Source organism: Rubellimicrobium roseum (assembly GCF_006152145.1).
In the GTDB taxonomy this organism is placed as follows: domain Bacteria; phylum Pseudomonadota; class Alphaproteobacteria; order Rhodobacterales; family Rhodobacteraceae; genus Rubellimicrobium; species Rubellimicrobium roseum.
In genome coordinates this window covers 1-56,416 of sequence record NZ_VDFV01000007.1, presented here as the reverse complement: position 1 = coordinate 56,416, position 56,416 = coordinate 1, and the positions used below count along the sequence as shown (strand labels likewise).

The window sequence follows — 56,416 nt, the reverse complement described above, 5'->3', positions numbered from 1 at the left end:
TCTCGGCCATCGAGGAGCGGCCCTCCATCCGGTAGCCGCCCTCGCTCTCGACGGTCAGCCGCAGTTCCAGCCGCCGCACCTCGTCGAGCCCCCAGCGGTCATCGAGAAGCCGCACGAAGGGCCCGATGGCCGCCGAAGCGTTGTTGTCCTTGGCCTTGCCCAAGAGCAGCGCCGAGCGCCCTTCCACGTCGCGCAGGTTCACGTCGTTGCCTAAGGAGGCGCCCCGGACCCGCCCCTGCGCATCGCAGGCCAGCACCACTTCGGGCTCGGGGTTGTTCCAGCGCGAGACGGGGTGGAGCCCGACCTCGGCGCCCCAGCCGACGGCGGCCATGGGCGGGCACTTGGTGAAGACCTCGGCGTCCGGCCCGATGCCCACCTCCAGGTACTGCGACCAGAGCCCCTCGGCCTGGAGCAAGCGCTTGACCTCGGCCGCCTGCTCCGACCCCGGCACGAGGTCGCGGAGCCTTTCGCCCACCACGGCTCCGACCCGCAGCCGGATCTCCTCGGCGCGGGTGGGATCGCCCCCCGCGCGCTCCTCGATCACCCGCTCGATCATCGAGCGGGCGAAGGTCACGCCGCAGGCCTTGACCGCCTGCAGGTCGCAGGGCGCGAGCAGCCGCAGCGCGTCGGGGTCACGGCTTTCAGCGGCGTAGAGGCTCGCTGCGGAAATCTCTTCGAGGCTGCCCAGATCCTCGCCCGGCGCGGCGGCGGCGAAAGCCGCGAGATCCTCCCGCTCCAGAAGGGTGCTGACGGTCGGCGCCTCGCGCGAGGTGATGTCAGCCAGCCGTCCGTCGCGCACCGTCACGACCGATGGCCCTTGCCCGGGCCGCCAGACGCGCCCGACGAACAGTCCCTCGCCCGGCAGGTCGAGCGTCGCGTGATCCATGGTCCCCTCCCTCGGTTTCCGGGCACCCTGCCAGCCTCCCGCGCGGGGCGGAAGGGGGATCACTCCGCCGGCGCGGCGTGGTCTGGCGCAGCGGGAAACCAGCGGGACGCCCGCCGGCCCAGCGCGTCCATGTAGGTCAGCGCCACGGGCACCACCACGAGCGTGAGAAGCGTCGATGAGATCAGCCCTCCGATCACCGCATGGGCCATGGGCGCGTTCTGCCCACTGCCGTGGTGGATGTTGAGCGCAAGCGGGAGCATCCCGAAGATCATGGCCAGCGTCGTCATCACGATGGGGCGGAAGCGCGTCTGCCCCGCCTCGACCAGCGCGTCATAGAGGTTCTGCCCATCCCGCACCCGGTGGTTGGCGTTGTCCACCAGCAGGATCGCGTTCTTCACCACGAGGCCCATCAGCATGATGAAGCCGATGGCCGAGAAGATGTTGAGCGTGCTTCCCCCGATCAGGAGCCCGGCCAGCACCCCGATCAGCGACAGCGGCAGCGACATCATGATGGCGAGCGGTTGGAGGAAGCTGCCGAACTGCGAGGCGAGCACGAGATAGATGAAGACCACCGCCAGCACGAGCGCGGTCAGGGCCGAGGCCCCCGATTCGGCCAGTTGCTCGGCGTCCCCGCCCTGCGAGACCCGGTAGCCCGCCGGCAGGTCCAGCGCTTCGATGGCCGCGTTCACCTCGGGCAGCACCTCGCCCAGGGTCACGTTCGCCAAGTTCGCCGTCACCGCGACCGTGCGCGCCAGATCCTGCCGGTTGATCTCAGACGGCCCTACCGAGGGCGCGAGCGTCGCCACCTGGTCGAGCCGGATCAACTCGCCGCCCTGCGTGGCGACGGGCAGCGCGCCCAGGCTGTCCGCGTCGTTGCGCGCCTCCTCGGGAAGCTGGACGTTGAGCGAATAGCTCTCGCCATCGGGGGCGGTCCATTCACCTACCTCCTGCCCGCCCAGCAGGGTCGAGAGCGTGTCGCCCACCGAGGCCAGCGACACCCCCAGGTCGTCCGCCGCATCGCGGTCGAGCCGCACCGCCAGCGTGGGTTCCACCTCCTGCAGACTCGTGGTCACGTCGGCGAGCCCCTCGATCTCCCGCAGCCGGGCGGTCAGATCGTCGGCGATCTCGCCCAGCACCACGAAGCTGTCGCCCGAGAGCGTCAGCTCCACTGGGGCGGCGACGCCCCCCAGCCCCCCGGCCGCGCCGATGGTCACCTCGATGCCGGGCACGACGACCAAGGCCTCGCGCACGGGCTCGGTCATCTCCTGCGGGCGCCTCTCGCGCTCCTCGGCAGGGACCATCGTGACCTGGATCGTGGCCTGCGTGGCGCCGTTCGCGGTCGTGCCCGAGTTCACCGTCGCATAGGTCCGCGCCACCTCCGGAAAGGTCTTGAGCACCGCGTCCACCTGCCGGATCTTGGTCGCCGTGTAGTCGAGCGACGATCCTGCGGGCGTCTCGATCTCCACCTTGAAGCGGCCATCGTCCACCGCGGGCGCGAACTCGGCCCCGACCAGCGGCACCAGCGCGAAGCTGCCTACGAAGCTGCCCACCGCCACCAGCAGCGTCACCAGCCGATGCCGGAGCGTGAGCCGCACGAGCCGCCCGTAGCCGCGCCCCAGCGCCTCGAAGGCCCGGTCGAAGCGGTCCACCAGCCGCCAGACCGGCCCCTTGGGCGCCTGCGGATCGGCCGAGGGATCGTACCAGACCGAGGACAGCATCGGGTCCAGCGTGAAGGCCACGAAGAGCGAGATCAGCACCGCGACCGAGACCGTGACCCCGAACTGGAGGAAGAACCGCCCGATGATCCCCTCCATGAAAGCCACGGGCAGGAAGACCGCGACGATGGAGAAGGTCGTCGCCAGCACCGCGAGGCCGATCTCGTCCGTCCCCTCCAGCGCGGCGCGCTCGTGCCGCTTCCCCATGCGCAGGTGCCGCACGATGTTCTCGCGCACCACGATGGCGTCGTCGATCAGCAGCCCGATGGCGAGCGACAGCGCCAGGAGCGTCATGATGTTGAGCGTGAAGCCCAGCGCATAGAGCGCCGTCATCGTCCCGATGACCGAGATGGGCAGCGTGAGCCCGGTGATGAGCGTCGAGCGCCAGGAATTCAGGAACAGGAACACGATCACGGTGGCCAGGATCGCGCCTTCGACCAGCATGGTCTGGACGCTGGCGTAGCTTTCCTCGACCTCCACCGCGTTGTCGGACACGATGTCGATCGTGACGCCCGGCGGCATCTCGGTGGCGTTGAGGTCCTCGACGGCCGCGCGGATCGCCTGCGCGACCTCGACGGTGTTGGAGCCCTGCTGCTTGACCACGTCGATGGCCAGCGCCCGCCCGCCATCGAGCAGCGCCAGCGAGTTCGCCTCGGCCTCGCCCCCGGTCACGGTCGCCACGTCGCCCAGCGTCACCGGCAGGCCGCCCTGAGTGCCCACGGTGAGGTCGAGGAAGTCCTCGGCCCGCTCCACCCGGCCCTCGACCGTCACGGTCTGCACCGTGCGGCCGGTGTCGATCTCGCCTGCCGGCGTGTCCTGGTTCTGCGACAGGAGCGCCGCCGTCACCTGCTCCACCCCGATGCCGAAGGCGTTCATGCGGTCGGGGTCGATCAGGATGTCCACCTGCCGGGGCGTGCCCCCCACGACCGAGGCGCGCCCCACTCCCTGGATGGTCAGAAGCTGCCGCGCCACCACGTCCTCGGCCAGCGCGGTCAGGTCGCGCGCCTCGATCTCTCCGCTGAGGGCGAGCGACATGATCGGCTGCTCGGCCGGGTCGAAGCGGAGCACCTGCGGCTCCTCGGCCCCGTCGGGCAGGACGGCGCTCACGGGGGCGATCTTGTCGCGGACCTCCTGCGCGGCATCGGCCGACTGTACGTCGAGATCGAAGAACATGACGATGATCGCCTGCCCGCTCTGGGCCGTCGCCTGCACCTCGTCGATGCCGGCGATGGTGCTGACGGCCTGCTCGATGGGCTCCACCACGTCGGCCTCGACGGTCTCGGGGCTCGCGCCGGGGTAGCTCACCACCACCGCGACCACGGGAAAGTCGACGTCGGGCAACTGCTCGATGGGCAGGCGCGAGAAGCTCACCAGGCCCAGGATGGTGATGGCGAGCATCACCATCGTCGCGAAGACCGGCTGCGCGACGCTGATCCGGGTCAGGAACACGTCAGAACTCCACCAGCTCGACCGGCTGTCCGGGCTCCAGCCCCTCCAGCGCGGCGGTCACGACACGGTCCCCAGGCGCCAGACCCTCGACCTGCACGCGCCCGCCGGGCCATTCCTCGCCCGGCGTCACGTCGCGGCGAACCAGCGCATCGCCCTCGATCACCAGGACATGCGGCCCGCCCTCCTCCCGAATGGCGCCCTGCGGCACGGCCAGCGCGTCCGGCTGCTCGGCCACGACGATCCGGCCGGTGGCGAACATGCCGCCCAGAAGCGGCCCGCCGGCGTTGGGCACCTCCACATAGACGGGCAGCGCGCGCGTCCCCTCCTGCGCGACCGGCGCGATACGCTCCACGGTCCCCTCGAAGCTCTGGCCGCCCAGGCCGTCGACGCTCAGCTCGACCGCCTGCCCCGCGCTCAGCGTGGCGCCCGCGCCCACCGGGGCGACGCCCACCATCTCCATGCGCGTCAGGTCCACGACCGTGAGGAGCGGCGTCCCCGCCCCGATCACCGCGCCCGGCTCGACCGAGCGCGCGGACACCACGCCGTCGAAGGGCGCGCGCACCGTGGCCCCCTCGAGCGCGAGCTCCGCCGAGCGGATCGCATCCTCCTGCGCCGCCAGCGACGCGCGTTGGGCGGCGACGCTGGCGCGCAGTTCGGCCGCCGTGGTCGGGGCCGCGACGCCGCGCTCGATCAGCGCCTCCTGCCGCTGAAGCTGGTCCTCCGCCACAGCGAGTTGCGCGCGCGTGGAATCGGCGTTGCTGCGCGCGAGCTGCACGTCGAGCCCCAGCCGCTCCACGTCCACCTGCACCAGCACCTGACCGGCCGTCACGGCATCGCCGGGGCGCACCGCGACCTCCTCGACCCGCCCGCCGGTCTCGGCCGATAGGTCGACGCGGCGGTAGGGCTGGAGCGTACCGATCACCCGGACCGTCCGGCGAAGCGTCTCCGGCTCCAGCACCGCCCATTCGTCGTCGTCGATCTGGACGGCGCGCGGCGCCTCGGGCGCGGCGGCCACCGGCGCCTCGGCGGGAACGGCGGCCTGACGCTCGCGCCAGAGCCAGACGCCCGCGGCGGCGGCCACGACCAGGAGCGCCAGCACCACCCAAGGCCAGCGCCGCCGCGTGGCCCGCCCCCCGCGCGCGCGCTCCATGGCCCGCCGCTCGCGCCGGGTGAGCGCCCAGTCGGGCTTGGCGGCCGGCTCGGCCGCAGGGGTGTCCACGATGTCCTTGGCCATGTCAGCCGCCTTGTCCCGCGGCTTCACGCACCGCAGTCTCAAGGGTGGGCCCGCGCCCCCCTCGGTTCAAGGTCGGGAATCCCGGAGGGCGCGAAGAGGTGACCGGCCGGCATCTCCCGGCCGATCGGCCTATTGCGCGGCGATCGGCATCTGCACCGGCCGGCCCGCGGCGTCGAAGCGGTGCAGCATTCCCGGCCGGGGCAGCAGCGACACGACGGTTCCCTCGGGGATCGTGGCCTTGCCGGGCTGGCGCACGATCAGCGGCTCGCCCGATCCCACGTCCACGAAAAGGTAGTTGTCGCTGCCCAGGTCCTCGGTATGGACGACCCGGCCCTGCCACATCTCCTGCCCCTCGGGCACGATGTCGATGTGCTCGGATCGGATGCCCAGCGTCGCGCAGCCATGCGCCTCGGCGAAATTCCCTTCGAGGAAGTTCATCTTGGGGCTGCCGATGAAGCCCGCGACGAAGACCGAATTGGGCCGGTCGTAAAGCTCGGTCGGCGTGCCGACCTGCTCCACCTTGCCGTCGCGCAGCACGCAGATGCGGTCCGCGAGCGTCATCGCCTCCACCTGGTCGTGCGTCACGTAGATCATGGTCACATCGCGCATGTCATGGTGGAGCTTGGCGATCTCCAGCCGGGTCTGCACCCGCAGGGCGGCGTCGAGGTTGGACAGCGGCTCGTCGAACAGGAACACCCGCGGGTCGCGCACGATGGCCCGCCCGATGGCGACGCGCTGGCGCTGCCCGCCCGACAGTTGCCGCGGCAGGCGGTCGAGCAGGTGATCGATCTGGAGCATCCCGGCCGCGCGGCGGACCCGCGCCTCCATGTCGGCCTTGCTCGACCCGCCGAGCTTCATGCCGAAGGCCATGTTGTCGTAGACCGTCATGTGCGGGTAGAGCGCATAGCTCTGGAACACCATGGCGATCCCGCGCTTGCTGGGGATCACGTTGTTCACCCGCTCCCCGTCGAAGTACAGGTCGCCCGTGGTGATGCTCTCGAGCCCCGAGATCAGCCGCAGGAGCGTCGACTTCCCGCAGCCCGAGGGGCCCACGAAGACCATGAACTCCCCCCGCTTGATCTCTAGGTCAATGCCCTTGATGACGTTCACGGCCCCGTAGGTCTTGGTGACGTTGCGAAGCTGGATGTTGGCCATGGCTTACCCCTTGACGCCGCCGGCGGTCAGGCCCGCCACGATCTTGCGCTGGAAGATGAGGACGAGGGCGATCAGCGGCACGGTCACGATGACCGAGGCCGCCATGATCGGCCCCCACGGGATCTCCTGCTGGGAGGCCCCGGACAGGAGGGCGATCGCCACCGGCACGGTGCGCCGCGTTTCGGTGATGGTGAAGGTCAGGGCGAACAGGAACTCGTTCCAGGCCCCGATGAAGGCCAAGAGGCCCGTCGTCACCAGCGCCGGCCAGAGGAGCGGCAGGAAGACCTTGCTGATGACGACCCAGGGGCTCGCCCCGTCGACGATGGCCGCCTCCTCGATCTCGACCGGCAGGTCGCGCATGAAGGTGGTCAGCACCCAGACCGTGAAGGGCAGCGTGAAGATCGTGTAGCTCAGGATCAGCGCCCAGGGCGTGTTGTAGATCCCCAGCCAGTTCACCAGCTCGAAGAGCCCCGACAGCACCGCGATCTGGGGGAACATCGACACCGCGAGGATGGTCAGCAGCAGCAGGCCCCGCCCCCGGAACCGCACCCGCGCCAGGGCATAGGAAGCCGTCACCGCCAGGAACAGCGCGGCGACGACGGTCACGGTGGCCACGAAGACCGAGTTGACGATGCTGCTGACGAAGCTCGGCCGGGTGAGCACGGCCTCGTAGTTCGCGGGGTTGAGGCTCTGCGGCAGATAGTTCGGGATGAAGAGCTGCGTCCCCGTCTCCAGGCTGGACAGCACCGCGTAGTAGAACGGGAAGATGGCGATCAGCACGATCAGCGCCACGACGATCCAGAACACGATGTTCCAGAAGACGCCCGATGCGGTCCGCTCCCCGGATCGGTCGGCGCTGGACAGGACCGCGTAGTAGAAGGGGAAGACCACGGCCAGCGTGATCCCCACGAAGGCGGCGAAGTAGAGCAGGTTCCAGAAGAGGAAGGTCAGGAGGTCGATCATTTGCTGCGCTCCCCGCTCAGGTCCACGCGGCCCAGCCAGATGTAGAGCAGGACGAACAGGGCGATGATGAGGAACAGGAGCGTGGACTGCGCCGACCCCTCGCCGTAGTCGCCGAACTGCTGGAGCTCGCGGTAGCTCAGGATGGACATCGTCACCGTCGCCTCGGACTGCGGCGTCAGGACATAGATCAGGTCGAAGATCCGCAGCGCGTCGAGCACCCGGAAGATCACCGCCACCATGAGGGCCGGCTTCAGGAGCGGCAGCGTCACCCGGAAGAAGACCTTCATCGGGTGGATGCCGTCGATCTTGGCGCTCTCGTACATGTCGCGCGGGATCATCTGCAGGCCGGCCAGGATCAGCAGCGCCATGAAGGGCGTGGTCTTCCAGACGTCCACCATCAGCACCGCGATCATCGCGGTGTCGGCCCGAGCGGTCCAAGCGATGGGCGAGTCGATGAAGCCAACCGTCAGGAGCATGTCGTTGATGATCCCGAACTGGTCATTGAGCATCCAGCCCCACATCCGGGCCGAGACGATGGTCGGGATGGCCCAGGGGATCAGGATGGCGGCGCGGACGAGGCCGCGGCCCTTGAACTCTGCGTTCAGGACCAGAGCCACCAGAAGGCCCAGAACGGTCTCCAGCGCCACCGACATGAAGGCGAAGCGGATCGTGTTCCAGACGGCGTTCCACCAGTCGGCGTCGGCCAGGACCCCGCGCCATCGGATCGAGCCGTCGTCGCGCACGCGCCAGCTCAGGTAGTTGTCGAAGCCCACCCATTCCGAGCCGCCGGTGAAGATGTCGTTCGCCTCCGCGTCGGTGAACGAGAACATGATCGACCGGAACAGCGGCCAGGCGGCCACGAAGAACAGCATCACGAGCATCGGCGCCAGGAACCAGAATGCGGCGCGCGCGCGCTGGCTCTGGAGACTGGTCTCGCGCCCCCGCGATCGTTCGGGATTGGCGCTGATTGTGGTGGTCATGGCCCCGGCTCCTCCCTAGCCCTGCGGGCCGGCGCCCGACGGCAGGGGCGCCTCATGCCCGGTGCGGCCCGGCCGGCGCTTCGCCGGCCGGGCCCGTGGTCCAGGACCTTACTCCAGCACGTCCTCGAGGTCGGCCTCGAGATCCTCGAGCGCGTCGGCGGCCTCCTCCTCGCCCGAAAGCACGCTGTGGACGGCCGTGAAGAACAGCGTGGACACCTCGTTGTAGTCCCCCTGCGTGGGCGCCGAGGGACGCGGGACGGCGGTCTGGAAGACCTCCTGCCAGCGCGCGAAGTAGGGGTTCGCCTCCAGGATCTCGGCGTCCTCATACAGCGACTGGATCGTGGGCAGGTTGCCCTCGTTCAGCGCGCGCTGCTTCTGCGCCTCGGCCGAGCCGAGATAGAGCGCGAGGTCGATGGCGGCCTCCTGCTGGTCGCCGTAGCGCGACACGGCCATGTTCCAGCCGCCCAGGGTGGCGGCCGACTGCGCGCCCTCGCCCTCGCCCATGGGCAGCGGAGCCACGTCGAAGCTGCCGGCCACGGCCGAGTCCTCGCCGTTGCCCAGCAGGTAGGCGTAGGGCCAGTTGCGCATGAAGACGGCGTTGCCCGTCTGCCAGACGCCGCGCGACTCTTCTTCCTGATAGGCCAGGACGCCCTCGGGCGAGATGGTCCCGACCCAGCCGGCAGCCGTCTCCAGCGCCTGAACGGCCTGCGGGTTGTTGATCGAGATGGTGCCGTCGGGCTCGACGATCTGGCCGCCGCCGAAGGACTTGACCCATTCCAGCGCGTCGCAGGTCAGGCCCTCGTAGGCATTGCCCTGCCAGACGAAGCCCCACATCTCGCCGTTGCCCTCGGCGCGCTCGGCGTCCTGGATGAACTGCGCGGTCTCCTGCAGCTCAGCCCAGGTGGTGGGCACTTCGCGGCCGTGCTTCTCCAGGAGGTCGGTGCGGTAGAACAGCGCCGGGGCGTCGGTGAAGATCGGGATGGCGACCAGCTTGCCTTCCACCGTCTGGGATTCGATGATCGACGGGAAGTTCTGCTCGATCAGCCCGGCCTCGGTGGCGACCTGCGTGAGATCGACGAAATGCTCGGCCAGTTGCGGCGCCCAGATCACGTCGGTCTGGTAGAGGTCGATGTCGCCGTTCTGCGCCGCGAGCCACAGGCGGTACTGCCCGAACTGGTCGGTGGTCGAGGCCGGCATCGGCACCAGCACTGCGTCGTTGCCCGTCCGCTCCTCCCAGGGGGCGACAAGCGCGTCGAAGTTCGCCACCGCCGCGCCCACGGCGCCCGACACGACCGTGACCTCCACGCCCTGCGCCGAGGCGGCCGGAGCGACCAGCGCCGCCGCCATGGCCAGGGCCGACACCCGCAGCGCAGCCGCCTTCATCTTGTGGTTCATCTGTGTCCTCCCGGATGCCGGCGGTCGCCCGCCTGTCTCATTGCTTTCGGATTCGTTGATCCGAAACGTTTTGGACGATAGGCAGCCCCGGCGTGGCGCGTCAACAGGCCGCGTCTCGATCTCGGAACTAACTTACGCCGCCGGCCCGGTCCGTCAACGAACCGTTTCCCCGGCGACGTCACGAAACGGAGCGGACCGAAGCCCGCTCGACCAGCCCGACCTCGCCCTGGACCTGCAGCGCCGGAAGCGCCGCCCCGTCGACCGCCGCGGCCAGGATCTGGGCCAGATGCGGCCAGCCCAACGCGAGCGGCGACCATGTGGCGGTCAGTGGCGGATCGAAGGCCTGGGGGCGGACCCCGGGCAGTTCATCGTCATGCACCACCACCGACACGTCGCGCGGCACCCGCAGGCCCAGCGCGTCGAAGGCCCGCAAAAGCCCGGCCGCAAGCCGCGAATTCCCGCAGACGACCGCCGTGGGCCGCGGCCCGCCTTCGCCCCACAGGGCCACGCCCGCCAGAAGTCCCTCGCCTTCCGTCATCGGCCCGAAACGGTGGAGCCCCGCCTCCTCGGCCACGCCCGCCCGCGCCAGCGCCGCCCGATAGCCATGCAGGCGCGAGACGGCGTAGGTGCGCCGCTTCGGACCGTTGAGGAACGCGATCCGCCGGTGGCCCGCCGCAGTCAGCAGCCCCGTCAGCCGCTCGGCCACGCCCCGGTTGTCGATGTCGTAGAAGGGATAGTCGTGCGGCTCCTCGATCCGCCCGTGGATGACGAAGGGCACGTCCGCCGTCCGCAGGAAGGCCACGCGCCGGTCCCGGATCTCGGGGTCCAGCAGCACGAAGCCGTCGATGGCCCCGCTGGCCGTCAGCCGCCGGTAGGCGTCGAGGACATCCTCCGCGGGATCGGCGATATGCAGCACGAAGGGCCGCCCCATCCGGGCAAGATGCTGCGACAGCGTGCCGACGATCTGCACGAACATGGCGTTCTCGGCTTCGGCCGGGATGCCGGGCAGCACGAGTCCCAGCATGCCCGACCGCCCCGTCACGAGCCGCCGGGCCGAGACGTTGGGCTGGTAGCCCAGCTCGCGCGCTACCCGATGCACGCGTTCGCGCGTGTCGGCGGACACGTCCGCGTGGTTGTTCAGCGCGCGGCTGACCTGCGTGACCGACAGGCCGAGGTGCCGGCTCAGGTCGCGGAGCGTGGTCATGGATCCTCCCAAGGCCCGCCCGGTCGCGTGGCCCGCGACTCTCGGCCCCATCGGGAAGCTTGCCATCCCGAAACGTTTCGGACAAGCCATGGCAAGGATGAGGGAGGCGCTCATGAACGACGACTGGTGGCGGGGCTCGGTGACCTACCAGATCTACCCGCGCAGCTTCCAGGATTCGGACGGCGACGGCGTGGGCGACCTTCGCGGCATCACGCGCCGCCTGCCGCTGATCGCCGACCTGGGCGTGGACGCGGTGTGGCTGTCGCCCATCTTCCGCTCGCCCATGGTGGACATGGGCTACGACGTCTCGGACCATTGCGACATCGACCCGCTCTTCGGCACGCTCGCGGACTTCGAGACGCTCCTGGCCGAGGCGCACCGGCTGGGCCTCCGGGTCATCCTCGACCAGGTGCTCAACCACGTCTCGGTGGCCCACCCCCTTTTCCAGGAAAGCCGCCAGAGCCGTGACAACCGCCGCGCCGACTGGTTCGTCTGGGCCGACCCGCGCCCCGACGGCACGCCGCCCAACAACTGGCAGTCGGTCTTCGGCGGCCCAGCCTGGGAATGGGACGCCCGCCGCTTCCAGTATTACCTGCACAACTTCATGGTCGCGCAGCCCGACCTGAACTTCTGGAACCCCGCCGTGCAGGACTGGGCGCTCGACACGCTGCGCTTCTGGCTCGACCGGGGCGTGGACGGCTTCCGGTTCGACACGGTGAACTTCTACTTCCATGACCGCCTGCTGCGCGACGACCTGCCCGATCCCCGCGTGAAGGCCCGCCCGGCCTTCAAGACCTACGACATGCAGTACCATGTCCACTCGAAGAACCAGCCCGAGAACCTCGCCTTCCTGGGCCGCGTCCGGGCGCTCATGGACTCCTATGGCGCGACCGTCACCGTGGGCGAGGTGGGCGAGGCGCACCACCCCATCGAGATGATGGGCGACTACACCTCGGGCCACCGGCTCCACATGGCCTACAGCTTCGAGATGATGGAGGACCGCTTCTCCGCCGCCTTCTTCCGCGAAACCATCGAGGGCTTTCACCGCCTCGCCCCGGACGGCTGGCCCTGCTGGGCCTTCTCGAACCACGACGTGCCGCGCCACGCCTCGCGCTGGGCGGCGCACGCCGCCGACCCCGACCGCTTCGCCCGGCTCTGCGCGATGCTGCTCCTCAGCTTCGAGGGCTCGATCTGCCTCTACCAGGGCGAGGAGCTGGGCCAGACCCAGACCGAGCTCACGCTCGACGAGGTGATCGACCCGCAGGGCAAGGCGTTCTGGCCCGAGGACAAGGGCCGCGACGGCTGCCGCACGCCGATGGTCTGGGAGGGCGACGCCCCCGGCGGCGGCTTCACGACGGGCTCGCCCTGGCTGCCGATCAAGGTCCCCCAGCGCGACCGCGCCTTCGACCGTCCCGCCCCGCAGTCCGTGCGCGACACCTACAAGGCCATGCTGGCCCTGCGCCGGAGCGAGCCTGCGCTGCGCACCGCACGCACCGCGTTTCTCCACACGCCCGAGCCCATTCTCGCCTTCCGGCGCGGCGACCTTCTTTGCGCCTTCAACCTGTCGCCCGAACCGGTCGCCACCGATCTTCCCGGCGCGGGCGCGTCCCTTCTGTCCCAAGACGCGAAATGGGCCGAAGATCGCCTGACCCTCGGCCCGAACGGAGCGCTGATCGCGCGGGTGGGCTGATCGCCTAGCCGTGCCGTCCCTGGAACACGCCGCGGGGCAGGAACACCGTGAGCAGCCCCAGCGCCGGCAACCAGGCGCAGATCTGGTAGACGAACTCGATGCCCCGCGCGTCCGCGACCGCGCCCAGCACCGCCGCCGCGATCCCGCCCATGCCGAACGCGAGCCCGAAGAACACGCCGTTGATGAGCCCCACCCGCCCCGGCACCAGCTCCTGCGCGAAGACGAGGATCGCCGGGAAGGCCGAGGCGATCACCACCCCGATCACAAGCGTCAGCACGACCGACATCCAGAGATTGGCGTAAGGCAGCATCAGCGTGAAGGGCAGCACCCCAAGGATCGACACCCAGATGACCGCGAGCGGCCCGATCCGGTCCCCGATGGGCCCGCCCAGGATCACGCCCAGCGCCATCGCGCCCAGGAACACGAACAGCATGAGCTGGGACTGCTGCGCCGTCAGGCCGAAGCGCTCGATCACGTAGAAGGTGTAGAAGGACGACAGCGACGAGGTGTAGGCGTTCTTGGTGAACACGAGCACGCCCAGCACGACCAGCGCGCCCAGGACCCGGCCGCGGCTCAGGCGCGGCGCGTCCGTGCCGCGGGCGGCGCGCGGCGGCGGGGCCGGGCGGCGCTTGTACCAGTCCGACACGCGCCACAGCACGTGGATGCCCAGCATCGTGCCCAGCGTGAACCACAAAAGGCTCAGCCGCCCGAAGGGGGCCACGATGAAGGCCGCCAGCAGCGGCCCCGCCGCATGGCCAACGTTGCCGCCCACCTGGAACACGCTCTGCGCCGTGCCGAAGCGCCCGCCCGAGGCCGCGCGCGCGATGCGCGAGGCCTCGGGGTGGAAGATCGACGAGCCCACGCCGATCAGCATCGCCCCCAGCACGAGCAGCGGATAGCTCGGCGCGAAGGCCAGCGTCACGATACCCAGGAGCGTCGAGCCCATCCCCAGCGGCAGCGCCAGCGGCAGGGGCCGCTTGTCCGTGACCACGCCCACGAGCGGCTGGAGCACCGAGGCCGTCACCGTGAAGGCGAAGGTGAGGAAGCCGATCTGCGCGTAGCTCAGCGCGAATTCCTCCTCGAGCAGCGGATAGATCGCCGACACGAGGGATTGCATGATGTCATTGATGCAATGGCAGAGCGCCACCCCGCCCAGCACGGCCCAGACCGTGCCTTGGGTGGACAATGTCCCGCCCACGCCCCGAACTGTCGTCGTCATCGCCTGCTCCGATCGTGAACGCCTGCCGCGCTACGCCTCAGAACAGACCGGCGCAAGGGGGGACGGGAGGGGCCGGCCGGTCCCTCCCTTCGATGGTCAGGCCTGGCCGCCCTTGCGGCCGGCTTCCGCCGCGCGGGCGCGGTCATGGGCGAAGTTGCCGCCCGAGGCCTCGCCACCCTTGCGGCCCGCCTGCGCGGCGCGGGCGGGATCGTTCTTGAAGTTGCCCCCCGAGGCCTTGCCGCCCTTGCTCGCGATGGCGCGCTGCTTTTCGGGGTCCATCGCCGCGAAGCCGCGGAGCGGGGGGGTGGGGGTGGTCTGCTGGTTCGCCATGATGGCCTCCTCCTGAACGGTCGGCCCACCGAACCGGGTAAGCACCCGAATGTTCCCGGCCCACCGTTCGCTTTCCCCAGGCCCTCACGCGACGTCATCTGTCGCGGTCGGGCCTTCCGCGCCCCGAGCCATTGCCTAGGCTCGGGGAAGGAACAGCCGGCAGGGATGGCATGACCTACGACGACCACGACGCGACGGGCCTGGCGGGGCTCGTCGCCAGCGGGCAGGCAAGCCCGGACGAGCTTCTGACCGAGGCCCTGGACCGCGTCCGGGCCCTGAACCCGGCCCTCAACGCCGTCGTGCTGGTGCAGGAGGACCTCGCGCGGCAGGCGATCCGCAAGGGCCTGCCCCGCGGCCCGTTCCGGGGCGTGCCCTTCCTCCTCAAGGACCTGGGCGCGGAATCGAGGGATTTCCCCAGCCATTCCGGCTCGCGCCTTTTCGCGAACGAGACCTATCCCGAGGACTCCACCATCGTCGCCCGGCTTAAGGCGGCCGGACTGGTGATCTTCGGCCGGACCACCTCGCCCGAGGGCGGCATCGGTCCCGCGACCGAGTCCGCCGTCTACGGCGGGCCCACGCGCAACCCCTGGAACCTCGACCGCACGCCCGGCGGCTCCTCGGGCGGCTCGGGCGCGGCGGTGGCGGCTGGCATCGTCCCGGCGGCGCACGGCTCGGACGGCGGCGGCTCGGTCCGCATCCCGGCCTCGAACTGCGGGCTCTTCGGCCTCAAGCCCACCCGCGCGCGCCTGCCCGACGGCCCCTATGCGGGCGAAGGCTGGGGCGGCATGGCCATCGACGGCTATCTGACCCGCTCGGTCCGCGACACGGCGGCGCTGCTGGACGCGACCGAAGGCCCGGACCTCGGCGCCCCCTACCACGCCCCGCCGCTCGCGCGTGGCTACATGGCCGCCATCGCCCGCCCGCCACGCCGCCTGCGGGTCGGCCTCTGCGACACGAGCTTCACCGGCCAGCCCGTCCACCCCGACTGTGCCCAAGCCGCCCGCGACGCCGCCACGCTCCTTGAATCGCTCGGCCACCATATCGAGCCCTTCCGCCCCGACGCCGACCACGAAGGGATGATCCGCGCCTGGGTCGATATTGTCGCCTGCGGCACGGCCCTGTCGATCCGGGGCGACCTCGGCGGCCGCGACCCCAGGGACCTCGTCGAGCCCGTCTCGCGCGGCGCCATGGCCCATGCCGCCACCCTCTCGGGCGAGGACTACCTCCGCGCCATCGGCCGCATCCACGCCTATGGCCGCCGCATGGCCGCCCAGTTCGAAAGCATCGACGTCCTCCTGTCCCCCGTCATGGCCGAGCCGCCCGCCCGCATCGGCCGATTCGCCCACACGACCGAGGACTATCTCGCCTACCGCCTCGGCCCCGAGGGCGTCTGGCCCTACTCGCCCTTCTGCACGGCGTTCAACGCCTCGGGCCAGCCCGCGGCCTCGCTGCCCCTCCATTGGACGGAGGACGGACTGCCCGTCGGCGTGCAGCTCGCCGCGCGCTTCGGCGACGACGAAACGCTGATCGCGCTCTGCCGCGAGGTCGAGATGGCCCGTCCCTGGTTCCACCGGCGCCCGCCGCTGGACAACCGGCCCCCGGCCGAGGCAGCATCCTCCCAAAAGAACAGGGAGATGCAGGCGTGACCCAGGGCCCCGCCGTCGAGGCGCAGAGCGTCGTCAAGCACTTCGGCGACGGCCCGGATGCCGTGCGCGCCCTCGACGACGTGTCCGTCACCGTCGCGCGGGGCGAGTTCTTCACCCTCCTCGGCCCCTCGGGCTGCGGCAAGACCACGCTCCTGCGCTGCATCGCCGGATTCGAGACGCCCACGGCGGGCCGCATCCTCCTCGGCGGGCGCGACATCACCGACGACCCGCCCAACCGTCGGCGCGTTAACACGGTGTTCCAGAGCTACGCGCTCTTCCCTCACCTCACCGTCGCGCAGAACGTGGCCTTCGGGCTCCAGATGCTGGGCCGCCCCAAGGCCGAGGTGCGCGCCACCACCGACAGGATGCTCGCGCTCGTCCGCCTCGACGCCCTCGCGGACCGCCGCCCCGACGCGCTCTCGGGCGGCCAGCAGCAGCGCGTGGCGCTGGCCCGCGCCCTCGCCCCGCAGCCCGAGGTCCTCCTCCTCGACGAGCCGCTCTCGGCGCTCGACCTCAAGCTGCGCAAGGAGATGCAGTCCGAGCTGAAGCGCCTCCAGCACGAGACCGGGATCACCTTCGTCTTCGTCACCCACGACCAGGAGGAGGCGCTGACCATGTCCGACCGCATCGGCGTGATGTCGGCGGGCCGGCTTCTCCAGGTCGCCCCCCCGCGCGACATCTACAACCGTCCCGTGAACCGCTTCGTGGCGGACTTCATCGGCGAGACGAACTTCCTTCCGGCCACCGCCCATGCGGGCCAGATCCGCCTCCGCTCCGGCGAGGTCCTCGGCCCGACCACGGTCTCGGGCGCCATCACGGTCGCCATCCGGCCCGAGCAGCTCCGCCTGTCCGATCCCGGCGACCACGAGGCGATCCCGGCGACGGTCGAGGGCTCGACCTATCTCGGCACCGACAGCCACCTGCACCTACGCCTCCCGGACGGAAGCAGGGTCGTGGCCCGCATCCCCTCCCTGCCCCAGGCCGAGCCCGGCCCCGCGCCGGGGATGCCGGTGGGCCTGCGCGTGGCGCCCGGCGCCCTGCAGGTGCTGGAGGACTGACGCATGACCATGGCGACCCCGGAAATGACGGCGCGGCGGCGAAGGGCCCGCGCCGGCTGGCTTCTCTCGACCCCCGCCCTCGTCCTCCTGCTCTGCGGCGCGGCGGGGCCGCTCCTCGTGGTCCTCGTCTTCTCCTTCCTGACCAAGGGCGGCTACGGCGGCGTGGAACTGCCCTTCACCGCCGAGGCCTGGTTCCGGATCTTCTTCCAGCGCGACATCTTCGACGGCACGGTCAGCGCCGCCGACGCGCATATCCAGATCTTCTGGCGCTCGGTCTGGCTGTCGCTCGCCACCACGCTCATCACCTTCGTCCTCGGGCTTCCCACCGCCTGGTTCATCGCCACGCGGCCCGCCCGGACGCGGACGCTCTGGCTCTTCCTCATCACCATCCCCTTCTGGACCAACCTCCTGATCCGCACCTTCGCGATCATGGAGGTCATCCGGAACGAAGGGCTGCTGAACTCGGCGCTTCTCGGGCTGGGGCTCATCGACCAGCCGCTCCAGATCCTCTTCACGGACACGGCGACGCTGATCGGCATGGCCTACGTCTACCTGCCGCTCATGGTCCTGCCGCTCTACGCCGCCATCGACCGCTTCGACATGCGCCTGCTCGAGGCCGGGCACGACCTCTACGCGAGCCGCTGGGCGCTCCTGCGCCGGGTGATCCTGCCGATCATCCGGCCCGGCCTCGTGGCGGGCTGCATCCTCGTCTTCATCCCGGCGCTCGGCGCCTACGTCGTGCCGCGCGTGCTGGGCGGCGGCAAGAACATGATGGTCGGCAACTTCATCGAGCTTCAGTTCGGCCAGGCGCGCAACTGGCCGCTGGGCGCCGCGCTGTCCATGATGCTGCTTCTGGTCGTCATGGCGGCGCTCCTCGTCTACGTGCGCGCCATGGCGCAGGAGGGCCGGGATGACTGAGATCCGCGTCGCGGCCCCCGCCACCCCCGCCCGCGCGCCCGCCGCCCCCCGGCGCCGCCCCTTCTCGGCCGCGAGCCTGCCGGGCTTCACCGCCGTCGCGCTCCTGTCCTTCGCCGCGCTCTACCTGCCGATCCTGACGCTGGTGGTCTTCTCCTTCAACGCCAGCCCATCCATGTCCGACTGGGGCGGCTTCTCGCTCCACTGGTACCGCGACGCCTGGGAAAACGACGCCGTGCAGGAGGCGACCGTCCGCTCGCTGGTGCTGGCGACGCTCGCGGCGACCATCGCCACCGCCGTCGCCACCCTGGCCGCCCTGGGCACCACCCGCCAGGGCCACTTCCGGGGCCGCACGGCCATCTACGCCTTCATCAACCAGCCTCTGATGGTGCCCGAGATCGTCACCGCCGTGGCGCTCCTCATCGTCTTCGGCGTGGTGCGCGCCGCCACCGGATACCAGGGCCTCGGCTATCTCGTGCTCGCCCATTCGGCCTTCTGCGTGCCCTTCGCCTACCTGCCCATCCGGGCCCGGCTCGAAGGCCTGGACCGCCGGCTCGAACTGGCGGCGGCTGACCTTTACGCCACGCCGCTCCAGGCCTTCCGGCGCATCACGCTGCCGCTCCTCGCCCCCGGCATCGTCGCGGGCTTCATGCTGGCCTTCGTCATCTCGCTCGACGACGTGGTCATCACCGAGTTCGTCAAGTCCGCCGGGCAGGACACGCTTGCGACCTACATGCTGGGCCAGTTCCGCCGGACGCTCACGCCCGAGGTCAACGCCATCTCCACCGTCCTCCTCGCCTTCACGCTGGTGCTTCTGGCCGGCGTCTTCCTCGTCACGCGCAAGCGGGCCTGAGACCCGCATCCAACCCAAGGGAGTCCGAATGAAGACCATCCTCCTCTCCGCCGCCCTGGGCGGGCTGGCCACCGCGGCCGCCGCGCAGGACCGCCAGCTCCAGCTCTACAACTGGGGCGACTACACCTCCCCCGAGCTGATCGAGAAGTTCGAGGCCGAGACCGGCATCGCCGTCACCATCACCGACTACGACTCGAACGACACGGCGCTGGCCAAGGTCTCGGCCGGCGGCCACGGCTTCGACCTCGTGGTGCCCTCGGCCAGCTTCGTCCCCATCTGGGTCGAGCGCGGCCTAATCCAGGAACTGGACCTCTCGCGCCTGCCGAACCACGCCAACATCGCCCCCGAATGGCGGGACGTGGACTGGGACCCCGGCCGCACCCACACCGTTCCGTGGCAATGGGGCACGGTCGGCATGGGCGTGAACACCTCGGTCTATTCCGGCGACGTCAACACCTCGGACGTCGTCTTCGACCCCCCGCCCGAGCTTCAGGGTAAGATCAACGTCGTGCCCGAGATGATCGACATCATCTCGCTCGCCATCATGAACGTGGGCGGCGAGCCCTGCACCACCGACATGGAGATCCTCCGCCAGGTCCGCGACAAGCTCCAGGCCGCCAAGCCCCACTGGCTCTCGATGGACTACGACTCCGAGGCCAAGCTCGCGGCCAACGACGTCAGCGCCGCCGCGACCTGGAACGGCCCGGTGATGCGCGCGCGGCTCAAGAACCCGCCCGTGGTCTACGGCTACCCGGTCGAGGGCTACCCGATCTGGATGGACTCGGTCGCGCTCCTGTCGGACGCGCAGAACGTGGACGCGGCCTACGAGTTCATGAACTTCATCATGGCGCCCGAGAACGCGGCCCTGATCTCCAACTACGCCCGCTACGCCAACGGCATCACCGGGTCCGAGGAGTTCATGGACCCCGAGATGGCCACCGCCCCCGAGGTCGCCATCCCCGAGGAGCACCGCGCCAACGGCGTCTTCGTGCCCACCTGCTCGCCCGAGGCGACCGAGATCTACTCCCAGATCTGGACCGAGCTGCAGAGCTGACCGCGCGGGCGGGGGGCCACGGTCCCCCGCCTCACCCCTCGCCGTCCGAGAAGGCCAGCTCCGGCCCCGTGGAGACGGGCAACGAGATCGAGCAGCGCAGCCCGTTCGCGTCCAGCTCGTAGCGCGTCTGGGCCCGAAGCTGGTAGGGCAGCGCCCGCTCGATCAGCTCGCGGCCATAGCCCATGCGGGGCGGGTCGGACGGAACGAACGGCGCGCCCGTCTCGCGCCACTCGACCTGGAGGCGCCGCTCGCCGCCCGGTGCGGCGACCAGCCGCCAGTCCACCGCGAGCCGCCCGGCCGGATCGGACAGCGCCCCATGTTTCAGGGCGTTGGTGGCCAGTTCGTGCAGAGCCAGGGCAAAGGTCTGCACGGTGGCCGAGCGCAGCGGCACCCCCACCGGCCCCATCAGCCGGATCTGGCCGCCCCCCTCGCCGTCCAGCACCCCGAGCGCCGACAGCTCGGTCCGCAGGAGCTGGTCGAAGGTGATGCGCTCCCCTTCCTCCAGCCGCGACAGGAGCCCGTTCACCCGCCCAAGAGCATCCAGCCGGGCGCGGAAGCGGGCGCGGAACTCCTCCAGCGACGCCGAGGAGGTCAGGGTCCGCTCCGCGACCGAGCGGACCACCGCCACGAGGTTGCGCGAGCGGTGCTGCAACTCGGCCACCAGCACGCGCAGCCGCTCCTGAAGGTCCACCTCCTCGGTCGCGTCGTGGTAGATGCCGCCCAGCCGCTGCACCTGCCCGGCCTCGTCCAGCAGCGGAAAGCTCGTGTCGCGGACCCAGCGCAGCGCCCCGTCCGACCGGCGCACCCGGAAGGTATGCAACACATGCTCGCCCTCGCGCACGCGGCGGAGATTCTCGAGCACGCCCGGCCGGTCCTGGGGCTCGATCAGCGCCGCCCAGGGCCGGACCGAGCCCACCCCCTCCACCTCCGAGACCGGCAGGCCGTACAGCTCCTCGAAGGCGGGGCTCACGTATTCGAAGGCCAGGGTCCGGGCGTTGCGGATCCACAGCACGTCCCCGGCCGCGTCCCCGAACTGGCGGAAGCGCGCCTCGCTCTCGCGCAGCGCCGCCTCGGCCGCCCGCCGCGCCGTCAGGTCCACCGTCGCCACCAGAAGCGACGCCGGCCGGCCCGCGGCAGGCCGCAGCGGGGTGATGCGGCTGTTGGCCCAGACCAGGGTCCCGTCGGGACGGCGGTAGCGCTTGTCGAGATCGGCCCCCGCCCCCGTCCGAAGCGCCCGGTTCACCGCGGCCAGGCTCGGGGCCATGTCGTCGGGATGAGTCACGTCCCCGATCGTCAGCCCCAGGACCTCCTCGCGGCCGCGCCCCAGGATGCGGCAGAGTTCGGAGTTCACCTCCAGGAACCGTCCGTCGAGGCCCACCTCGGACAGCCCCACCGGGGCACTCGCGAAGATCGCCTCCAGCCGCTCCTGCCCTTCGCGCAGGGCCGCCTCCGACCGCCGGCGCGCGGTGATGTCCGAGAAGAGCACGGCCACCTGCCGGCTGCCCGGCCCGCCCAGCCGGAACACGTTGAGGTCGAAGACCCGCCCCAGGACCAGCTCCGGCTCCTGGAAGCGCAGGGCCTCGCCCGTTTCGGCCACCTTCCCGTAGATCTGCGCCCAGCGCGGGCTGGGCGTGCCCAGAAGCTGCGTCAGGGTGAGCCCGACAGGGTCGGACACGCCGCTGTGCACGGTGAAGGCCGGATTGACCTCCAGATAGCGGAAGTCGCTCCAGCGCCCCGCCTCGTCGGCGATCATCTCGATCACTGCGCAGCCCTCGTCCATCGAGGTGAAGATCGACCGATAGCGCGCCCCGTCTCGCCCGGTCACCCCCCCGAGTCCCGTCGCACGCAGCCCCCGGACCGCCCCGGCCCCGTCGCGCAGGGGCACGAGCGACAGGTCCGCGACCACCTCGGCGCGCCCCGTCCGCATCACCCGCTCGACCGCGGGGCCGGCCTCGGGCCAGAGCGCCGCCCAGGCCTCGCGCAGGGGCCGGCCGGGCGCGGCATGGCCGGTCAGGTCGCGCGCCGCGCCGTTGGCAACCTGCGCCAGCTCCGGCCCCCAGGCGACCCACTGCGGCAGCGGATCGTCCAGGATCGTCTCCACTGCCAGGCGCAGCCGCTCGGGCCAGCCCTCGGGCGCCCCGAGCGGCGTCTGCTCCCAATCGTGCTCCCGCAGGGCTGCGGCAACCGCCCCCTCGCCCAAAGGCCAGTCGGAGATGACGTTCGACGGTCTCATGCGCCTCCGTTGCCCCGTCGGCCGCGCCCCCCGGTCAGAGCCCGGCCAGCCTCCCGTAAAGATCGGGCCGCCGGTCCCGGAACAGCCCCCAGCCGCGCCGCATGACCGCCGCCTCGTCGAGGTCGAGCCGCGCCAGCACGATCTCCTCGCCGTCGCGGCTCCCCTTGGCGATGATCTCGCCCGAGGGGCCGGCGACGAAGCTCGACCCGTAGAAGAATACCTCGCGCCCGCCCTGCGGCTCCTCCCCGATGCGGTTCGAGGCCACCAGCGGCATCAGGTTCGCCGCCGCGTGCCCGCGCATGACGGTTTCCCAATGCGGCTGGCTGTCATAGCCGGGCGCCTCGGGCTCCGACCCGATAGCGCTCGGATAGAGCAGGATCTCCGCCCCCATCAGCGCCATGGCGCGGGCCGCCTCGGGGAACCACTGGTCCCAGCAGATGCCCACCCCGATCCGCCCGACCGCCGTGTCCCAGACCCGGAACCCCGTGTTGCCGGGCGAGAAGTAGAACTTCTCCTCGTAACCCGGCCCCTGCGGGATGTGGCTCTTGCGATAGACGCCCAGCACCCGCCCGTCGGCGTCCACGACCGCGACCGAGTTGAAATGCGCCTGCCCGGCCGTCTCGAAGAAGGGCACCGGCAGCACCACGCCCAACTCGCGCGCAAGATCGGCAAAGCGCGCGATCAGCGGGTTCCCCTCGAAGGGCTGGGCCAGCGTCAGATGGCGCAACTCCTCGGTCACGCAGAAATAGCGCGAGGCGAAGAGCTCCTGCAGCAGCACGAGGCCCGCGCCCTTCCGCGCGGCCTCGCGCACCAGCCGCTCGGCGGCGTCGGCGTTCTCCGCCGGCTCCTCCGAAGCCGCGAACTGCGGCGCGGCGACGACGAGCTCACGCATGATCCCCTCCGGCCGAACAGGCCCAAGCCCATACTCGGCTCGGGCCCGAGAGTTCCCGCCCCTCAGGCATCTTCGAAGCCTTCCAGCACGTTCACCGTGTTCACGCCCACCTGCTCGATGGCGTAGCCGCCTTCCATGCAGAAGACCGTGGGCAGGCCCATCCGCCCGATCCGCCGCCCCATGTCGAGGAAGTCCGGGCTGTCGAGCTTGAAGAAGCTGATCGGGTCGTCCTTGTAGGCGTCCACGCCCAGCGACACGACCAGCGCCTCGGCGCCCCAGTCCTTGATGCGCCCGATCACGCCGTCCAGCGCCTCGGCCCAGGGGCCATAGGGCGTGCCCGGCCCGAAGGGGACGTTGATGTTCGCCCCTTCGCCCTCGCCCTCGCCCGTCTCGTCGGCATAGCCCGCGAAATAGGGATACGAATCCAGCGGATCGCCGTGGATCGAGGCGAACAGCACGTCGCCCCTATGGTAGAAGATGTCCTGCGTGCCGTTGCCGTGGTGGAAATCCACGTCCAGCACCGCGACGCGCCCTGCGCCCCCGTCGCGCATCATCTGCGCCACGATGGCGGCGTTGTTGAGGAAGCAGTAGCCGCCGTACTGGTCCGAGGTCGCATGGTGCCCCGGCGGCCGGCAGAGCGCGAAGGCCGCCCGCGCGCCTGCCGCCACCTCGGCCTGTGCCGCCTGCGCACAGGCGAGCGACGCCTGCGCCGCGCGCCAGGTGCCGCCGGTGATGGCCGTCTCGCTGGCGTGGCAGTAGTATTCGACCTTGCCGTCGATGTTCCGGGGGATGCGGTCGTGGCGCTGCCGCCGCGTGGGCATCCCTGCCGCGATCACCTCGCCGCCCTGCCCGGCCGCCTTCCAGTCGTCGTAGGCCGTCTCCAGGAAGGCCAGGAAGCCCGGATCGAGCAGCTTGCGCGCAGGCTCCAGGTCCACCACGCCCGGCGCCACGATCTCGCCGACCTGCCGCTCCTTGAGCCGCGCCAGCACGTATTCGACGCGCGAGGGCCGCTCGTAGGGCGTGACGAACTGGCCCCCCGACAGCTCGGCCTGCGGAAAGTGCAGGCGGTGGTCCTCGCTGAAAAAGGTCTTCATCCGACTCCCCCGTGGTCTTTCGGGGACCCTGCCCGACCTCGGGGCAAAGAAAAAGGCCCGTCCCCGACGGGGGCGGGCCTTCGGACGTCATGCGCGTCGGATCAGCCGACCAGCTCGATGCCCGAGAAGAAGAAGGCGATCTCCTGCGCGGCGGTCTCGGGGGCGTCCGAGCCGTGGACCGAGTTCTCGCCGACCGATTCCGCGAACTCGGCGCGGACGGTGCCGGGGGCGGCGTCCTTGGGGTTGGTCGCGCCCATGACTTCGCGGTTCTTGAGCACCGCGCCCTCGCCTTCGAGGACCTGCACCACCACCGGGCCCGAGGCCATGAACTCGGTCAGCTCGCCGAAGAAGGGACGCGCCGAGTGGACGGCGTAGAACTGCTGCGCCTGCTGGAGCGAAAGCTGGATGCGCTTCTGCGCGACGATGCGCAGGCCCGCGTCCTCGAACTTGGCGTTGATCTTGCCCGTGAGGTTGCGGCGGGTCGCGTCGGGCTTGATGATCGAAAGGGTGCGCTCGATGGCCATGGCGTGATTCCTTGAGGCCCGGGCCCCGTGCCCAGGCATTCCGGCCGCGCCCTATCACGGGGCGGAGAGCCCGGAAACCCCCCTGTCCGGTTGACGCCCCGCCCCTCCTTGCGGCAAAGGTCGCCCGCCCGTTTCCAAAGGACAGCCTTGATGCTCCGCCTCGACGACATCTCCTACTCGGTCGAAGGGCGCCCCCTGATCGAGCACGCCTCGGCCACCATCCCCACCGGCCACAAGGTCGGCCTCGTGGGCCGCAACGGCACCGGCAAGACCACGCTCTTCCGCCTGATCCGGGGCGAGCTCACGCTCGACACCGGCAGCATCGAGGTCCCCAAGGGCGCCCGCATCGGCGGCGTCGCGCAGGAGGTTCCCGGCAACGAGGTCTCGCTCCTCGACACGGTGCTGGCCGCCGACACCGAGCGCGCGTCGCTCCTCAAGGAGGCCGACACGGCCAGGGATCCCCACCGCATCGCCGAGATCCAGACGCGGCTCGCCGACATCGACGCCTGGTCCGGCGAGGCGCGCGCCACCGGCATCCTCAAGGGCCTGGGCTTCACGGACGAGGAGACGCGCCAGCCCTGCTCCGACTTCTCGGGCGGCTGGCGGATGCGCGTGGCCCTCGCCGCCGTGCTCTTCGCCCAGCCCGACCTCCTCCTCCTCGACGAGCCCACGAACTACCTCGACCTCGAAGGAGCCCTCTGGCTCGAATCCTACCTCGTCAAGTACCCCCACACGGTGCTCATCGTCTCGCACGACCGGGAGCTCCTGAACCGCTCCGTCACCGGCATCCTCCACCTGTCCGAGAAGAAGCTCACCTACTGGAACGGCCCCTACGACCAGTTCGCCCGCCAGCGGGCCGAGCAGCGCGCCAACCTCGTCGCGCAATCCAAGAAGCAGGAGGAGCGCCGCGCCCATCTCCAGGCCTTCGTGGACCGCTTCAAGGCCAAGGCCTCCAAGGCCAAGCAGGCCCAGTCCCGCGTCAAGATGCTCGCCAAGATGGAGACGATCCGCCTCCCCGAGGACGACGCCCGCACCGTCTTCACCTTCCCCGAGCCCGAGGAGCTGAGCCCGCCCATCATCGTCACCGAGGACGCGGCAGTCGGCTACGGCAACCACATCGTGCTGCACGGCCTCAACCTGCGCATCGACCAGGACGACCGCATCGCGCTCCTGGGTCGCAACGGCGAGGGCAAGACGACGCTCGCCAAGGCGCTCTCCGCCCGCCTGCCGCTGGCGCGCGGACGCCTCACGCGCTCCAACAAGCTGCGCATCGGCTTCTTCGCCCAGCATCAGGTGGACGAGCTTCACGTCGACGAGACGCCGCTCCAGCACCTCCAGCGCCTGCGCCCCGACGAGCATCAGTCCAAGCTCCGCGCCCGCCTCGCCGGCTTCGGCCTCCTGGCCGCGCAGGCCGAGACCGTCGTGGGCCGCCTCTCGGGGGGCCAGAAGGCGCGCCTGTCGCTCCTCCTCGCCACCATCGACGCCCCCCAGCTCCTCATCCTCGACGAGCCGACCAACCATCTCGACATCGAAAGCCGCGAGGCCCTGGTCGAGGCGCTCGCCGCCTACAACGGCGCGGTGATCCTGGTCAGCCACGACATGCACCTGCTGTCGATGGTGGCGGACCGGCTGTGGCTGGTGAAAGGCGGGCGCGTGCGCGCCTACGACGAGGACCTGGAGGCCTACCGCGCCATGCTCCTCGCCGGCGACAAGCCCGCCGAGGCCAAGCCCGAGAAGCCCAAGGCGCCCCGCCCCTCGCGCGACGCGATCCTCGCCCTCCGCTCCGAGGTCCGCAAATGCGAGGAACGCCTCGCCAAGATCAACGACATGCGGGACAAGCTGGCGAAGAAGCTCTCCGACCCCGAGCTTTACGAGGACGCCCGCAAGGGCGAGCTGGAGACCTGGAACAAGAAATACGCCGAGGTCATGGACGGCCTCCACCGCGCCGAGGAGCTGTGGATGGCCGCCCAGGAGAAGCTGGACGCCGCCGAGACGGCCTAGGCACCACTGCGGGAGGGCGGCCCCGCCGGAACAGCCCCGCCCTCCCGGCGTTCCCGCCTCCGAGCCCCGGCCCGAGGTGCCCCATGACGGACGGTCCCGCCCCCCGCGACAGCGGACAGGCCATGCGGCGCGGCCTTCTGGGCCGCTGCCCCAACTGCGGCACGGGCCGGCTCTTCGCGGGCTTCCTCCGCATCAACCCCGAATGCCCCCACTGCCGCGAGCCCCTGGGCCGCTACCGCGCCGCCGACGGCCCGGCCTTCATCACCATCAGCGTGGTGGGGCTCCTCCTCATCCCCATCCTGGGCTGGAGCTACGTGGCGCTGCGCCCCGATCCCCTGACGCTCGCGCTGATCCTGACGGCCGCGATCACCGTCCTGACGCTCGCGGTGCTCCGCCTCTCCAAGGGAGCCTGGGTCGGCTATCTCTGGTCCATGCACGAGATGGACCGCGGCGCGTGACCCTGCTCCACCGTGGTCCGCCGGCCCGTCGCGGAGTGTTGCGCGAAGCGGGGCAGGACCGTTCGGTGCTGTCAGAAACCGTTAACCTCTGTCCCGCACCCTGATCCCGCACGCATCGCCACGAGACCGCCTGCGGGACATTGCTCTCCCGCCTTCGGACGACATCTTCGTGGCCGCTCTTTTCAGGAACCCGGCCCGCGTGCCGTCGGACCATCTGGGGCAGCCACCCCCCAGCCGCCGCGCGTCGAGGACGCGCCCCCTGCCGGCCCGGAGTGGCGTCCCGCCGGCAGCCCCGGAGACCGTCCGCCCCGTGCCCCCAGACGCGGCGGAGACGCTCCGCTCCCCTCGACCTCCCGCCCGCCGCACGGAACCGTGGCCCGCCGCACGTGACCCCTTTGTGGCGGGCGCTTTCCGCCCCATATTCGCCTCATGTCCGCCGACGACACCGCCAGCCTCCTTTACCTCGGGCTCCTTCTCGTCCTCCTGACGGGCTCCTATCTCGTCGTCTCGCGCGGGCGGCTGGGGCAGGTGCTCACGCAGGCCGCGCTCTGGGTCCTGATCTTCCTGGGCGTCATCGCCGCCTTCGGCCTCTGGCCCGAGATCCGCTCGGCGGTGGTTCCCACCCAGCAGGCGCTGGTCTCGCCCCAGGGCGGCCAGGCCATCGCCGTGCCGCGCGCCATGAACGGGCACTACTACCTGACGCTCGACGTCAACGGCACGCCGGTGGTCTTCACCGTGGACACCGGCGCGACCGACCTCGTGCTGTCCCGCGACGACGCCCGCCGCGTCGGCATCGACCCCGACGGACTCGCCTATCTGGGCCTCGCCGGCACCGCCAACGGCCAGGTCCGCACCGCGCGGATCACGCTCGACGAGGTCCGGCTCGAAGGCATCACCGACCAGGACGTGCCCGCCGTGGTGACCGAAGGCGACCTCGGCTCCTCCCTCCTCGGGATGACCTATCTCCACCTCTTCTCGCGGCTCGAGATCGCGAACGGCGAGATGATCCTCACCCGCTGAGCCGCTCCAGCGTCTTGGCCAGCCGGTGCAGCCGCGCCTTCTTCAGCAGCGTCCGCGCCGTCCAGGGCTCGCCCGACAGCCGCACGGCCTCGGCGACCGAGCGCCCGACGACCCGCGCCATGGCCTCGGGCGCCGCCTCGGCCAGCCCGGTCAGGAACTGGTCCGGGTCGAGCCGCTTCAGCCCCTCCTCCGCCAGCAGCCCGCGCGGAAAGTCCTTGGCGTTCATGGTCACGATCGCATCCGCCGACCCCGCCACCGCCGCCGCCAGCACGTGCACGTCGTCCGGGTCGGGCAGCCGCAGCCGTCGCTCCAGCCCCTCGAAGCCGCGCACCATCGCCTGAGGGAACGCCGCCTGCACCACCGCGATCTCGCCCCGCGCCACCGCCTCGCCCTCGGGCCCCAGCCGCGCCGCCGCCCGCGCCCATTCCTCCAGCAGCCGCTCGGACCAGAGCGGCCGGAACAGCCCCTCCGCCGCCGCGCCGAGCAGGATCTCCCGCATCACGGTCGGGTAAAGGACGCAGGCGTCCAGCAGGACCCGCTGCGGCGTCACAGCCGGAAGAACAGCGTCTTGAGGTAGCCCGACTCGGCCAGATGCGGCAGTGTCGGATGGTCCGGCCCGGCATAGCCCGTCCAGACGATCTGCCCCCGCCGCCCCGCGCGCCCGATCCCCCGCGCGCTCGCCGCCCGGAACTTCGACAGGTCCGCCGCGTGCGAGCACGAGCAGAGCCCGAGATAGCCCCCCTCGCGCACCAGCGGCGCGGCCAGCTTCGCCACCCGCTCATAGGCCCTCAGCCCCGCGTCCAGCGCGTTCTTCGACGGCGCGAAAGCCGGCGGATCGCAGACCACCACGTCGAAGCGCGCGCCCTCGGCGGCAAGCTGCTCCATCGCGTCGAAGGCGTCGCCCTGCCGGGTGCTCAGGCGCTCGCCCATCCCCATCGCCTCGGCCCCGCCCCTGGCGAGCGCCAGCGCCGCCGCCGAGGCGTCCACGCAGGTCGCGTGCTCCGCCCCGTGGGCCAGCCCCGCGAGCCCGAAGCCGCCCACATGGGAGAACACGTCGAGCATCCGCCCGCCCCGCGCCAGCCGCGCGCCAAACGCATGGTTGGGCCGCTGGTCGTAGAAGAGCCCCGTCTTCTGCCCGCCCAGCACGTCGGCCAGATAGATTGCCCCGTTCATCGGCACCGGCACCGGCCCCTCGGGGGCCGCGCCCCGCGCCATGACGATCTCCTCGGGAAGCCCTTCAAGCCCCCGCGCCCGGCCCGAGCCGTTCTTGACGACCCGGCTCACCCCCGTGACGCGCATAAGCGCCTCCACCAAGGGTCCGATCATCGCCTCGGACCAGGCGGCGTTGGGCTGCACGACCGCAAGGTCGCCCATCCGGTCCACGATCACGCCCGGCAGCCCGTCGGCCTCGGCATGGACCAGCCGGTAGAAGGGCTGGTCGAACAGCGCCTCCCGATGCGCCAGCGCCCGGCTCAGCCGCGACGCGATCCAGCCTTCGTCGATCACCGCGCCGGGATCCGCATCCAGCATCCGCGCGACGATCTTGCTTTGCGGGTTGACCGTCACGACCCCCATCGGCCGCCGCTCGGCGTCCTCCAGCACCGCGAGAGCGCCGGGCAACAGGTTCGAGGTCCGCCGGTCCATGACCAACTCGCCCGCATAGACCCAGGGAAAGCCGTGGCGGATGGCGCGGGCCTCGGCCTTGGGGCTCAGGCGCACGACGGGATAGGGCGGTTCGAAGAAATGCGAGGGCGTCATCCCGTCCCCATACAGCGCCCGCCCCCGCTTCGGAAGGTCCCGGCGGGATCTTCCGGTCGCAAGGGTTGTTAGCGCTAACAGCAGATGTTACATGGGGGCTACCGTTAGCGCTAACGACAGCCGTCGCCGGAAGGACCCGCCATGCTCCTCGACCCCGCCATCGCCGCCGTCACCGACCGCATCCGCGAACGCTCCCGGGCCGCGCGGGGCCGCTACCGCGACAAGGTGGCCCGCGCGCAGCAGGCCGGCCCCCGCCGCGCGCACCTCGCCTGCGGCAACCAGGCCCACGCCTACGCCGCCATGGGCGAGATGAAGGACACCCTCGTCGAGGGCCGCGCCCCCAACGTGGGGATCGTGACCGCCTACAACGACATGCTTTCGGCCCATCAGCCCTACGAGACCTACCCGCCCTTCCTCAAGGCCGCGATCCGGCGCGCGGGCGGCACGGCGCAGGTCGCCGGCGGCGTGCCCGCCATGTGCGACGGCGTCACGCAGGGCCAGAAGGGGATGGAGCTGTCGCTCTTCTCTCGCGACGTGATCGCTCTGGCCACGGGCGTCGCCCTCTCGCACGACACCTTCGACGCTGCGCTCTATCTCGGCGTCTGCGACAAGATCGTGCCGGGCCTCGTGATGGCCGCCGCCAGCTTCGGCCACCTTCCCGGCATCTTCATCCCTGCCGGTCCCATGACCTCCGGCATCCCCAACGACGAGAAGGCCAAGGTCCGCCAGCGCTTCGCCACCGGCGAGGCGACCCGCGCCGAGCTGATGGCCGCCGAGATGGCGTCCTATCACGGCCCCGGCACCTGCACCTTCTACGGGACCGCGAACACCAACCAGATGCTCATGGAGTTCATGGGCCTGCACCTGCCGGGCGCGAGCTTCGTGCCCCCCGGCGACCCCCTGCGCGAGGCCCTGACGACGGCCGCCGCCGAGCGCTCCGTCGCGATCACGGCCCTGGGCAACGACTACCGCCCCGTGGCCGACATCCTGGACGAGCGGGCCTTCGTGAACGGCATCGTCGGGCTGATGGCGACGGGGGGCTCCACCAACCTCGTCCTGCACCTGCCCGCCATGGCGCGCGCTGCCGGGGTCCTCCTCGACCTTCAGGACTTCGCCGACATCTCGGCCCGCGTGCCGCTGATGGCCAAGGTCTACCCGAACGGCCTCGCCGACGTGAATCACTTCCATGCCGCGGGCGGGCTCCAGTTCATGATCGGAGAGCTTCTGGACGCTGGGCTCCTTCACGGTGACGTGGTGACGGTGATGGGCGAAGGGCTGCACCACTACACCCGCGAGCCCCGCCTTGTGGACGGCGCCCTCACCTGGGCCGAGGGGCCGCGCCGGACCGAGAACGACCGCATCCTGCGTCCCGCGAAGGACCCGTTCCAGCCCCAGGGCGGCCTCGTGCAGCTGTCGGGCAACCTGGGCCGCGCGGTCATCAAGGTCTCGGCCGTCGCGCCCGAGCGTCACGTCATCGAGGCCCCCGCCCGCGTCTTCCACACGCAGGAGGCCGTCAAGCAGGCCTTCAAGGCCGGCGAGTTCACCGGCGATGTCGTCGTCGTCGTCCGCCACCAGGGCCCCAGGGCCAACGGGATGCCCGAGCTTCACGCCCTCACCCCCATTCTCGCCGTCCTGCAGGACCGCGGCCACAAGGTCGCGCTTGTGACGGACGGCCGGATGTCCGGGGCCTCGGGCAAGGTCCCCGCCGCCATCCACGTCGCCCCCGAGGCGGCGGACGGCGGCCCGCTCTCGCTCCTGCGCGATGGCGACATGGTGCGGCTGGACGCGCGGACCGGCCGGCTCGACGTCTTCGCCGACCTTTCGGGCCGGACGCCCGCGCTTCCCGAAGAGGCCGAGGACGACGGGCTCGGTCGCGAGCTCTTCGCGGTCTTCCGCCGGAACGTCGGCCCCGCTACGGAGGGCGCGTCGGCGGTCCTCTGACCGCCTCACTCCCATTCTCCCCGCCGGAGCCCGCCTCCGCCGGGCGCAACGCAGGACACCCCGCGATGACCCCTGACCACGCCTCCGAACTGACCGCCCGCGTCTGCGCCCTGGCTCCCGTGATCCCCGTCCTCGTGATCGACGAGGCGGGCTCCGCCGCCGACCTCGCCCGCGCGCTCGTGGCCGGTGGCCTGCCCGCGCTGGAGGTGACGCTCCGCACCCCCGCCGCGCTGGAGGCCATCCGCGAGATGGCCCGCGTCGAGGGTGGCGTGGTGGGCGCCGGCACGCTCCTGACCGAAAAGGACGTGGAGGCCGCCAAGGAGGCCGGCGCCACCTTCGGCGTCTCCCCCGGCTTCACCCGCCGCCTGCTCGACGCCGCCGAGGCCAACGACCTGCCGATGCTGCCCGGCGCCGCGACCCCCTCCGAGGCGATGTACCTCCTCCAGCGCGGCTACAGCGTCCAGAAGTTCTTCCCGGCCGAAGGCAACGGCGGCGTCGCCGTGCTCAAGGCCTGGGGGGCGCCGATCCCGCAGGTGCGCTTTTGCCCCACCGGCGGCGTGAGCCTCCAGAACGCGGCCACCTACCTCGCGCTCCCCAACGTCGCCTGCGTGGGCGGTTCTTGGGTCGCCCCCGCGGCGATGGTCCGCTCGGGCGACTGGGCCGGGATCAGCCGTCTCGCCGCCGAGGCCGCCGCGCTTCCCCGCTGAGGAGCCCTTGTGCGCGCGGCCCCGCCGTCCTATCTATGAGGCGTCCGGGCAACCGGACTATGGGCATAAACGCGCACGGAATAAGCGGTTCGGACCCGGGGGCGGTACCCGGCGGCTCCACCAATCATCCCTTGTTGGGGGACGGTAAGGGGCCGAAACAGGATCGACGAACGTGTAAAGGTGTTTGCTTTGTCCCGGTGAGGTACCACCGTTATCGGTCCACAACGCATAGTTGCCAACAACAACCGTGCTCCGGCGATGGCCCTCGCCGCCTAATTAGGCGGTAGAGACCAAAGCCAAAGTCCTGGGGAATAAGCCCCTCAGGCGGGGTTCGCAGGCACCTGGCAACAGAAGCCTGCACTTCCTACCCATCGTTTCGCTTGCCGCAACGCCCCGCTCTCGGGCAGCATGGGCGCGTGCTGCGGCTCGTCCTCGCCCTCTCCCTTCTGCTCGGCCCGGCCCCCGCCCGGACGCAGGAGGTCTGCGGCACGGCCCTCGTCCTCGCCATCGACGTGTCGAACTCGGTGGACCGGGGCGAATACCGCCTTCAGGTCGACGGCCTCGTGAGCGCGCTCAGCGATCCCTACATCGTCGAGGCGCTGATCCGCGACCGCGTGGCCCTGTCGGTGCTGCAATGGTCCGGCATCACCCAGCAGGAGGTCTCGATCCCCTGGCGGCGCATGACCACGCGCGAGGATGTCCTGGGCTTCGCCGCCGCGGCGGCCGCCCTCCCCCGCGCCTTCGTCCATTCCGGCACCGCGCCAGGCGACGCCGTCCTTGCGGCCCTCGCGCTCTTGGAGGAGGTCCCGGACTGCCGGCGCCACGTGATCGACGTCTCGGGCGACGGCCAGCGCAACATGGGGATCGACACGACCGAGGCGCGCGACGCGGCCCAGGCGGCCGGCGTCACCGTCAACGCGCTCGCCATCGAGCTCGTGGGCAACGCCATCTCGTTCTTTTTCCGCCGCCAGCTCGTGACCAGCGACGGCTTCGTGATGGCGGCGCGCGGCCATCTCGACTACCCACGCGCGCTCCGCCTCAAGATCCTGCGCGAGCTCACGCCGCCGACCGGCTGACCCGGCGCTGTCATCAGACTGTCGCTTGACCTCACCATGAGTCGCGGCCGATGCAGCGCCGACCGATGCGAAGGACCTTTCGTGACTCCACCGTCCCCCAGCCTGGCCGAACTGACGCGCGTCTTCCTTCGCATCGGGCTCCTCTCCTTCGGCGGCCCGGCCGCGCAGATCGCGCTGATGCACCGCGAGCTGGTCGAGGAGCGCCCCTGGCTGTCCGAGCAGGAATATCTCCGCGCGCTGTCCTTCTGCATGCTGCTGCCCGGTCCCGAGGCGATGCAGCTCGCCACCTTCGCCGGCTGGCGTCTCCACGGGCTGACCGGCGGCCTGATCGCCGGAGGGCTCTTCGTGCTGCCCGGCGCGCTGGTGATCTTCGCGCTGGCCTTCGCCTATGGCGCCTTCATCGACATGGCCCTGGTCCAGGCACTGTTCCTGGGGGTCAAGGCCACCGTGGTCGTCATCGTCGTCGAGGCGATCCTCCGTGTCGCCAAGCGCGCGCTCCGGTCGCGCGACCACTGGGTGCTGGCGGGCCTCGCCTTCGTCGCGCTCTTCCTCTTCGCCGTGCCCTTCCCGCTCGTGGTGCTGGCCGCCGGCCTCTACGGCGCCCTGACCGCCGGAACGGCGCCGCGCGACCTCGCGCCCCCGCGCCTCGACCCCCGCACGCTCGCCGTGACGCTGACCGCGGGGCTCCTGCTCTGGTGGACCCCCGTCGCGCTGACGGCCTTGGCCGGGCAGGGCTTCCTCACCGACCTCGGCCTCTTCTTCTCCAAGCTCGCCGTCGTGACCTTCGGCGGCGCCTACGCCGTCCTGAGCTACATGGCGCAGGAGGTGGTGAACGCCTACCGCTGGGTCGGCACAGCCCAGCTCATGGACGCCCTCGGCCTGGCCGAGACGACGCCGGGTCCCCTGATCCTCGTGACGGCCTTCGTGGCGATCGTCGCCGGGCTCAACCAGGGCAGCGTCGCGCTGGGGCTGGCCGGCGGCCTCATGGCGCTCTGGGTCACCTTCGTCCCCTGTTTCCTGTGGATCTTCGCCGGGGCCCCCCTCGTGGACTGGATCGCCGGCCAGCCGCGCCTCAGGGCCGCGCTGTCGGCCATCACCGCCGCCGTGGTGGGCGTGATCCTCAACCTGTCCGTCTGGTTCGCGCTCCATGTCCTCTTCACCGAGGCGCCGACCGTCCAGGCCGGCCCCTTCACCACCGCCGTCCCGGTCTGGAGCACCTTCCAGCCGGTCGCGGCCGCGCTGGCGGCGGTCGCGGGATGGCTCCTGCTGCGCCGCCATGTCGGCATGGTCCCGACCCTCGGCATCGTCGCCACGCTGGCCGTGCTGCTGCATCTCGCGGGGCTCGCGTGACGGCGCTCCGCCCCCTCTTCCCCCTTCCGCCGATTTCCCTATGCTCGGCGCCGTGCAACCGGAGGCAGGGCTCGTGACGCGTTCGATCGACTACGGCAACCTCATGCATCGCGCGATGCGCGGTCTGATCCACGAGGTCCTGGCCGACGTGGCCGCCAACGGCCTGCCCGGCAAGCACCACTTCTTCATCACCTTCGACACCCAGCACCCGGACGTCGAGATCGCCGACTGGCTGTCGGACCGCTACCCCGGCGAGATGACCATCGTCCTCCAGCACTGGTTCGCCGACCTGGAGACGGGCGAGGACGGCTTCTCGGTCACTCTGAACTTCGGCGACAACCCCGAGCCGCTCTACATCCCCTGGGACGCGGTCAAGACCTTCGTCGACCCCTCCGTCGAGTTCGGCCTCCGCTTCGAGACGCAGGCCGCCTCGCAGCAGACCCCCGAGCCCGAGCCTCCGCCCCCCAGCCCCAAGCCCGAACCCAAGGGCGAGCGTGGCGCCGCGCAGGTGGTCAGCCTCGACAAGTTCCGCAAGTAGGCCCGTTGCCCCCCTCCGCGCCGCAGGCTAGTAGCGTATGCGACGGTATACCGGGGAGGACAGGATGACCGCGACGAGGATCGAGACCGACAGCTTCGGCCCCCTCGAGGTGCCGGCGGACCGCTACTGGGGCGCGCAGACCCAACGGTCGATCCAGAACTTCCCGATCGGCTGGGAGCGGCAGCCCATCGCCGTCGTGCGGGCGCTGGGCTTCATCAAGCAGGCCTGTGCCGAGGCCAACAAGGCGCGCGGCGCGATTCCCGCCGAGCTGGCCGACGCCATGATCGCCGCCGCCGCCGAGGTCGCGGCCGGCAGGCTCGACGACCACTTCCCGCTAGTGGTCTGGCAGACCGGCTCGGGCACCCAGACCAACATGAACGCGAACGAGGTGATCTCGAATCGCGCCATCGAGATGCTGGGCGGCGAGATGGGCTGCAAGAAGCCCATCCACCCCAACGACCACGTCAACATGGGCCAGTCGTCGAACGACACCTACCCGACCGCGATGCACGTCGCGGCCGCGACGACCGCCCGCGACGTGCTGCTGCCCGGCCTGCGCCACCTGCACGCGGCGCTGTTGGCCAAGTCCGAGGACTTCGCCGACATCATCAAGATCGGCCGCACCCACACGATGGACGCGACACCCCTGACCCTGGGCCAGGAGTTCGGCGGTTACGCCCACCAGCTCGCCAAGGCGATCCAGCGGATCGAATCGGCGCTTCCGGACATCTACGAACTCGCGCAGGGCGGCACCGCCGTGGGCACCGGCCTCAACTCGCCTGTGGGCTGGGGCGAAACGGTGGCGGCGAACCTCGCCCGCCTCACCGGCCTGCCCTTCGTCACCGCCCCCAACAAGTTCGAGGCGCTGGCCGCCCATGACGCCCTCGTGCAACTCTCCGGCGCGCTCAAGTCGGCCGCCGCCGGCATCTACAAGCTCGCCCACGACATCCGCATGCTGGGCTCCGGCCCCCGCTGCGGCCTGGGCGAGCTGAAGCTGCCCGAGAACGAGCCCGGCTCCTCGATCATGCCCGGCAAGGTGAACCCGACCCAGGTCGAGGCCATCACCATGGTCTGCGCGCATGTCATGGGCAACGACGCCGCCGTGGGCTTCGCGGGCTCCCAAGGCCACTTCGAGCTGAACGTCATGAAGCCGATGATCGCCTACAACGTCCTGCAATCCATGCAGCTCCTGGGCGACGCGGCCCGTGCCTTCACCGACAACTGCGTCGTGGGGATCGAGGCCGACCGGGTCCGCATCGACCGGCTCATGCGCGAATCGCTGATGCTGGTGACGGCGCTCGCGCCCACGATCGGCTACGACAAGGCCACGACGGTCGCCAAGACCGCACACAAGAACGGGACGACCCTGCGCGAGGAGGCGATCAACCTCGGCTACGTCGACGCCGAGACCTTCGACCGCGTCGTGCGCCCCGAGGACATGATCGCCCCCGGCTGAGGAGGACCGATGACCGGCTCTGTCGTCAACCTCAACAAGGCCCGCAAGACCCGCGACCGCGCCGCTGACAAGGCGCGGGCCGACGCCAACGCCGTCAAGCACGGCCGCACCAAGGCCCAGCGCCTCCTCGAGGCCACGCAGGCCGAGAAGGCGCGCCGGGCGCTGGACCAGGCGAAGTTCGACGAGGAATGAGCGGGCGCCCGGTCAAGCGCTCGCTCACGCTGCATGGCCACCGCACGAGCGTCTCGCTCGAGGAGGCCTTCTGGGCCGAGTTCCGCCGCCTCGCTTCGGCCGACGGCGTACCGCTCAACCGCCTGGCCGAACGGATCGACGAGGCGCGGGGCGACGTGGGTCTCGCCTCCGCGATCCGGGTCTACGTGCTCGAACGGGCGCTCGGGGAACGCTAGGGGCGGCTCCGCCGTTCGACGGGGGAAGGAGCCCCCCGATGTCCGCCGCCCCCATCGCCTCGACGCGTCCCCTGCCCGGCGCCCTGATCGACGCCCGGCTCTGGCTCACCCTGTCCTGGGCCGGCGCGGTGGTCTTCGCCGCCGCGCTCGCGACCCTGGCGCTGCTCGGCCGCTGGGACGAGGTCCTCATCGCCACCTGCTTCTTCGTGCCCATGCTGGTCGTGAAGGTCCTTCCCCATGGGCTGCCGAACCTGTTCGTGGCCGTGATGACCGCCTGCTTCCTCATCAGCGCCGGCGGCTGGGCCTGGGACTGGTATGGGCGCTTCTGGTGGTTCGACGTCCTGCTCCATCTCGTGAACCCGCTCGTCATCATGGCGGGCTCCATGTTCATGCTGTGGAAGGCCGAGCTTCTCGCCCACGCGCCGTGCAAGGGCCGGTTCGTGCTCTGGTCCACCGTCATCGGCCTGGGGCTCGGCGCGGCGTGGGAGGTGTTCGAGTACACCTACCTGCCGCTGACCTGGCCCGACACGATCCTCGACCTCGTGATGGACACCGCGGGCGCGGCACTGGGCGGTTGGCTCGCCATCTGGCTCATCGAGCAGCGCGGCCTGCCGCCCGAGGGTCACCGCCGGCTTTCCCGCCTGCGGATCTGGGCGCTGCGCGGCCGGGTCCCCGCCCCGGTCCGCCGCTAGGTCAGCCGATCGTCGCCAGCGCCGGAAAGGTCTCCAGCAGCCACCACGAGAAGGCCGTGAACTGCCCCGTCAGCATCAGCAGCCCCACCGTCCAGAGCAGGAGCCCCGAGCTGCGCTCGATCCAGCCCATGTTCCGCTTCATCGCCGCCATGACGCCGCCCAGTCGCGGGAAGAAGGCTGCCACCAGCAGGAACGGGATGCCGAGCCCGATCGCATAGGTCGCGAGCAGCGCGGTCCCGCGCGCCAGATCCGCCTCGGTCGCCGCGAGCCCCAGGATCGTCCCCAGGATCGGCCCAAGGCACGGCGTCCAGCCGAAGGCAAAGGCGAGCCCCAGCACATAGGCCCCGAACGCCGAGCCCCCCCGGTCCCCCGCCTCGATCCGCGCTTCTCGCGCCAGGAACGGGATGCGGACCACTCCCAGGAAATGCGCGCCGAACAGCATGATGACCAGCCCCGCCGCCGGCACGAACCACCCCTGCCACACCAGCATTGCCCGCCCCAGCGTCGAGGCCGCGGCCCCCAGCAGCAGGAACACGGTCGAAAGGCCCAGCACGAAGAACGACGCCGCCAGCAGCGCCCGCTTGCGTGCCGCCCTCGCCTCGGCCATCTCGGTGACGGACACGCCCCCCATGTAGGCCAGGTAAGGCGGCACGATGGGCAGGACGCAGGGACTCAGGAAGGACAGGAGCCCCGCCACCAGCGCGACCAGCATCGCCGGCAACAGCGTCGCATCGAGGATCATGTCGGAGCTGAACATCGCGGTTCCCTGGCTGGCCCGTATCTGGTCTACCCTGCCGCTGCGACGCCGTCACCGGGGCACGGCGTCACAACCCCTGGAACGGTCTCAACCGTTCCTTAACCCTCTCGTGCCATGCTGACGGCAAGCCGCTCGGGGGCCGCCACCCCCGAGGCATGCGGGACCCGTCCCGCGGGGTCGGGCCTCGTTGCGCCTGCATCCCAACGGGCCTACCAAGCCGCGACCCGCTGCTGGAGCCCCGGATGCCCACGATGGAAACCCTCACCGACCTCTTCGTCGACGTCCTGCCGATGCTGGTGGCGCTTTTGGCCGCCGGGACGGTGATCGGATTCCTGGCGGGACTTTTCGGGATCGGCGGCGGAGCCATCTCGGTCCCGGTTTTCTACCAGGCCTTCGGTGTCATCGGCCTGTCCGACGAGGTGCGGATGCCGCTCGCCGTGGGCACCTCGCTCGCGGTCATCATCCCGACCTCGTTCCTCTCGGCGCGCGCGCATCTCCGGCGCGGCACGGTAGACACCGCGCTCCTGCGGGTCTGGATCGTCCCCGTGATCTTGGGGGTCGTCTTGGGCGCGTTGATCGCCCGCATCGCCGACCCTTGGGTGTTCAAGGTCGTCTTCGTGGGCGTGGCGGGCGTGAACGCCGCCAAGCTCCTCCTCGGGGGCGAGGGCTGGCGGGTCCGCGACAGCCTGCCGGGCAAGTGGGCGCTTCGAGCCTACGGCGCCATCACCGGGGTCCTGTCGGCGCTCATGGGCATCGGCGGCGGCGCGATCACCAACCTGATCCTGACGCTCCACGGCGTCCCCATCCACCGCGCGGTGTCCACGGGCGCGGGCGCGGGGGTGCTGATCGCGTTCCCCGCCACCCTGGGCTACGTCTATGCCGGTTGGGGCAAGCCGGGCCTGCCGCTCGACGCCACGGGCTACGTCTCCTGGCTCACGTTCTTGGCGACCGTGCCCACGACGCTCGTGACCACGCGGCTCGGCGTGGCGCTCGCCCACCGCCTGAGCCGCCGCCAACTGGAAACGGCCTTTGGCCTGTTCCTCCTGTTCGTCTCGGCGCGGTTCCTGTGGGACCTGCTCTGATTCAGGCCCGCGCCGGCACCAGCGTCCCTGCCCTGCCCGCCTCGCGTCCGTAGCGCGCGATGCCGAGGTCGGCCGTCTCGATCTCGGACCGCCGGCCCGACACGATGTCCGCCAGCACCCGGCCCGAGCCCGCCGCCATCGTCCAGCCCAGTGTGCCGTGCCCGGTGTTGAGGAACAGCCCTGGCACCGGGGTCCGACCCACCACCGGTGTCCCGTCCGGCGTCATGGGGCGCAGCCCGCACCAGAACTCGACCCGGCTCAGGTCGCCCGCGCCGCCGAAGAGTCCGCCCAGCGAATGCTCCAGAGTCGCCCGGCGCGCGGCCTTCAGCGACAGGTCGAAGCCCGCGATCTCGGCCAGCCCGCCCACCCGGATGCGGTCCCCCAGCCGGGTGATCGCCACCTTGTGGGTCTCGTCCATGACGGTGGAGACCGGCGCGAGCGCCTCGTCCACCACGGGCAGCGTCAGCGAATAGCCCTTCACGGGATAGACCGGCAGGTCGAGCCCCAGCCCCTTCACCAGCGCGGGCGAGTAGCTGCCCAGAGCCACGACCACGGCATCGCCCGTCACTATGCCTTCCGAGGTCACGGCCCCGCGCACCCGGCCGCCTTCGACGACCAGCCGCTCGACGCCCACGCCCCAGCGGAACTCGACGCCCTGCGCCGCCGCCAGATCAGCGAGCCGCGTGGTGAACTTGAAGCAGTCGCCCGTCTCGTCGCCCGGCAGCCGCAGCCCGCCCGCGATCGGCCCCCTGGCGGCGCGCAGCCCCGGCTCGGCGGCCCGGCAACCCTCGGCGTCCAGCACTTCGAAGGCCACGCCGCCCTCGCGCAGCACGGCAATGTCCTTCCCGGCCGCCTCGACCTGCGCCTCGGTGCGGAAGAGCTGGAGCGTCCCCTGCGTCCGCTCGTCATAGGCGATGCCCGTCTCGGACCGCAGCCCTTCCAGGCAGTCGCGGGAGTACTCGGCCAGCCGCACCATCCGCGCCTTGTTCGCCTTGTAGGCCTCGGGCGTGCAGTTCGCGAGCATCCGGGCCAGCCAAGACAGCTTCGCCACATCGGGCCTGAGGCCCACGACGAGCGGCGCGTGCTTCTGGAACATCCATTTCATCGCCTTGAGCGGGATGCCCGGCGCAGCCCAGGGGGCCGAGTAGCCGGGACTCACCTCGCCGGCATTGGCGAAGCTCGTCTCCCGCGCCGGAGCGGGCTGGCGGTCCAGCACCACGACCTCATGCCCCGCCTGCGACAGGTACCAGGCCGAGGTGACGCCGATGACGCCCGCGCCAAGGATGACGATCTTCATGGCCCTGCTCTCCCGCAAACTCCCGTGACGCCACGGGATTTATTACGGCGGGCGCGGAATCGGCTCGCAAAGTCGAGCGTGCCAAAAGAACGAAATGCAAGGACGTTGCGCGACTGAGCTGTCAAGTGCGAATTCCTCCCTAGATGAGAACTTTCAGCCGCAGATTGTCCCGGAGGCGCGACGAACTCTTGCCCGATCCGGCCCGGCGAGCCACTTGCCACCCGCCGGCCCGCGGCGCTACGCCTAAGGGACAGGACGGCGCCCGGAAAACAGGGGGAGGCGCGTGGACGACGCTCATTCCGCACCGCTCAGACGCTTGCCGCTCCACGACCTGCATGTGGCGCAGGGGGCGCGGCTCGTGCCCTTCGCCGGCTGGGAGATGCCGGTGCAGTACGCCGCCGGCGTCATGGCCGAGCACCTGCACACCCGCGCGGGGGCAAGCCTCTTCGACGTGAGCCACATGGGTCAGGTGCTCCTGCGCCCCCGCGACGGGATCGACCAGCTCGCCCGCTGCCTCGAGGCGCTGGTCCCCGCCGACATCTGCGGCCTGTCCGAGGGTCGGCAGCGCTATGCGCTCTTCACCGACGACGCGGGGGGCATCCGCGACGACCTCATGGTGGCCCATCGCGGGGACCATTTCCTCGTGGTCGTCAACGCTTCCATGCGCGAGGCCGACCTCGCCCATCTGCGTGATGGGCTCGCGCGGGCCGAGGTGATCGAGGTCACCGACCGCGCGCTCCTCGCGCTCCAGGGCCCCGGCGCCGAGGCGGCGCTCGCAGCGCTCCTGCCCGGCGTGGAGACCCTGCGCTTCATGGACTCGCGCGAGATCGGGCGGGACGGGGGCGCGTTCTGGATCTCGCGTTCGGGCTACACCGGCGAGGACGGGTTCGAGATCTCGGTCCCGCTCTCGGCCGCCGAGGCCTTCGCCACTGCCCTCCTCGCCCAGCCCGGCGTGAAGCCTGCGGGCCTGGGTGCCCGCGACTCGCTTCGTCTCGAAGCCGGGCTTCCGCTCTACGGGCAGGACATCGACCGCACCACCAGCCCCGTCGAGGCCGGGCTTGGCTGGTCCATCGGCAAGGCCCGCCGAACGGGGGGCGCCCGCGTCGGCGGGTTTCCCGGCGCCGACCGTATCCTGCGGCAGATCGACCTCGGCGTGCGGCGCGTCCGCGTGGGCCTTCGCCCCGAGGGCCGTGCCCCCATGCGTGCGGGCGTGGAGCTGTCAGGTCCCGAGGGCCACGCCGGACGCGTCACCTCCGGCGGCTTCGGCCCGTCGGTCGGTGCCCCCGTCGCGATGGCCTACGTGGACGCCCAACTCGCGGCCCCCGGCACGACCCTTACCGGCGAGGTTCGAGGCAAGCCGCTCCCCGTGACGGTCGCGCCCCTTCCCTTCGTTCCTTCCTCCTTCAAGCGCTGAGGCCCCTGCATGAAGTTCACCGAAGACCACGAATGGCTCCGCCCCGAGGGCGACCTGATCGTCGTGGGCATCACCGAGCACGCCGCCAAGGAGCTCGGCGACATCGTCTTCGTCGAGCTGCCCGAGGTCGACGCCATGGTCGCGCAGGGCGACGAGGTCGTGGTGATCGAGAGCGTCAAGGCCGCCTCGGACATCCTCGCCCCCGTCGACGGCGAGATCGTCGAGGTCAACCCCAAGCTCACCGCCAACCCCGGCCTGGTGAACGACGATCCTCTGGGCGAGGGCTGGTTCTTCAAGATCCGCGTCGACGACATGACCGTGCTCGACGACTTCATGGACGAGGACGAGTATCAGGACCAGATCGCATGACCGCCTGGCAGCCCACGGCCTACGACCCCGACGACTTCGCGAACCGCCGCCACATCGGCCCGTCGCCCTCCGAGATGGAGGAGATGCTGCGGGCCGTGGGCGCCCCCAGCCTCGACGCGTTGATCGACGAGACGGTGCCGCCCTCGATCCGGCAGGACGCGCCCCTGTCCTGGGCACCCCTGACCGAACGGGAGCTGCTCGGGCGGATGCGCGAGGTCGCGGGCCGGAACCGGGTGATGACCTCGCTCATCGGCCAAGGCTACCACGGCACCTTTACGCCGCCCGCCATCCAGCGGAACATCCTGGAAAATCCCGCCTGGTACACCGCCTACACCCCCTACCAGCCCGAGATCGCGCAGGGGCGTCTCGAGGCGCTCCTGAACTTCCAGACGGTGGTGGCGGACCTGACGGGCCTGCCCGTCGCCAACGCCTCGCTCCTCGACGAGGCCACCGCCGCCGCCGAGGCCATGACAATGGCCGAGCGCAGCGCCAAGTCGAAGGCCCGCGCCTTCTTCGTGGCCGACGACCTGCACCCGCAGATCAAGGCCGTGATCCGCACCCGCGCCGAGCCTTTGGCGATCGAAGTGATCGAAGGGCCGGCAGAGGCGCTCGATCCGTCAAGGGTCTTCGGCGCGATCTTCCAGTATCCCGGCACCTTTGGCCATGCCCGCGACCTGTCCGCCGACATCGCCCGGCTCCACGAAGCGCAGGCGCTCGCCGTCGTCGCCACCGACCTCCTCGCGCTCACGCTCCTCAAGGAGCCCGGCGCGATGGGCGCCGACATAGCTGTCGGCTCGGCCCAGCGCTTCGGCGTGCCGATGGGCTACGGCGGCCCGCATGCCGCCTTCCTGTCCTGCCGCGACGCGCTCAAGCGGTCCATGCCCGGTCGCATCGTCGGCGTCTCGGTTGACAGCCGTGGCAACCGCGCCTACCGCCTTGCGCTCCAGACGCGCGAGCAGCACATCCGACGCGAGAAGGCGACCTCGAACGTCTGCACCGCGCAGGCGCTCCTCGCCGTCATGGCCTCGATGTACGCCGTCTTCCACGGCCCCAAGGGCCTGCGCGCCATCGCCGAGCGGGTACACCTCCAGACTCAGCGCCTGTCGCGCGCGCTGCGCGCCGCCGGGGCCAAGGTGTCGCCCGAGCACTTCTTCGACACCCTGACCGTCGAGGTCGGCGTGGGCCAGGCCGGCATCCTCGCCGCCGCGCGGGCCGAGGGGCTGAACCTCCGCCGGATCGGCACCGATCGCGTGGGCATCTCGCTCGACGAGACCACCGACGAGAACGTGCTCCTCCGTGTCCTGCGCGCCTTCGGCATCGACGCCGCCGCCCCGCACCGGGGGATGCCTGCGATCCCCGAAAACCTGCTGCGGTCAAGCGATTACCTGACGCATCCGGTGTTCCACATGAACCGGGCGGAATCCGAGATGATGCGCTACATGCGCCGCCTCTCGGACCGCGACCTCGCGCTCGACCGGGCGATGATCCCGCTCGGCTCCTGTACCATGAAGCTGAACGCGGCAGCCGAGATGATGCCGCTCACCTGGCCCGAGTTCGCGCACCTCCACCCCTTCGCGCCGCGCGACCAGGCGCAAGGCTACCACGAGGCGATCGAGGACCTGAGCCGGAAGCTCTGCGAGATCACCGGCTACGAGGCTTTCTCCATGCAGCCCAACTCCGGCGCGCAGGGGGAATACGCGGGGCTCCTGACCATCCGCGCCTATCACCGCGCGAACGGCGACCATGACCGGACGGTCTGCCTCATCCCCGTCTCGGCCCACGGCACCAACCCTGCCTCGGCGCAGATGGCGGGGATGGAGGTGGTGGTCACGAAGACGGCCCCCAACGGCGACATCGACCTCGACGACTTCCGCGCCAAGGCCGAGGCCGCCGGCCCCCGCCTCGCCGCCTGCATGATCACCTATCCGTCGACGCATGGCGTCTTCGAGGACACGCTGCGCGAGGTCTGCCAGATCACCCACCAGCACGGCGGGCAGGTTTACCTTGATGGCGCGAACATGAACGCCCTCGTGGGCCTCGTGAAGCCCGGCGAGGTCGGCGCGGACGTCTCGCACCTCAACCTCCACAAGACCTTCGCCATCCCGCACGGCGGCGGCGGCCCCGGCATGGGCCCGATCGGCGTCAAGGCGCACCTCGCGCCGCATCTCCCCTCCGATCCCCAGACCGGAGAGGCCGGGGCCGTCAGCGCCGCCCCCTACGGCTCGGCCTCGATCCTGCTCATCTCCTGGGCCTACTGCCTGCTGATGGGCGGCGCGGGCCTCGCGCAGGCGACCAAGGTGGCGATCCTGAACGCCAATTACGTAGCGGCCCGGCTCCGGGGGGCTTACCCGATTCTCTTTGCGGGCAATCGGGGCCGTGTGGCGCACGAGTGCATCCTCGACACCCGGCCCTTCGCGGCCCATGGCGTTACCGTGGACGACATCGCTAAGCGCCTCATCGACAACGGCTTCCACGCCCCCACCATGAGCTGGCCCGTCGCCGGCACCCTGATGGTCGAGCCCACGGAGTCCGAGCCCAAGGCCGAGATCGACCGCTTCCTCGCGGCGCTCCTCGCGATCCGCGAGGAGATCCGCGCCATCGAGAACGGCGACCAGAAGGCCGAGGAATCCCCCCTCCGCCGCGCCCCTCACACCGTCGAGGATCTGGTGGCCGACTGGGACCGCCCCTACACGCGCGAACAGGGCTGCTTCCCGCCGGGCGCCTTCCGGGTGGACAAGTACTGGCCGCCCGTGGGCCGGGTGGATAACGCCTACGGCGACCGCAACCTCGTCTGCACCTGCCCGCCGGTCGAGGAGTATGCGCAGGCGGCGGAGTGATCCGCCGCCCCGGCCTTCAGCGCATCAACTGGGCCACGAGGAACGGCGCCGCAAGGATGAAGACCACGACCCAGACCCAGAGCGTCGGCTGTGTCGGATCGTAGTTCGCGGCGATCTCGGTCCAGCTCCGCCCTTCCGTCCGACCGACCCCGGTCTCGAAGACCAGCGTCCCCACGACCCAGGCGGCCCCGATCCCCCAGAGAGCACCCGCGGAAAGCGGCCCCTGCCATCGCAGGAAGACCCAGGTCAGACCAAGCACGACGCCCACAAGCATCGCAGCGCTCAGGGGCCGTGCCAGGCCCGCGCCGAGGGCCGGAACGAGGGCGGTCTCCCGCAGGATGCCATTGGCGACGGCACAGACGGCCATCGCGGCCCAGATCGCCAGCGCGGCAAGGATGGTCGAGGTGTTCATGGCCCGCGGCTCCCGTCGGACGACCCGTCACGCTCCTTCTAGGACCGCCCAGGCAGGCCCGCCTTGATCCAGCGCAAGATCAGGCTGCCGGCAGCGCGACGCTGTAGAGTCGCTCCGCGTTCCGGTATCCGATCATTTCCTGCTCGTTCGCGGACAGGTCGCCCAGCACGGCCCGGGTCACCGACAGCCACCCCTCCATCCCGAGCCCCAGGTTCGCCACCGGCCAGTCCGATCCCCAGACCATCCGCGCGGGCGTGAAGGTCTCGACCACATGGTCGATCCACGGCCGCAGCGACTCCAGCGAGGCCGTGCCCGGCGCGGCATAGGCGCTGATCCCCGACAGTTTCACGTTCACGTTGGGGCAGGCCGCGACCTCCCGCAGCCCCTCTGCCCATATGTTCCACTGGCCGCCCGCGATATCCGGCGTGCCGCAATGGTCGAGCACGAAGGTCATGTCGGGGCAGGCCCGCGCGAGGTCGCGCGCCAGATGAAGGGTGCGCCCCAGAACGTTGATGTCGAAGGGATACCCGGCCCGCCCGATCCTCCGCACGTTGGCACGGAAGCCCTCGTGCAGCGACACGTCCTCGGCCACGTCCTCGTGCAGGATGCGCCGCCAACCCACGACCCCGAGATCGCGCCCTTCCTCCAGCCAGGCCTCGAAGCCCTCGTCCGTCTCGGGCCGGCAGTTGGCGATCTGCCCCAGGAGCCGCCCCTCGCGGATAAGCGACGCGACCCAGCGCGACTCGGCCTTCCAGTCGAGCGCCGCGACCTCCATGAAGATCGCCCCCCTGACCCGCCCGCCGTAGAGATCCAGCGCCTCCTCCAGCGGAAAATCCCGCTGGAGCGGCGGCACCCGGTGCGTCCAGGCGTGGCCCGTGACGCTCCGGTCGATCAGGTGCAGGTGGGTGTCGATCAGGTCCATGGCTGCGCGCCCTCAGGCGTCCGGCTCGCAGACCTGCCGCTGCTCGCCCAAGCCCCTGATGCCCAGTTCCACGACGTCGCCGACCTTCAGGAACTGCGGCGGCTTCTGCCCCAGGCCCACGCCCGGCGGCGTCCCGGTCGAGATCACGTCGCCCGGATGCAGGCTCATGAACTGGCTCAGGTAGCTCACCAGATGAGCCACGCCGTAGACCATGGTGCGGGTGGAGCCGTCCTGCTTGGTCTCGCCGTTCACGCGGCACCACATGGACAGGTCCTGCGGGTCCGCGACCTCGTCGCGCGTCACAAGCCAGGGCCCGAGCTGGCCGAAGTTGTCGCACGACTTGCCCTTGGTCCACTGCCCCGCCCGCTCGGCCTGGAAAGCCCGCTCGGAGACGTCGTTGGCCACCGCGTAGCCCGCCACATGGGACAGCGCTTCGTCCTCGCTGACGTACTTTGCGTGCCGGCCGATGATGACCGCCAGCTCGACCTCCCAGTCGGTCTTCTGGCTGCCGCGCGGGATCAGGATCGGGTCGTTGGGCCCGCAGATGGCCGAGGTGGCCTTCATGAAGATCACGGGCTCGGGCGGCACCTGAAGCCCCGACTCGGCCGCGTGGTCGGCGTAGTTGAGCCCGATGCAGATGAACTTGCCCGTGCCGCCCACGCAGGGGCCCAGGCGCGTGGCCGCATCCACGACCGGCAGGCTCGACGGGTCCACGGCCCGGATCGCCTGCAGCCCTTGGTCGGACAGCACCGCCCCCGCGATGTCGGGGACCACGCCCGACAGGTCCCGGATCGTGCCGTCCTCATGCACAAGGCCCGGCCGCTCCGAGCCGCGCTCGCCATGGCGCAACAGTTTCATGCCCGCTCTCCCATTCCTTCAGACATCGGTCGGGCCGTCGATGATCGCCACGACCGATGGGCCCACGCCGACCGGCGCCCTTGTGACGGGTCGCCGCCGGTTCCTCCCGCCTTCACAGGATTGTGTCGCAGGCTTCCCCAAAGGATGCAACGCCTTCCGCCGCTGTGGCGAGCCCGCCACGCCCCGCAGGCTCACGTAAACATGGATCTCCGCAGACCGCCCGACACACCCCACATTGCAAGTCAAGGCGAGGAAGCAAGCCTTGTCCGGAAACCACCAGATCGGGAAGACAGCCCGACCCACACGAGCAGAGGACGACCCATCATGTCGAATGCGCAGATCGCCGCGCAGCCAGGCGCCGAACAGGCCGGGGCCGACCAGTCCGGCGCCTCGGGCGCGCGCCTGTCCCAACCCGGAGCGTCCCGTTCCGCCTCTCCGCGGGCTCCGGTGCAGGCCGCCTTCGGCGACGGCTCGGGCGCGGCGATCGTGTTCCGCGACTACGCCAGCATCTGACCTTCTGTCCCGGACCCACAGCGGCCCGCCTCTCCCTCGGGCCGTGTCCGGGATCACTGGCGGCCGGGGCGACGACGCCCTCGCAACGGTGCCGAGCGCCGGCCATCCCTTTCCACCCTCACGAAGGCGCCCGCATGAGCGCGATCTCCTCCCTGCGCAACCTGGGGCCCGCCACCGAGGCCGCGTTCCGCCGCGCCGGCATCGAATCGGCCGAGGAGCTTTGCGCTCTAGGCGCGGACGCCGCCTATGCCCGGCTCCTCGCGACCGGCGAGCGGCCTCACTTCATCGGCTACTACGTCCTGCACATGGCCCTGCAGGACCGGCCCTGGACCGATTGCCAGGGCGACGAGAAGGCCGCTCTGCGCGCCCGCTTCGACGCGCTCAAGGCGGCGCGGGCCGGCGATGAGCGGATTGAAGCCGAACTGGACGCCTTGGGCGTGGGTCGGCGCCGCTAGGCCGCTTGCGCGCTGACCGTTCTTGGTTAGCGTCCGCACCGGACAGTCAAGCGGAGCCTCCATGAATTCCTTCGCCATTCGCCGGGCGGCGCTCGCCCTGGCGCTCCTCCCCCTTGCAGCCTGCGGCACGGGGCGCGACGCGGCGAAGGCACCCCAGGCGGTCGAGATCGGCGGCCCCGCCGAGATGCGCTCCCTGATCGAGACGACCGCCGAGTCCCTCGACATCCCGCCCGAGCTTCTGGACCACGTGGTCCGCGTCGAGAGCGGCTATAATCCCGCCGCCCGCAACGGCACCTACCTGGGACTCATGCAGATCGCGCCCCAGACCGCCCGGACGATGGGCTACGAGGGACCCGACTCGGGCCTCCTCGACGCCCGCACCAACCTGCGCTGGGGCGGCGCCTACCTGCGCGGCGCCTGGATCGTCGCCAATGGCAACCTCGAGCGGGCCTACGACTGGTATCGTCGCGGCTACTACTACGAGGCGCGAGACCGTGGCCTTCTGGTCGAGACCGGCCTCGCCAAGCGCGAGCTGCGCTAGGAACGCCTCTGACCCGACGACACCGCCCGATTCCCGGCACGCCGCCTCGCCCCGGTCCGTTCGGGCCCGCCGTCACGCATGCACCAGCTCTGATCCAGCCGGACCGTAATCACGGACCCGGAGCTGCGCTGCACGGCCCTTCGTAGTCCCGCCTTGGACAATTCATTTCCACTCCGATTGTGACGCTCAGGTCACATTCCTGTGGATAAGATTGGGGACGGCTGCCGTAAGAATCGGAGATATCCACACGGACTCGGATCTGGTCTTGAGTCAAAGCCTTTCTGCGACTTTTCCACAACAGAAAGAGCATTGCGAGCGGGAACGGGATACATCAGTCTGTGTTCTCGAAGCAGTTGCCCACTAGATGTGGTGGGACAGAACGGACAAACGCGAAGCAAGGGACCGGGGCGGAAAGCACTCGAATGTCGTCCATTGGACGGCAGCGTCTCTCTTCGTTTTCCATGTTTGGAGGACAGGACGATGCAAATCGAACGCGCATTCACCACCGAGGGTCGGGATGCTTATGAGGGCATCTCTTTCCGCACCACCGCCTCGGAGATCCGCAATCCCGACGGCACCACGGTCTTCAAGCTCGACACGCTCGAAGTGCCGGAAGCTTGGTCGCAGGTCGCGGCCGACGTGATCGCCCAGAAGTACTTCCGCAAGGCGGGCGTCCCCTCGGCCACCACGCCCGTCGAGGAAGAGGGTGTTCCCCTCTGGCTCCGCCGCTCGGTCCCGGCCAAGGACGCCACTCTCGGCGGCGAAACCTCGGCCCGCCAGGTCTTCGACCGTCTTGCGGGGGCCTGGGCCTACTGGGGCTGGAAGGGCGGCTACTTCACCGCCGAAACCGACGCCCGCGCCTATTACGACGAGATGCGGCACATGCTGGCCCGCCAGATGGGCGCGCCGAATAGCCCGCAGTGGTTCAACACCGGCCTGCACTGGGCCTATGGCATCGACGGCCCGGCGCAGGGCCACTACTACGTCGACTTCCAGACGGGCGAGCTCGTCCGCTCCCAGTCGGCCTACGAACATCCGCAGCCTCACGCCTGCTTCATCCAGTCCGTGCAGGACGACCTCGTGAACGAGGGCGGGATTATGGACCTCTGGGTGCGCGAGGCTCGGCTCTTCAAATACGGCTCGGGCACCGGCACCAACTTCTCCTCGCTCCGCGGCGAGGGCGAGAAGCTGTCGGGCGGCGGCCGCTCCTCGGGCCTGATGGGCTTTCTTAAGATCGGCGACCGCGCGGCGGGCGCGATCAAGTCGGGCGGCACCACGCGCCGCGCGGCCAAGATGGTGATCGTCGACGCCGACCACCCCGACATCGAGGCCTTCATCAACTGGAAGGTCATCGAGGAGCAGAAGGTGGCGTCCATCGTCGCCGGCTCCAAGATGCACGAGAAGCGCCTCAACGGCATCTTCGCCGCGCTCAAGGCCTGGGACGGCGAACCGGCCGACGCCTACGAGCCCGCCAAGAACGCCGCCCTCAAGGCCGCCATCCGCGACGCCAAGCGCTCGGCCATCCCCGAGACCTACATCAAGCGCGTGCTCGACTACGCCCGCCAGGGCTTCGACTCGATCGAGTTCCCGACCTACGACACCGACTGGGATTCCGAGGCCTACGCCTCCGTCTCGGGCCAGAACTCGAACAACTCGATCCGCGTCACCGACACCTTCCTGCGCGCGGTCGAGGCCGACGGCGACTGGCAGCTCAAGGCGCGCCGCGACGGCAAGGTCACGAAGTCGATCAAGGCCCGCGATCTGTGGGACCAGATCGGCCACGCCGCCTGGGCCTGCGCCGATCCCGGCATCCAGTTCCATGACACCGTGAACGCCTGGCATACCTGCCCGGCCAACGGCCCGATCCGGGGCTCGAACCCCTGCTCGGAGTACATGTTCCTGGACGACACGGCCTGCAACCTGGCCTCGCTCAACCTCCTGACCTTCTGGGACGGCGAGGAGTTCGACGCGGCCCGCTACATCCACGCGGTCAAGCTCTGGACCCTCACGCTCGAGATCAGCGTGACCATGGCGCAGTTCCCCTCCAAGGAGATCGCGCAGCTTTCCTACGACTTCCGCACGCTGGGCCTGGGCTACGCCAACATCGGCGGGCTCCTGATGAACATGGGCCTGGGCTACGACTCGGCCGAGGGCCGGGCGCTCTGCGGCGCGCTGACCGCCATCATGACCGGCACCGCCTACGCCACCTCCGCCGAGATCGCCGCCGAGCTAGGCCCCTTCGCGGGCTACGAGCGCAACCGCCAGTCCATGCTGCGCGTCATCCGCAACCACCGCCGCGCCGCCCATGGCCAAGCCGGGGGCTACGAGAACCTCGCCGTCAAGCCCGTGCCGCTCGACCATGCCAACGTGCTCGACGCCCGCCTCTCGGAACTGGCCATGCAGGCCTGGGACGAGGCGCTGACCCTGGGCGAGGCCCACGGCTTCCGCAACGCCCAGACGACGGTGATCGCGCCCACGGGCACCATCGGCCTCGTCATGGACTGCGACACCACCGGCATCGAGCCCGACTTCGCCCTGGTGAAGTTCAAGAAGCTCGCCGGCGGCGGCTACTTCAAGATCATCAACCAGTCGGTCCCCGCAGCGCTCGACAAGCTGGGCTACGCCCCCGCCGAGATCGAGGAGATCATCGCCTACGCCGTTGGCCACCGCACGCTCGGCAACGCCCCCGGCATCAACCACACGGCGCTGATCGGCCACGGCTTCGGCCCCGAGGAGCTGGAGAAGATCGAAGCCGCCCTGCCCCAGGCCTTCGACATCCGCTTCGTCTTCAATCAGTGGACTCTGGGCGAGGAGTTCTGCACCAAGACGCTGGGCATCCCGGCCGCCAAGCTCAACGACCCGGGCTTCGACCTCCTGCGCCACCTGGGCTTCACCCGCGCGCAGATCGACGCGGCCAACGACCATGTCTGCGGGACGATGACGCTCGAAGGCGCGCCCTACCTGCGCGAGGAGCACCTTTCCGTCTTCGACTGCGCCAACCCCTGCGGCAAGAAGGGTCGGCGTTTCCTGTCGGTTGAGTCGCACATCACGATGATGGCCGCGGCGCAGAGCTTCATCTCGGGCGCCATCTCCAAGACCATCAACATGCCGAACGGCGCGACGATCAAGGACTGCCAGGACGCCTACATGCTGTCCTGGAGCCTGGGGGTGAAGGCCAACGCGCTGTACCGCGATGGCTCCAAGCTCTCGCAGCCCCTCGCCTCCGCCCTCATCGACGGCGACGAGGAGGCCGAGGAGATCCTGGCCAACGGCTCGGTGCCCGAGAAGGTCGCCGTGATGGCCGAGAAGATCGTGGAGAAAATCGTCGTCCGCGAAGTCCGCACCCGCGAGCGCGAGAAGATGCCCGCCCGCCGCAAGGGCTACACCCAGAAGGCAATCATCGGCGGCCACAAGGTCTATCTCCGCACCGGTGAATACGGCGACGGCCGCTTGGGCGAGATCTTCCTCGACATGCACAAGGAAGGCGCGGGCTTCCGGGCGATGATGAACAACTTCGCCATCGCCGTCTCTGTCGGCCTTCAATACGGCGTGCCGCTCGAGGAGTTCGTGGACGCCTTCACCTTCACCCGCTTCGAGCCCGCGGGCATGGTGCAGGGCAACGACTCGATCAAGTCGGCGACCTCCATCCTCGACTACATCTTCCGCGAGCTGGCGATCTCCTACCTCGACCGCACCGACCTCGCCCATGTCGCCCCCAAGGGCGCGAGCTTCGACGAACTGGGCCAGGGCGAGGCCGAGCGCAACGTCTCGCCCGTCTCCGACCGGGTGGCGACGCAGTCGATCAGGCTCCTCAAGGAGATCAGCTCGACCGGCTACCTGCGCAAGCGCCTGCCTCAGGACCTGATCGCCGCCGCGACCAGCATGGCCGAGCCCGCCGCGACCTACGAGCCCTCGACCTCGGCCACGGCGCTCGCCACCGGCACGATCAGCGCCCGCGACAAGGCCCGCATCCAGGGCTACGAGGGCGACCCCTGCGGCGAATGCGGCAACTACACGCTGGTGCGCAACGGCACCTGCATGAAGTGCAACACCTGCGGCGGCACGAGCGGCTGCAGCTGAGTGTTGACTAAAAGTGCCGGGTTGCCAACGACCTATAAGCATGCACAGTCGGCGGCTTTGCATGCACACCCCCTGTCAAGAGTTTTCCTTCAGGTGCTCTGACCGGGGGCCAACTACCACAACAGGTGACAGAGCGCTGGTGCGGCGCTCCGGACCTCACGGCCTCGCCCGGGCTGGGCAGCTCCAGCCTGGGCGGAGCGGTTAGAGCCCATTCCGGGCGGCCGCTTCGGACATCAACAGTTATGGAGAACGCGCCTCTGACGGTTCTTGGATTCAATCTCAGAAAAGGGGAGCTGCATTACTGCTCCCTTGGCGGGTCGAAATCGCAGCCAATCTACGTCGCCCATGGCCGCGATCCGTTCGACCCGAGCCAATCCCGAGCGGCGCTCTCCCACTTCTTTCGGCAGACGTTCGGCGAGGTAATCGGGGCCAACAACCCCGACCAGCTCGCTTACCGATTGTCGATGGACGCCAAGAGCGCCGACCAGATGGCCTATCTGGTGTTCCCGTTCGGAGTGCTCAACCTGCTGGGCTTCGAGAAGGGGCTGCCGACTCACGAGTTCACATCGCAGTCGTTCACTCCGAAGGCGCTGGGCTACAAAGGCGACAAGCTCGCGGCCTGCGATGAGCTCATCGCCTGCCGGCCGAATAGCTGGCCTGACGGGGCCAAATATGCGGCCCTTGCAGCTTGGATGGTCCTCTGATGTTGGCACTCGCTCCTGTAAATCTGCAGGCCGGACAGGCTATCCCGAACAAATACGAGGTGGTGCGTCCGCTCGGTCGCGGCGCATTCGGTGAGGTATACCACGTCCGGAACCTGCACCTGGGTCGAGACTCGGCCTTGAAGCTGATTCGGGTTGAAGATCCTTCTTCGTACCGAGAGATAGTGGAGGCCCAGGCCCAATACCTTTGCACGCACGATCATGTGGTGAAGGTGCTCACAGCCGACGTGCTTAACGGTGCGGTCCTGATCGAAATGGAGCTTCTGGAAGGCGGATCACTGGGTGATGCGCTGATGCGCGGCTTCGTGCCCGCGATCGACTCCATGGTCTACATGAAGCACGTCCTGTTCGCGCTTGAGCACGCCCACGCTAAGGGCATTGTTCATCGCGACGTGAAGCCCGGCAACATCATGCTTTCCGGCTCGGTAGCGAAGCTCTCCGACTTCGGAACCGTGATCCACCCCGAGAGCGGGATCATGGCGTCGGCTTGCTTCTATCATCCACATGCCTCGCCCGAGGCAGCGAACGGTTACGAGTTCTCAGCGGCCAGCGATGTTTACGCGGCCGGGGTGACGTTGCTCCGGGCGGTGAATAACCAGCCGAGCTTGGGCGCAGTGCTCGCTGATCCCGAGTGGCCACGCCTTGTCAGCGAAGGCAGGCTGGCCGCCCGGATCGGCTTCGCCGACCACGTGCCCCCCGCGCTAAAACGTCTCATCAACAAAGCAACTCACGCGGACATCGAGCAGCGCTTTCGCTCGGCCAAGGAGTTCCGGCAGGCTCTGGAGCGACTTCGGCCGGCGCGGCCGTGGATCCGCATGAGCGACGACAGATGGACGTGTAGTTATGGCGGCAAAGAGGAGATCGCTCAGGTGCAGCCTGGGCCTTGTCCGACGGTCATTTACACCGTGGACGGGCGACGTCGTCGTGAACACTGCGGAAGCTACAGGACGGAGCACGAGGCTCGGCACCAGCTGGCAAGGATCATTGCCCAAACAACTCTCCACTGAGGAGGCCCGCTTCTTGGTACCGCCATTCCGCCCGCCGCAGCGCCAAGTCAAGAAGCACGAAATCTGACCAGTGAGGTCGGTAAAATTGAACTTAGAAGCCGCCCCTAAGATCGTGGATGGCGGACACGACAAGCTGGTGGTCCTCGACATCCGGGATCCCGCTCACCGTTGCAACGCCCACCAGACCCACGTCGCGCACAAAGATCGGCACGGCCCCGCCGCTGGCCACGAACTCCGTCTCGGGGAGGCCATACCGCTCGCTGAGCGTCACGCCTTTGCTCTCGCAAGCAAGCCGCATGTAGAGCGAGCTGTGGTGAAAGCGCAGGGCAACGGCCCGCTTCCGTCGGATCCACTCGCTGTTGTCGGGCGTGGCCCCGGGCAACAGCGCAAAGAACACGGGCGCGGTGCCATGGAAGACCTCAACAGCGATGGGCAAGCGCCGCTCGGATGCCACGCTCCGGATGCGCACCCCGAGATCCCAGGCGGAGGCATAATCGAACCGGTCAAGGACGAGGCTCGCCTCCTCGGCCAGCAGGTCTTCCATGGTTGGGGATGAGCTCATCGTGGGTCCTGCTCCGTTGTCTGTGGTCGGCCTGCATGGTGACTGTCTGTCCCGGATCAGCGCCCATGAGACATACTGGGGTGTTTTGTGAGAGGAGGATGTCTGGTTCATCGCAGCCGCCAAGGAGCGAAGATGAAGCAGACATCCGGGCCAACCAAGAAGGCTCCTGCTGAAGCCGTCCTGAAGGACATCCGGCGCGCCACCCGCCGCCAGTTCTCTGCCGAGGAGAAGATCCGCATCGTGCTGGAGGGCTTGCGCGGGGAGGACAGCATCGCCGAGCTGTGCCGGCGCGAGGGGATCAGCAGCTCGATGTACTATGGCTGGTCCAAGGAGTTCCTCGAGGCCGGCAAGAAGAGGCTGGCGGGCGACACCGCCCGGGCCGCGACCTCGGACGAGGTGAAGGAGCTCCGCCGCGAGGCCAGCGCCCTGAAGGAGGTCGTGGCCGACCTCACCCTCGAGAACCGCCTGCTCAAAAAAAGCATGAGCGGGGCTGGGGGCGACGACGCATGAGGTACCCCGCATCCGAGAAGGCCGAGATCATCCGCCTGGTCGAGCAGTCACACCTGCCGGTCAGGCGCACCCTGGAGAAGCTCGGGATCCCGAGAGCCACGTTCTACCGCTGGTACGAGCTCTACCAGACCGGAGGACCTGAGGCGCTCGAGGACCGCCCCTCCCGGCCCAGCCGGGTCTGGAAC

At 70.1% G+C, this 56,416-nt stretch carries 50 protein-coding genes, 1 other RNA gene and 1 pseudogene (1 of these 52 cut by a window edge); 30 read left to right on the top strand and 22 right to left on the bottom strand.

What is annotated here, in order from left to right:
- The 8 genes from FHG71_RS08080 to FHG71_RS08045 form a co-directional block, all read right to left on the bottom strand.
- Positions 1–886, bottom strand: partial view of a fumarylacetoacetate hydrolase family protein gene (locus FHG71_RS08080; protein ID WP_139081125.1) — the 5' portion only. 278 nt of this gene lie to the left of the window's left edge; only the first 886 of its 1,164 coding nucleotides appear in the window; the start codon lies at positions 884–886; its stop codon lies beyond the left edge, outside the window.
- A 59-nt stretch (positions 887–945) separates the two neighbouring features.
- Positions 946–4,050: an efflux RND transporter permease subunit gene (locus FHG71_RS08075; RefSeq protein WP_139081124.1), complete on the bottom strand. Its 3,105-nt coding sequence runs from the start codon at positions 4,048–4,050 to the stop codon at positions 946–948.
- 1 nt (position 4,051) lies between these two features.
- Positions 4,052–5,284 carry an efflux RND transporter periplasmic adaptor subunit gene (locus FHG71_RS08070; RefSeq protein ID WP_139081123.1) on the bottom strand — a complete coding sequence of 411 codons (1,233 nt, stop codon included), beginning with the start codon at positions 5,282–5,284 and terminating at the stop codon, positions 4,052–4,054.
- A gap of 129 nt (positions 5,285–5,413) precedes the next feature.
- On the bottom strand, positions 5,414–6,439 hold the full coding sequence (locus tag FHG71_RS08065; protein ID WP_139081122.1) for an ABC transporter ATP-binding protein: 1,026 nt from the start codon (positions 6,437–6,439) through the stop codon (positions 5,414–5,416).
- Positions 6,440–6,442: 3 nt separating this feature from the next.
- Positions 6,443–7,402, bottom strand: coding sequence for a carbohydrate ABC transporter permease (locus FHG71_RS08060; RefSeq protein WP_139081121.1), 960 nt, complete (start codon positions 7,400–7,402; stop codon positions 6,443–6,445).
- Positions 7,399–8,382: a carbohydrate ABC transporter permease gene (locus FHG71_RS08055; RefSeq protein ID WP_139081120.1), complete on the bottom strand. Its 984-nt coding sequence runs from the start codon at positions 8,380–8,382 to the stop codon at positions 7,399–7,401. The genes FHG71_RS08060 and FHG71_RS08055 overlap by 4 nt, the downstream gene beginning before the upstream one ends.
- 108 nt (positions 8,383–8,490) lie before the next feature.
- Positions 8,491–9,777 carry an ABC transporter substrate-binding protein gene (locus FHG71_RS08050; RefSeq protein ID WP_218014056.1) on the bottom strand — a complete coding sequence of 429 codons (1,287 nt, stop codon included), beginning with the start codon at positions 9,775–9,777 and terminating at the stop codon, positions 8,491–8,493.
- Between the two features lie 178 nt (positions 9,778–9,955).
- Positions 9,956–10,981 carry a LacI family DNA-binding transcriptional regulator gene (locus FHG71_RS08045; protein WP_176559335.1) on the bottom strand — a complete coding sequence of 342 codons (1,026 nt, stop codon included), beginning with the start codon at positions 10,979–10,981 and terminating at the stop codon, positions 9,956–9,958.
- 112 nt (positions 10,982–11,093) lie between these two features.
- Here FHG71_RS08045 and FHG71_RS08040 point away from each other — a divergent pair, with 112 nt between their 5' ends.
- Complete coding sequence (locus FHG71_RS08040; RefSeq protein WP_139081118.1) at positions 11,094–12,671, top strand: alpha-amylase family glycosyl hydrolase; 1,578 nt, start codon at positions 11,094–11,096, stop codon at positions 12,669–12,671.
- Between the two features lie 4 nt (positions 12,672–12,675).
- Here the strand turns inward: FHG71_RS08040 and FHG71_RS08035 are convergent, their stop codons facing one another.
- Positions 12,676–13,890 carry an MFS transporter gene (locus tag FHG71_RS08035; RefSeq protein ID WP_139081117.1) on the bottom strand — a complete coding sequence of 405 codons (1,215 nt, stop codon included), beginning with the start codon at positions 13,888–13,890 and terminating at the stop codon, positions 12,676–12,678.
- Between the two features lie 96 nt (positions 13,891–13,986).
- The gene (locus FHG71_RS08030; RefSeq protein WP_139081116.1) at positions 13,987–14,220 is read right to left on the bottom strand and encodes a con-10 family general stress protein; all 234 of its coding nucleotides are present in this window, start codon (positions 14,218–14,220) and stop codon (positions 13,987–13,989) included.
- 170 nt (positions 14,221–14,390) lie between these two features.
- Between FHG71_RS08030 and FHG71_RS08025 the strand changes: the two genes are divergently transcribed.
- From FHG71_RS08025 to FHG71_RS08005, 5 genes are read left to right on the top strand one after another with little or no spacing between them, the layout of a single operon-like run.
- Positions 14,391–15,866, top strand: coding sequence for an amidase (locus tag FHG71_RS08025; RefSeq protein ID WP_139081115.1), 1,476 nt, complete (start codon positions 14,391–14,393; stop codon positions 15,864–15,866).
- The gene (locus FHG71_RS08020; RefSeq protein ID WP_139081114.1) at positions 15,863–16,924 is read left to right on the top strand and encodes an ABC transporter ATP-binding protein; all 1,062 of its coding nucleotides are present in this window, start codon (positions 15,863–15,865) and stop codon (positions 16,922–16,924) included. Before FHG71_RS08025 ends, FHG71_RS08020 begins: the two co-directional genes overlap by 4 nt.
- 24 nt (positions 16,925–16,948) lie before the next feature.
- Positions 16,949–17,842 (top strand): ABC transporter permease, encoded by an 894-nt coding sequence (locus FHG71_RS08015; RefSeq protein ID WP_139081130.1) that lies wholly within the window; start codon positions 16,949–16,951, stop codon positions 17,840–17,842.
- The gene (locus tag FHG71_RS08010; protein WP_139081113.1) at positions 17,835–18,692 is read left to right on the top strand and encodes an ABC transporter permease; all 858 of its coding nucleotides are present in this window, start codon (positions 17,835–17,837) and stop codon (positions 18,690–18,692) included. Before FHG71_RS08015 ends, FHG71_RS08010 begins: the two co-directional genes overlap by 8 nt.
- Before the next feature lie 28 nt (positions 18,693–18,720).
- Entirely contained in the window at positions 18,721–19,746 is a 1,026-nt protein-coding gene (locus tag FHG71_RS08005) for an ABC transporter substrate-binding protein (protein ID WP_139081112.1), read from the top strand.
- A 31-nt stretch (positions 19,747–19,777) separates the two neighbouring features.
- Here the strand turns inward: FHG71_RS08005 and FHG71_RS08000 are convergent, their stop codons facing one another.
- The 4 genes from FHG71_RS08000 to ndk all read right to left on the bottom strand — a co-directional run bounded on the left by FHG71_RS08000 (position 19,778) and on the right by ndk (position 24,489).
- Positions 19,778–21,979 (bottom strand): sensor histidine kinase, encoded by a 2,202-nt coding sequence (locus FHG71_RS08000; protein WP_139081111.1) that lies wholly within the window; start codon positions 21,977–21,979, stop codon positions 19,778–19,780.
- 34 nt (positions 21,980–22,013) lie between these two features.
- Positions 22,014–22,871, bottom strand: a complete 858-nt coding sequence (gene aguB / locus FHG71_RS07995; protein WP_139081110.1) for an N-carbamoylputrescine amidase — start codon at positions 22,869–22,871, stop codon at positions 22,014–22,016.
- Positions 22,872–22,933: 62 nt separating this feature from the next.
- Positions 22,934–23,965: a histone deacetylase family protein gene (locus FHG71_RS07990; protein WP_139081109.1), complete on the bottom strand. Its 1,032-nt coding sequence runs from the start codon at positions 23,963–23,965 to the stop codon at positions 22,934–22,936.
- Positions 23,966–24,066: 101 nt separating this feature from the next.
- Positions 24,067–24,489: a nucleoside-diphosphate kinase gene (gene ndk / locus FHG71_RS07985; RefSeq protein WP_139081108.1), complete on the bottom strand. Its 423-nt coding sequence runs from the start codon at positions 24,487–24,489 to the stop codon at positions 24,067–24,069.
- Positions 24,490–24,639: 150 nt separating this feature from the next.
- On the opposite strand from ndk, the gene FHG71_RS07980 reads away from it, so the two are divergent.
- The 3 genes from FHG71_RS07980 to FHG71_RS07970 all read left to right on the top strand — a co-directional run bounded on the left by FHG71_RS07980 (position 24,640) and on the right by FHG71_RS07970 (position 27,968).
- Complete coding sequence (locus tag FHG71_RS07980) at positions 24,640–26,490, top strand: ABC-F family ATP-binding cassette domain-containing protein (protein WP_139081107.1); 1,851 nt, start codon at positions 24,640–24,642, stop codon at positions 26,488–26,490.
- Positions 26,491–26,573: 83 nt separating this feature from the next.
- A complete protein-coding gene (locus FHG71_RS07975; protein ID WP_139081106.1) occupies positions 26,574–26,948 on the top strand; it encodes a DUF983 domain-containing protein in 375 nt (124 codons plus the stop codon).
- Between the two features lie 429 nt (positions 26,949–27,377).
- Positions 27,378–27,968, top strand: a complete 591-nt coding sequence (locus tag FHG71_RS07970) for a retropepsin-like aspartic protease family protein (RefSeq protein ID WP_139081105.1) — start codon at positions 27,378–27,380, stop codon at positions 27,966–27,968.
- Here the strand turns inward: FHG71_RS07970 and FHG71_RS07965 are convergent.
- Together FHG71_RS07965 and FHG71_RS07960 are read right to left on the bottom strand one after the other, a co-directional pair.
- Positions 27,958–28,518, bottom strand: coding sequence for an RSP_2648 family PIN domain-containing protein (locus tag FHG71_RS07965; protein ID WP_281281958.1), 561 nt, complete (start codon positions 28,516–28,518; stop codon positions 27,958–27,960). The two genes, FHG71_RS07970 and FHG71_RS07965, sit on opposite strands and share 11 nt — an antisense overlap.
- Entirely contained in the window at positions 28,515–29,726 is a 1,212-nt protein-coding gene (locus FHG71_RS07960; protein ID WP_139081104.1) for an RSP_2647 family RNA methyltransferase, read from the bottom strand. The genes FHG71_RS07965 and FHG71_RS07960 overlap by 4 nt, the downstream gene beginning before the upstream one ends.
- A 141-nt stretch (positions 29,727–29,867) precedes the next feature.
- Between FHG71_RS07960 and edd the strand changes: the two genes are divergently transcribed.
- The 10 genes from edd to FHG71_RS07910 all read left to right on the top strand — a co-directional run bounded on the left by edd (position 29,868) and on the right by FHG71_RS07910 (position 37,893).
- A complete protein-coding gene (gene edd, locus FHG71_RS07955) occupies positions 29,868–31,667 on the top strand; it encodes a phosphogluconate dehydratase (protein WP_139081103.1) in 1,800 nt (599 codons plus the stop codon).
- Positions 31,668–31,732: 65 nt separating this feature from the next.
- A complete protein-coding gene (gene eda, locus FHG71_RS07950) occupies positions 31,733–32,374 on the top strand; it encodes a bifunctional 4-hydroxy-2-oxoglutarate aldolase/2-dehydro-3-deoxy-phosphogluconate aldolase (RefSeq protein ID WP_139081102.1) in 642 nt (213 codons plus the stop codon).
- Positions 32,375–32,377: 3 nt separating this feature from the next.
- Positions 32,378–32,736, top strand: a transfer-messenger RNA (tmRNA) gene (gene ssrA / locus FHG71_RS07945).
- A gap of 54 nt (positions 32,737–32,790) precedes the next feature.
- A complete protein-coding gene (locus tag FHG71_RS07940; RefSeq protein WP_139081101.1) occupies positions 32,791–33,450 on the top strand; it encodes a DUF1194 domain-containing protein in 660 nt (219 codons plus the stop codon).
- Positions 33,451–33,531: 81 nt separating this feature from the next.
- A complete protein-coding gene (gene chrA, locus FHG71_RS07935; RefSeq protein WP_246045381.1) occupies positions 33,532–34,800 on the top strand; it encodes a chromate efflux transporter in 1,269 nt (422 codons plus the stop codon).
- Between the two features lie 73 nt (positions 34,801–34,873).
- Positions 34,874–35,338, top strand: coding sequence for an SspB family protein (locus FHG71_RS07930; RefSeq protein WP_139081099.1), 465 nt, complete (start codon positions 34,874–34,876; stop codon positions 35,336–35,338).
- Positions 35,339–35,402: 64 nt separating this feature from the next.
- On the top strand, positions 35,403–36,794 hold the full coding sequence (gene fumC / locus FHG71_RS07925; RefSeq protein WP_139081098.1) for a class II fumarate hydratase: 1,392 nt from the start codon (positions 35,403–35,405) through the stop codon (positions 36,792–36,794).
- Positions 36,795–36,803: 9 nt separating this feature from the next.
- The gene (locus FHG71_RS07920) at positions 36,804–36,986 is read left to right on the top strand and encodes a DUF4169 family protein (protein WP_139081097.1); all 183 of its coding nucleotides are present in this window, start codon (positions 36,804–36,806) and stop codon (positions 36,984–36,986) included.
- A complete protein-coding gene (locus FHG71_RS07915; RefSeq protein WP_139081096.1) occupies positions 36,983–37,201 on the top strand; it encodes a ribbon-helix-helix domain-containing protein in 219 nt (72 codons plus the stop codon). The genes FHG71_RS07920 and FHG71_RS07915 overlap by 4 nt, the downstream gene beginning before the upstream one ends.
- A gap of 38 nt (positions 37,202–37,239) precedes the next feature.
- Positions 37,240–37,893: a hypothetical protein gene (locus tag FHG71_RS07910; protein ID WP_139081095.1), complete on the top strand. Its 654-nt coding sequence runs from the start codon at positions 37,240–37,242 to the stop codon at positions 37,891–37,893.
- 1 nt (position 37,894) lies between these two features.
- On the opposite strand, the gene FHG71_RS07905 is transcribed toward FHG71_RS07910, so the two are convergent.
- Positions 37,895–38,650, bottom strand: coding sequence for a cytochrome c biogenesis CcdA family protein (locus FHG71_RS07905; protein WP_139081094.1), 756 nt, complete (start codon positions 38,648–38,650; stop codon positions 37,895–37,897).
- Positions 38,651–38,901: 251 nt separating this feature from the next.
- Here FHG71_RS07905 and FHG71_RS07900 point away from each other — a divergent pair, with 251 nt between their 5' ends.
- Positions 38,902–39,732: a sulfite exporter TauE/SafE family protein gene (locus tag FHG71_RS07900; RefSeq protein ID WP_139081128.1), complete on the top strand. Its 831-nt coding sequence runs from the start codon at positions 38,902–38,904 to the stop codon at positions 39,730–39,732.
- Between the two features lies 1 nt (position 39,733).
- Here FHG71_RS07900 and FHG71_RS07895 read toward each other — a convergent pair whose 3' ends face one another.
- On the bottom strand, positions 39,734–41,029 hold the full coding sequence (locus tag FHG71_RS07895; protein ID WP_139081093.1) for a D-amino acid dehydrogenase: 1,296 nt from the start codon (positions 41,027–41,029) through the stop codon (positions 39,734–39,736).
- A 283-nt stretch (positions 41,030–41,312) separates the two neighbouring features.
- On the opposite strand from FHG71_RS07895, the gene gcvT reads away from it, so the two are divergent.
- Genes gcvT through gcvP form a run of 3 tightly spaced genes read left to right on the top strand, consistent with a single transcriptional unit; the run spans position 41,313 to position 45,649 of the window.
- Positions 41,313–42,443: a glycine cleavage system aminomethyltransferase GcvT gene (gene gcvT, locus FHG71_RS07890; protein ID WP_139081092.1), complete on the top strand. Its 1,131-nt coding sequence runs from the start codon at positions 41,313–41,315 to the stop codon at positions 42,441–42,443.
- 9 nt (positions 42,444–42,452) lie between these two features.
- A complete protein-coding gene (gene gcvH, locus FHG71_RS07885; RefSeq protein WP_139081091.1) occupies positions 42,453–42,812 on the top strand; it encodes a glycine cleavage system protein GcvH in 360 nt (119 codons plus the stop codon).
- Positions 42,809–45,649 carry an aminomethyl-transferring glycine dehydrogenase gene (gcvP, locus tag FHG71_RS07880; protein WP_139081090.1) on the top strand — a complete coding sequence of 947 codons (2,841 nt, stop codon included), beginning with the start codon at positions 42,809–42,811 and terminating at the stop codon, positions 45,647–45,649. Before gcvH ends, gcvP begins: the two co-directional genes overlap by 4 nt.
- 16 nt (positions 45,650–45,665) lie before the next feature.
- Here the strand turns inward: gcvP and FHG71_RS07875 are convergent, their stop codons facing one another.
- From FHG71_RS07875 to FHG71_RS07865, 3 genes are all read right to left on the bottom strand, one after another.
- On the bottom strand, positions 45,666–46,061 hold the full coding sequence (locus FHG71_RS07875) for a hypothetical protein (RefSeq protein WP_139081089.1): 396 nt from the start codon (positions 46,059–46,061) through the stop codon (positions 45,666–45,668).
- A 79-nt stretch (positions 46,062–46,140) separates the two neighbouring features.
- Positions 46,141–46,983 carry an amidohydrolase family protein gene (locus FHG71_RS07870; protein WP_139081088.1) on the bottom strand — a complete coding sequence of 281 codons (843 nt, stop codon included), beginning with the start codon at positions 46,981–46,983 and terminating at the stop codon, positions 46,141–46,143.
- Positions 46,984–46,995: 12 nt separating this feature from the next.
- Positions 46,996–47,841, bottom strand: coding sequence for a fumarylacetoacetate hydrolase family protein (locus FHG71_RS07865; RefSeq protein WP_139081087.1), 846 nt, complete (start codon positions 47,839–47,841; stop codon positions 46,996–46,998).
- A gap of 324 nt (positions 47,842–48,165) precedes the next feature.
- Here FHG71_RS07865 and FHG71_RS07860 point away from each other — a divergent pair, with 324 nt between their 5' ends.
- From FHG71_RS07860 to FHG71_RS07835, 6 genes are all read left to right on the top strand, one after another.
- Positions 48,166–48,354: a hypothetical protein gene (locus FHG71_RS07860; protein WP_139081086.1), complete on the top strand. Its 189-nt coding sequence runs from the start codon at positions 48,166–48,168 to the stop codon at positions 48,352–48,354.
- 134 nt (positions 48,355–48,488) lie between these two features.
- Complete coding sequence (locus FHG71_RS07855) at positions 48,489–48,809, top strand: TfoX/Sxy family DNA transformation protein (RefSeq protein ID WP_139081085.1); 321 nt, start codon at positions 48,489–48,491, stop codon at positions 48,807–48,809.
- Between the two features lie 61 nt (positions 48,810–48,870).
- Positions 48,871–49,350 (top strand): lytic transglycosylase domain-containing protein, encoded by a 480-nt coding sequence (locus tag FHG71_RS07850; RefSeq protein ID WP_139081084.1) that lies wholly within the window; start codon positions 48,871–48,873, stop codon positions 49,348–49,350.
- A 480-nt stretch (positions 49,351–49,830) separates the two neighbouring features.
- Complete coding sequence (locus FHG71_RS07845) at positions 49,831–53,430, top strand: vitamin B12-dependent ribonucleotide reductase (RefSeq protein ID WP_139081083.1); 3,600 nt, start codon at positions 49,831–49,833, stop codon at positions 53,428–53,430.
- Between the two features lie 242 nt (positions 53,431–53,672).
- Positions 53,673–54,134: a hypothetical protein gene (locus tag FHG71_RS07840; RefSeq protein WP_139081082.1), complete on the top strand. Its 462-nt coding sequence runs from the start codon at positions 53,673–53,675 to the stop codon at positions 54,132–54,134.
- The gene (locus FHG71_RS07835) at positions 54,134–55,159 is read left to right on the top strand and encodes a serine/threonine-protein kinase (RefSeq protein ID WP_139081081.1); all 1,026 of its coding nucleotides are present in this window, start codon (positions 54,134–54,136) and stop codon (positions 55,157–55,159) included. The genes FHG71_RS07840 and FHG71_RS07835 overlap by 1 nt, the downstream gene beginning before the upstream one ends.
- 91 nt (positions 55,160–55,250) lie before the next feature.
- Here the strand turns inward: FHG71_RS07835 and FHG71_RS07830 are convergent, their stop codons facing one another.
- On the bottom strand, positions 55,251–55,721 hold the full coding sequence (locus FHG71_RS07830; RefSeq protein WP_139081080.1) for a heme-degrading domain-containing protein: 471 nt from the start codon (positions 55,719–55,721) through the stop codon (positions 55,251–55,253).
- Between the two features lie 132 nt (positions 55,722–55,853).
- Here FHG71_RS07830 and FHG71_RS07825 point away from each other — a divergent pair.
- Positions 55,854–56,416: pseudogene (locus FHG71_RS07825) on the top strand (transposase); the annotation flags it as partial.

Bases quoted from the DNA above. Each gene is read 5' to 3' on its own strand.
- FHG71_RS08070 (WP_139081123.1), bottom strand. From the start codon at position 5,284: ATGGCCAAGGACATCGTGGACACCCCTGCGGCCGAGCCGGCCGCCAAG.
- FHG71_RS08065 (WP_139081122.1), bottom strand. From the start codon at position 6,439: ATGGCCAACATCCAGCTTCGCAACGTCACCAAGACCTACGGGGCCGTG.
- FHG71_RS08060 (WP_139081121.1), bottom strand. From the start codon at position 7,402: ATGATCGACCTCCTGACCTTCCTCTTCTGGAACCTGCTCTACTTCGCC.
- FHG71_RS08055 (WP_139081120.1), bottom strand. From the start codon at position 8,382: ATGACCACCACAATCAGCGCCAATCCCGAACGATCGCGGGGGCGCGAG.
- FHG71_RS08050 (WP_218014056.1), bottom strand. From the start codon at position 9,777: ATGAACCACAAGATGAAGGCGGCTGCGCTGCGGGTGTCGGCCCTGGCC.
- FHG71_RS08045 (WP_176559335.1), bottom strand. From the start codon at position 10,981: ATGACCACGCTCCGCGACCTGAGCCGGCACCTCGGCCTGTCGGTCACG.
- FHG71_RS08040 (WP_139081118.1), top strand. From the start codon at position 11,094: ATGAACGACGACTGGTGGCGGGGCTCGGTGACCTACCAGATCTACCCG.
- FHG71_RS08035 (WP_139081117.1), bottom strand. From the start codon at position 13,890: ATGACGACGACAGTTCGGGGCGTGGGCGGGACATTGTCCACCCAAGGC.
- FHG71_RS08030 (WP_139081116.1), bottom strand. From the start codon at position 14,220: ATGGCGAACCAGCAGACCACCCCCACCCCCCCGCTCCGCGGCTTCGCG.
- FHG71_RS08025 (WP_139081115.1), top strand. From the start codon at position 14,391: ATGACCTACGACGACCACGACGCGACGGGCCTGGCGGGGCTCGTCGCC.
- FHG71_RS08015 (WP_139081130.1), top strand. From the start codon at position 16,949: ATGACGGCGCGGCGGCGAAGGGCCCGCGCCGGCTGGCTTCTCTCGACC.
- FHG71_RS08010 (WP_139081113.1), top strand. From the start codon at position 17,835: ATGACTGAGATCCGCGTCGCGGCCCCCGCCACCCCCGCCCGCGCGCCC.
- FHG71_RS08005 (WP_139081112.1), top strand. From the start codon at position 18,721: ATGAAGACCATCCTCCTCTCCGCCGCCCTGGGCGGGCTGGCCACCGCG.
- FHG71_RS08000 (WP_139081111.1), bottom strand. From the start codon at position 21,979: ATGAGACCGTCGAACGTCATCTCCGACTGGCCTTTGGGCGAGGGGGCG.
- aguB (WP_139081110.1), bottom strand. From the start codon at position 22,871: ATGCGTGAGCTCGTCGTCGCCGCGCCGCAGTTCGCGGCTTCGGAGGAG.
- FHG71_RS07990 (WP_139081109.1), bottom strand. From the start codon at position 23,965: ATGAAGACCTTTTTCAGCGAGGACCACCGCCTGCACTTTCCGCAGGCC.
- ndk (WP_139081108.1), bottom strand. From the start codon at position 24,489: ATGGCCATCGAGCGCACCCTTTCGATCATCAAGCCCGACGCGACCCGC.
- FHG71_RS07980 (WP_139081107.1), top strand. From the start codon at position 24,640: ATGCTCCGCCTCGACGACATCTCCTACTCGGTCGAAGGGCGCCCCCTG.
- FHG71_RS07975 (WP_139081106.1), top strand. From the start codon at position 26,574: ATGACGGACGGTCCCGCCCCCCGCGACAGCGGACAGGCCATGCGGCGC.
- FHG71_RS07970 (WP_139081105.1), top strand. From the start codon at position 27,378: ATGTCCGCCGACGACACCGCCAGCCTCCTTTACCTCGGGCTCCTTCTC.
- FHG71_RS07960 (WP_139081104.1), bottom strand. From the start codon at position 29,726: ATGACGCCCTCGCATTTCTTCGAACCGCCCTATCCCGTCGTGCGCCTG.
- edd (WP_139081103.1), top strand. From the start codon at position 29,868: ATGCTCCTCGACCCCGCCATCGCCGCCGTCACCGACCGCATCCGCGAA.
- eda (WP_139081102.1), top strand. From the start codon at position 31,733: ATGACCCCTGACCACGCCTCCGAACTGACCGCCCGCGTCTGCGCCCTG.
- fumC (WP_139081098.1), top strand. From the start codon at position 35,403: ATGACCGCGACGAGGATCGAGACCGACAGCTTCGGCCCCCTCGAGGTG.
- FHG71_RS07920 (WP_139081097.1), top strand. From the start codon at position 36,804: ATGACCGGCTCTGTCGTCAACCTCAACAAGGCCCGCAAGACCCGCGAC.
- FHG71_RS07915 (WP_139081096.1), top strand. From the start codon at position 36,983: ATGAGCGGGCGCCCGGTCAAGCGCTCGCTCACGCTGCATGGCCACCGC.
- FHG71_RS07910 (WP_139081095.1), top strand. From the start codon at position 37,240: ATGTCCGCCGCCCCCATCGCCTCGACGCGTCCCCTGCCCGGCGCCCTG.
- FHG71_RS07905 (WP_139081094.1), bottom strand. From the start codon at position 38,650: ATGTTCAGCTCCGACATGATCCTCGATGCGACGCTGTTGCCGGCGATG.
- FHG71_RS07900 (WP_139081128.1), top strand. From the start codon at position 38,902: ATGGAAACCCTCACCGACCTCTTCGTCGACGTCCTGCCGATGCTGGTG.
- FHG71_RS07895 (WP_139081093.1), bottom strand. From the start codon at position 41,029: ATGAAGATCGTCATCCTTGGCGCGGGCGTCATCGGCGTCACCTCGGCC.
- gcvH (WP_139081091.1), top strand. From the start codon at position 42,453: ATGAAGTTCACCGAAGACCACGAATGGCTCCGCCCCGAGGGCGACCTG.
- gcvP (WP_139081090.1), top strand. From the start codon at position 42,809: ATGACCGCCTGGCAGCCCACGGCCTACGACCCCGACGACTTCGCGAAC.
- FHG71_RS07875 (WP_139081089.1), bottom strand. From the start codon at position 46,061: ATGAACACCTCGACCATCCTTGCCGCGCTGGCGATCTGGGCCGCGATG.
- FHG71_RS07870 (WP_139081088.1), bottom strand. From the start codon at position 46,983: ATGGACCTGATCGACACCCACCTGCACCTGATCGACCGGAGCGTCACG.
- FHG71_RS07865 (WP_139081087.1), bottom strand. From the start codon at position 47,841: ATGAAACTGTTGCGCCATGGCGAGCGCGGCTCGGAGCGGCCGGGCCTT.
- FHG71_RS07860 (WP_139081086.1), top strand. From the start codon at position 48,166: ATGTCGAATGCGCAGATCGCCGCGCAGCCAGGCGCCGAACAGGCCGGG.
- FHG71_RS07855 (WP_139081085.1), top strand. From the start codon at position 48,489: ATGAGCGCGATCTCCTCCCTGCGCAACCTGGGGCCCGCCACCGAGGCC.
- FHG71_RS07850 (WP_139081084.1), top strand. From the start codon at position 48,871: ATGAATTCCTTCGCCATTCGCCGGGCGGCGCTCGCCCTGGCGCTCCTC.
- FHG71_RS07845 (WP_139081083.1), top strand. From the start codon at position 49,831: ATGCAAATCGAACGCGCATTCACCACCGAGGGTCGGGATGCTTATGAG.
- FHG71_RS07840 (WP_139081082.1), top strand. From the start codon at position 53,673: ATGGAGAACGCGCCTCTGACGGTTCTTGGATTCAATCTCAGAAAAGGG.
- FHG71_RS07835 (WP_139081081.1), top strand. From the start codon at position 54,134: ATGTTGGCACTCGCTCCTGTAAATCTGCAGGCCGGACAGGCTATCCCG.
- FHG71_RS07830 (WP_139081080.1), bottom strand. From the start codon at position 55,721: ATGAGCTCATCCCCAACCATGGAAGACCTGCTGGCCGAGGAGGCGAGC.